The 51,648-nt window shown below is 67.7% G+C and carries 81 protein-coding genes and 1 tRNA gene (2 of these 82 only partly in view); 67 read left to right on the forward strand and 15 right to left on the reverse strand.

Annotated features, from left to right (window positions below):
• The 59 genes from ACFOW8_RS08140 to ACFOW8_RS08430 form a co-directional block, all read left to right on the forward strand.
• Window positions 1-745 carry the 3' portion of a hypothetical protein gene (locus tag ACFOW8_RS08140; protein ID WP_378547718.1) on the forward strand. Its footprint begins 416 nt before the window's first position, so 745 of the gene's 1,161 nt are visible here — the last part of the coding sequence; its start codon lies off the left edge, out of view; the stop codon is at window positions 743-745.
• A complete protein-coding gene (locus ACFOW8_RS08145; protein ID WP_378547721.1) occupies window positions 742-942 on the forward strand; it encodes a hypothetical protein in 201 nt (66 codons plus the stop codon). The genes ACFOW8_RS08140 and ACFOW8_RS08145 overlap by 4 nt, the downstream gene beginning before the upstream one ends.
• Complete coding sequence (locus tag ACFOW8_RS08150; protein ID WP_378547724.1) at window positions 939-1,160, forward strand: hypothetical protein; 222 nt, start codon at window positions 939-941, stop codon at window positions 1,158-1,160. The genes ACFOW8_RS08145 and ACFOW8_RS08150 overlap by 4 nt, the downstream gene beginning before the upstream one ends.
• Window positions 1,157-1,438 (forward strand): hypothetical protein, encoded by a 282-nt coding sequence (locus ACFOW8_RS08155; RefSeq protein ID WP_378547727.1) that lies wholly within the window; start codon window positions 1,157-1,159, stop codon window positions 1,436-1,438. The genes ACFOW8_RS08150 and ACFOW8_RS08155 overlap by 4 nt, the downstream gene beginning before the upstream one ends.
• Window positions 1,435-1,860, forward strand: coding sequence for a hypothetical protein (locus ACFOW8_RS08160; RefSeq protein WP_378547730.1), 426 nt, complete (start codon window positions 1,435-1,437; stop codon window positions 1,858-1,860). The genes ACFOW8_RS08155 and ACFOW8_RS08160 overlap by 4 nt, the downstream gene beginning before the upstream one ends.
• A 60-nt stretch (window positions 1,861-1,920) precedes the next feature.
• The gene (locus tag ACFOW8_RS08165) at window positions 1,921-2,475 is read left to right on the forward strand and encodes a hypothetical protein (protein WP_378547733.1); all 555 of its coding nucleotides are present in this window, start codon (window positions 1,921-1,923) and stop codon (window positions 2,473-2,475) included.
• A complete protein-coding gene (locus tag ACFOW8_RS08170) occupies window positions 2,465-2,719 on the forward strand; it encodes a hypothetical protein (protein ID WP_378547736.1) in 255 nt (84 codons plus the stop codon). Before ACFOW8_RS08165 ends, ACFOW8_RS08170 begins: the two co-directional genes overlap by 11 nt.
• Window positions 2,709-3,029, forward strand: a complete 321-nt coding sequence (locus tag ACFOW8_RS08175) for a hypothetical protein (RefSeq protein WP_378547739.1) — start codon at window positions 2,709-2,711, stop codon at window positions 3,027-3,029. Before ACFOW8_RS08170 ends, ACFOW8_RS08175 begins: the two co-directional genes overlap by 11 nt.
• A complete protein-coding gene (locus ACFOW8_RS08180) occupies window positions 3,022-3,336 on the forward strand; it encodes a hypothetical protein (protein ID WP_378547742.1) in 315 nt (104 codons plus the stop codon). Before ACFOW8_RS08175 ends, ACFOW8_RS08180 begins: the two co-directional genes overlap by 8 nt.
• Window positions 3,336-3,698: a hypothetical protein gene (locus tag ACFOW8_RS08185; protein ID WP_378547745.1), complete on the forward strand. Its 363-nt coding sequence runs from the start codon at window positions 3,336-3,338 to the stop codon at window positions 3,696-3,698. Before ACFOW8_RS08180 ends, ACFOW8_RS08185 begins: the two co-directional genes overlap by 1 nt.
• 213 nt (window positions 3,699-3,911) lie before the next feature.
• Window positions 3,912-4,151 carry a hypothetical protein gene (locus tag ACFOW8_RS08190; protein ID WP_378547748.1) on the forward strand — a complete coding sequence of 80 codons (240 nt, stop codon included), beginning with the start codon at window positions 3,912-3,914 and terminating at the stop codon, window positions 4,149-4,151.
• Window positions 4,144-4,353: a hypothetical protein gene (locus tag ACFOW8_RS08195; protein WP_378547751.1), complete on the forward strand. Its 210-nt coding sequence runs from the start codon at window positions 4,144-4,146 to the stop codon at window positions 4,351-4,353. Before ACFOW8_RS08190 ends, ACFOW8_RS08195 begins: the two co-directional genes overlap by 8 nt.
• 14 nt (window positions 4,354-4,367) lie before the next feature.
• Window positions 4,368-4,691 carry a hypothetical protein gene (locus tag ACFOW8_RS08200; RefSeq protein WP_378547753.1) on the forward strand — a complete coding sequence of 108 codons (324 nt, stop codon included), beginning with the start codon at window positions 4,368-4,370 and terminating at the stop codon, window positions 4,689-4,691.
• The gene (locus ACFOW8_RS08205) at window positions 4,688-5,290 is read left to right on the forward strand and encodes a hypothetical protein (protein WP_378547756.1); all 603 of its coding nucleotides are present in this window, start codon (window positions 4,688-4,690) and stop codon (window positions 5,288-5,290) included. The genes ACFOW8_RS08200 and ACFOW8_RS08205 overlap by 4 nt, the downstream gene beginning before the upstream one ends.
• A gap of 97 nt (window positions 5,291-5,387) precedes the next feature.
• Window positions 5,388-5,813, forward strand: a complete 426-nt coding sequence (locus ACFOW8_RS08210; RefSeq protein ID WP_378547759.1) for a hypothetical protein — start codon at window positions 5,388-5,390, stop codon at window positions 5,811-5,813.
• Complete coding sequence (locus ACFOW8_RS08215) at window positions 5,810-6,238, forward strand: hypothetical protein (RefSeq protein WP_378547762.1); 429 nt, start codon at window positions 5,810-5,812, stop codon at window positions 6,236-6,238. The genes ACFOW8_RS08210 and ACFOW8_RS08215 overlap by 4 nt, the downstream gene beginning before the upstream one ends.
• A complete protein-coding gene (locus ACFOW8_RS08220; RefSeq protein ID WP_378547765.1) occupies window positions 6,235-6,390 on the forward strand; it encodes a hypothetical protein in 156 nt (51 codons plus the stop codon). Before ACFOW8_RS08215 ends, ACFOW8_RS08220 begins: the two co-directional genes overlap by 4 nt.
• Window positions 6,390-6,626, forward strand: a complete 237-nt coding sequence (locus ACFOW8_RS08225) for a hypothetical protein (RefSeq protein WP_378547768.1) — start codon at window positions 6,390-6,392, stop codon at window positions 6,624-6,626. The genes ACFOW8_RS08220 and ACFOW8_RS08225 overlap by 1 nt, the downstream gene beginning before the upstream one ends.
• A gap of 10 nt (window positions 6,627-6,636) precedes the next feature.
• Window positions 6,637-6,990: a hypothetical protein gene (locus tag ACFOW8_RS08230; protein WP_378547771.1), complete on the forward strand. Its 354-nt coding sequence runs from the start codon at window positions 6,637-6,639 to the stop codon at window positions 6,988-6,990.
• Window positions 6,990-7,652, forward strand: a complete 663-nt coding sequence (locus tag ACFOW8_RS08235; protein ID WP_378547774.1) for a hypothetical protein — start codon at window positions 6,990-6,992, stop codon at window positions 7,650-7,652. The genes ACFOW8_RS08230 and ACFOW8_RS08235 overlap by 1 nt, the downstream gene beginning before the upstream one ends.
• Window positions 7,649-8,257 (forward strand): hypothetical protein, encoded by a 609-nt coding sequence (locus ACFOW8_RS08240; protein ID WP_378547777.1) that lies wholly within the window; start codon window positions 7,649-7,651, stop codon window positions 8,255-8,257. Before ACFOW8_RS08235 ends, ACFOW8_RS08240 begins: the two co-directional genes overlap by 4 nt.
• Before the next feature lie 689 nt (window positions 8,258-8,946).
• Window positions 8,947-9,609 (forward strand): hypothetical protein, encoded by a 663-nt coding sequence (locus ACFOW8_RS08245; protein WP_378547780.1) that lies wholly within the window; start codon window positions 8,947-8,949, stop codon window positions 9,607-9,609.
• A gap of 154 nt (window positions 9,610-9,763) precedes the next feature.
• Window positions 9,764-9,837: transfer RNA gene (locus ACFOW8_RS08250), tRNA-Met, on the forward strand.
• Between the two features lie 431 nt (window positions 9,838-10,268).
• Complete coding sequence (locus tag ACFOW8_RS08255) at window positions 10,269-11,042, forward strand: phage antirepressor (RefSeq protein ID WP_378547783.1); 774 nt, start codon at window positions 10,269-10,271, stop codon at window positions 11,040-11,042.
• A gap of 115 nt (window positions 11,043-11,157) precedes the next feature.
• Window positions 11,158-11,331, forward strand: coding sequence for a hypothetical protein (locus tag ACFOW8_RS08260; RefSeq protein ID WP_378547786.1), 174 nt, complete (start codon window positions 11,158-11,160; stop codon window positions 11,329-11,331).
• 94 nt (window positions 11,332-11,425) lie between these two features.
• Window positions 11,426-11,569 (forward strand): hypothetical protein, encoded by a 144-nt coding sequence (locus ACFOW8_RS08265; protein WP_378547789.1) that lies wholly within the window; start codon window positions 11,426-11,428, stop codon window positions 11,567-11,569.
• 46 nt (window positions 11,570-11,615) lie between these two features.
• The gene (locus ACFOW8_RS08270) at window positions 11,616-11,933 is read left to right on the forward strand and encodes a hypothetical protein (protein WP_378547792.1); all 318 of its coding nucleotides are present in this window, start codon (window positions 11,616-11,618) and stop codon (window positions 11,931-11,933) included.
• Window positions 11,933-12,142 carry a hypothetical protein gene (locus ACFOW8_RS08275; protein ID WP_378547795.1) on the forward strand — a complete coding sequence of 70 codons (210 nt, stop codon included), beginning with the start codon at window positions 11,933-11,935 and terminating at the stop codon, window positions 12,140-12,142. The genes ACFOW8_RS08270 and ACFOW8_RS08275 overlap by 1 nt, the downstream gene beginning before the upstream one ends.
• Before the next feature lie 69 nt (window positions 12,143-12,211).
• Window positions 12,212-12,715 carry a phosphotransferase gene (locus tag ACFOW8_RS08280; protein ID WP_378547798.1) on the forward strand — a complete coding sequence of 168 codons (504 nt, stop codon included), beginning with the start codon at window positions 12,212-12,214 and terminating at the stop codon, window positions 12,713-12,715.
• On the forward strand, window positions 12,684-13,358 hold the full coding sequence (locus ACFOW8_RS08285; protein WP_378547801.1) for a class I SAM-dependent methyltransferase: 675 nt from the start codon (window positions 12,684-12,686) through the stop codon (window positions 13,356-13,358). Before ACFOW8_RS08280 ends, ACFOW8_RS08285 begins: the two co-directional genes overlap by 32 nt.
• A 1-nt stretch (window position 13,359) precedes the next feature.
• Entirely contained in the window at window positions 13,360-14,031 is a 672-nt protein-coding gene (locus tag ACFOW8_RS08290; RefSeq protein WP_378547804.1) for a glycosyltransferase family 2 protein, read from the forward strand.
• Window positions 14,028-14,651: a hypothetical protein gene (locus ACFOW8_RS08295; protein ID WP_378547807.1), complete on the forward strand. Its 624-nt coding sequence runs from the start codon at window positions 14,028-14,030 to the stop codon at window positions 14,649-14,651. Before ACFOW8_RS08290 ends, ACFOW8_RS08295 begins: the two co-directional genes overlap by 4 nt.
• The gene (locus ACFOW8_RS08300; RefSeq protein WP_378547810.1) at window positions 14,648-14,911 is read left to right on the forward strand and encodes a hypothetical protein; all 264 of its coding nucleotides are present in this window, start codon (window positions 14,648-14,650) and stop codon (window positions 14,909-14,911) included. The genes ACFOW8_RS08295 and ACFOW8_RS08300 overlap by 4 nt, the downstream gene beginning before the upstream one ends.
• Window positions 14,823-15,212 (forward strand): HNH endonuclease, encoded by a 390-nt coding sequence (locus ACFOW8_RS08305; protein ID WP_378547813.1) that lies wholly within the window; start codon window positions 14,823-14,825, stop codon window positions 15,210-15,212. Before ACFOW8_RS08300 ends, ACFOW8_RS08305 begins: the two co-directional genes overlap by 89 nt.
• A 167-nt stretch (window positions 15,213-15,379) precedes the next feature.
• Window positions 15,380-15,673 (forward strand): hypothetical protein, encoded by a 294-nt coding sequence (locus tag ACFOW8_RS08310; protein ID WP_378547816.1) that lies wholly within the window; start codon window positions 15,380-15,382, stop codon window positions 15,671-15,673.
• A 133-nt stretch (window positions 15,674-15,806) separates the two neighbouring features.
• Window positions 15,807-17,078 carry a terminase gene (locus ACFOW8_RS08315; RefSeq protein ID WP_378547819.1) on the forward strand — a complete coding sequence of 424 codons (1,272 nt, stop codon included), beginning with the start codon at window positions 15,807-15,809 and terminating at the stop codon, window positions 17,076-17,078.
• Window positions 17,079-17,088: 10 nt separating this feature from the next.
• The gene (locus ACFOW8_RS08320; protein WP_378547822.1) at window positions 17,089-18,486 is read left to right on the forward strand and encodes a phage portal protein; all 1,398 of its coding nucleotides are present in this window, start codon (window positions 17,089-17,091) and stop codon (window positions 18,484-18,486) included.
• Entirely contained in the window at window positions 18,470-19,654 is a 1,185-nt protein-coding gene (locus ACFOW8_RS08325; RefSeq protein WP_378547825.1) for a VG15 protein, read from the forward strand. Before ACFOW8_RS08320 ends, ACFOW8_RS08325 begins: the two co-directional genes overlap by 17 nt.
• A 106-nt stretch (window positions 19,655-19,760) precedes the next feature.
• Complete coding sequence (locus ACFOW8_RS08330) at window positions 19,761-20,303, forward strand: hypothetical protein (RefSeq protein ID WP_378547828.1); 543 nt, start codon at window positions 19,761-19,763, stop codon at window positions 20,301-20,303.
• 56 nt (window positions 20,304-20,359) lie between these two features.
• The gene (locus tag ACFOW8_RS08335) at window positions 20,360-21,271 is read left to right on the forward strand and encodes a phage major capsid protein (protein ID WP_378547831.1); all 912 of its coding nucleotides are present in this window, start codon (window positions 20,360-20,362) and stop codon (window positions 21,269-21,271) included.
• A gap of 99 nt (window positions 21,272-21,370) precedes the next feature.
• Window positions 21,371-21,757: a hypothetical protein gene (locus ACFOW8_RS08340; protein WP_378547834.1), complete on the forward strand. Its 387-nt coding sequence runs from the start codon at window positions 21,371-21,373 to the stop codon at window positions 21,755-21,757.
• A gap of 116 nt (window positions 21,758-21,873) precedes the next feature.
• On the forward strand, window positions 21,874-22,113 hold the full coding sequence (locus ACFOW8_RS08345; RefSeq protein ID WP_378547837.1) for a hypothetical protein: 240 nt from the start codon (window positions 21,874-21,876) through the stop codon (window positions 22,111-22,113).
• A 1-nt stretch (window position 22,114) separates the two neighbouring features.
• Window positions 22,115-22,369 carry a hypothetical protein gene (locus ACFOW8_RS08350; protein WP_378547839.1) on the forward strand — a complete coding sequence of 85 codons (255 nt, stop codon included), beginning with the start codon at window positions 22,115-22,117 and terminating at the stop codon, window positions 22,367-22,369.
• On the forward strand, window positions 22,366-22,767 hold the full coding sequence (locus ACFOW8_RS08355) for a hypothetical protein (protein WP_378547842.1): 402 nt from the start codon (window positions 22,366-22,368) through the stop codon (window positions 22,765-22,767). Before ACFOW8_RS08350 ends, ACFOW8_RS08355 begins: the two co-directional genes overlap by 4 nt.
• A gap of 63 nt (window positions 22,768-22,830) precedes the next feature.
• Window positions 22,831-23,424, forward strand: a complete 594-nt coding sequence (locus ACFOW8_RS08360; protein WP_378547845.1) for a phage tail tube protein — start codon at window positions 22,831-22,833, stop codon at window positions 23,422-23,424.
• Between the two features lie 110 nt (window positions 23,425-23,534).
• A complete protein-coding gene (locus ACFOW8_RS08365) occupies window positions 23,535-23,834 on the forward strand; it encodes a hypothetical protein (RefSeq protein ID WP_378547847.1) in 300 nt (99 codons plus the stop codon).
• Window positions 23,835-23,869: 35 nt separating this feature from the next.
• Window positions 23,870-24,217, forward strand: coding sequence for a DUF5361 domain-containing protein (locus ACFOW8_RS08370; protein WP_378547849.1), 348 nt, complete (start codon window positions 23,870-23,872; stop codon window positions 24,215-24,217).
• Window positions 24,214-28,542, forward strand: coding sequence for a hypothetical protein (locus tag ACFOW8_RS08375; protein WP_378547851.1), 4,329 nt, complete (start codon window positions 24,214-24,216; stop codon window positions 28,540-28,542). The genes ACFOW8_RS08370 and ACFOW8_RS08375 overlap by 4 nt, the downstream gene beginning before the upstream one ends.
• Window positions 28,539-29,411, forward strand: a complete 873-nt coding sequence (locus ACFOW8_RS08380) for a phage tail protein (RefSeq protein ID WP_378547853.1) — start codon at window positions 28,539-28,541, stop codon at window positions 29,409-29,411. Before ACFOW8_RS08375 ends, ACFOW8_RS08380 begins: the two co-directional genes overlap by 4 nt.
• Window positions 29,411-31,048, forward strand: a complete 1,638-nt coding sequence (locus ACFOW8_RS08385; protein ID WP_378547855.1) for a Gp37-like protein — start codon at window positions 29,411-29,413, stop codon at window positions 31,046-31,048. Before ACFOW8_RS08380 ends, ACFOW8_RS08385 begins: the two co-directional genes overlap by 1 nt.
• A gap of 9 nt (window positions 31,049-31,057) precedes the next feature.
• Window positions 31,058-32,113 (forward strand): hypothetical protein, encoded by a 1,056-nt coding sequence (locus tag ACFOW8_RS08390; protein ID WP_378547858.1) that lies wholly within the window; start codon window positions 31,058-31,060, stop codon window positions 32,111-32,113.
• Window positions 32,110-33,186, forward strand: coding sequence for a hypothetical protein (locus ACFOW8_RS08395; RefSeq protein WP_378547861.1), 1,077 nt, complete (start codon window positions 32,110-32,112; stop codon window positions 33,184-33,186). Before ACFOW8_RS08390 ends, ACFOW8_RS08395 begins: the two co-directional genes overlap by 4 nt.
• Window positions 33,183-34,229, forward strand: a complete 1,047-nt coding sequence (locus tag ACFOW8_RS08400) for a hypothetical protein (RefSeq protein WP_378547864.1) — start codon at window positions 33,183-33,185, stop codon at window positions 34,227-34,229. Before ACFOW8_RS08395 ends, ACFOW8_RS08400 begins: the two co-directional genes overlap by 4 nt.
• Window positions 34,226-34,840 (forward strand): hypothetical protein, encoded by a 615-nt coding sequence (locus ACFOW8_RS08405; RefSeq protein WP_378547867.1) that lies wholly within the window; start codon window positions 34,226-34,228, stop codon window positions 34,838-34,840. Before ACFOW8_RS08400 ends, ACFOW8_RS08405 begins: the two co-directional genes overlap by 4 nt.
• Entirely contained in the window at window positions 34,827-35,564 is a 738-nt protein-coding gene (locus ACFOW8_RS08410; protein ID WP_378547870.1) for an N-acetylmuramoyl-L-alanine amidase, read from the forward strand. Before ACFOW8_RS08405 ends, ACFOW8_RS08410 begins: the two co-directional genes overlap by 14 nt.
• On the forward strand, window positions 35,561-35,791 hold the full coding sequence (locus tag ACFOW8_RS08415) for a hypothetical protein (protein ID WP_378547873.1): 231 nt from the start codon (window positions 35,561-35,563) through the stop codon (window positions 35,789-35,791). The genes ACFOW8_RS08410 and ACFOW8_RS08415 overlap by 4 nt, the downstream gene beginning before the upstream one ends.
• A 6-nt stretch (window positions 35,792-35,797) precedes the next feature.
• On the forward strand, window positions 35,798-36,175 hold the full coding sequence (locus ACFOW8_RS08420) for a hypothetical protein (RefSeq protein ID WP_378547876.1): 378 nt from the start codon (window positions 35,798-35,800) through the stop codon (window positions 36,173-36,175).
• A 27-nt stretch (window positions 36,176-36,202) separates the two neighbouring features.
• Window positions 36,203-37,810 carry a hypothetical protein gene (locus ACFOW8_RS08425; protein WP_378547879.1) on the forward strand — a complete coding sequence of 536 codons (1,608 nt, stop codon included), beginning with the start codon at window positions 36,203-36,205 and terminating at the stop codon, window positions 37,808-37,810.
• A complete protein-coding gene (locus ACFOW8_RS08430) occupies window positions 37,810-38,250 on the forward strand; it encodes a hypothetical protein (RefSeq protein WP_378547882.1) in 441 nt (146 codons plus the stop codon). Before ACFOW8_RS08425 ends, ACFOW8_RS08430 begins: the two co-directional genes overlap by 1 nt.
• A 66-nt stretch (window positions 38,251-38,316) precedes the next feature.
• Here the strand turns inward: ACFOW8_RS08430 and ACFOW8_RS08435 are convergent, their stop codons facing one another.
• The 7 genes from ACFOW8_RS08435 to ACFOW8_RS08465 all read right to left on the reverse strand — a co-directional run bounded on the left by ACFOW8_RS08435 (window position 38,317) and on the right by ACFOW8_RS08465 (window position 41,151).
• A complete protein-coding gene (locus ACFOW8_RS08435; protein ID WP_378547885.1) occupies window positions 38,317-39,291 on the reverse strand; it encodes a hypothetical protein in 975 nt (324 codons plus the stop codon).
• A 107-nt stretch (window positions 39,292-39,398) separates the two neighbouring features.
• The gene (locus ACFOW8_RS08440; protein ID WP_378547888.1) at window positions 39,399-39,608 is read right to left on the reverse strand and encodes a hypothetical protein; all 210 of its coding nucleotides are present in this window, start codon (window positions 39,606-39,608) and stop codon (window positions 39,399-39,401) included.
• Window positions 39,609-39,613: 5 nt separating this feature from the next.
• Window positions 39,614-39,757 (reverse strand): hypothetical protein, encoded by a 144-nt coding sequence (locus ACFOW8_RS08445; RefSeq protein ID WP_378547891.1) that lies wholly within the window; start codon window positions 39,755-39,757, stop codon window positions 39,614-39,616.
• A gap of 457 nt (window positions 39,758-40,214) precedes the next feature.
• Entirely contained in the window at window positions 40,215-40,346 is a 132-nt protein-coding gene (locus ACFOW8_RS08450) for a hypothetical protein (protein WP_378547894.1), read from the reverse strand.
• A gap of 138 nt (window positions 40,347-40,484) precedes the next feature.
• Window positions 40,485-40,736, reverse strand: a complete 252-nt coding sequence (locus ACFOW8_RS08455; protein ID WP_378547897.1) for a hypothetical protein — start codon at window positions 40,734-40,736, stop codon at window positions 40,485-40,487.
• Entirely contained in the window at window positions 40,733-40,912 is a 180-nt protein-coding gene (locus ACFOW8_RS08460) for a hypothetical protein (RefSeq protein ID WP_378547900.1), read from the reverse strand. Before ACFOW8_RS08460 ends, ACFOW8_RS08455 begins: the two co-directional genes overlap by 4 nt.
• Window positions 40,909-41,151, reverse strand: coding sequence for a hypothetical protein (locus tag ACFOW8_RS08465; protein ID WP_378547903.1), 243 nt, complete (start codon window positions 41,149-41,151; stop codon window positions 40,909-40,911). The genes ACFOW8_RS08460 and ACFOW8_RS08465 overlap by 4 nt, the downstream gene beginning before the upstream one ends.
• A 147-nt stretch (window positions 41,152-41,298) precedes the next feature.
• Between ACFOW8_RS08465 and ACFOW8_RS08470 the strand changes: the two genes are divergently transcribed.
• Window positions 41,299-42,723, forward strand: a complete 1,425-nt coding sequence (locus ACFOW8_RS08470; protein ID WP_378547906.1) for a hypothetical protein — start codon at window positions 41,299-41,301, stop codon at window positions 42,721-42,723.
• A 7-nt stretch (window positions 42,724-42,730) separates the two neighbouring features.
• Window positions 42,731-43,201, forward strand: coding sequence for a hypothetical protein (locus tag ACFOW8_RS08475; RefSeq protein WP_378547909.1), 471 nt, complete (start codon window positions 42,731-42,733; stop codon window positions 43,199-43,201).
• On the opposite strand, the gene ACFOW8_RS08480 is transcribed toward ACFOW8_RS08475, so the two are convergent.
• The 7 genes from ACFOW8_RS08480 to ACFOW8_RS08510 all read right to left on the reverse strand — a co-directional run bounded on the left by ACFOW8_RS08480 (window position 43,198) and on the right by ACFOW8_RS08510 (window position 46,425).
• Window positions 43,198-43,473 (reverse strand): hypothetical protein, encoded by a 276-nt coding sequence (locus ACFOW8_RS08480; protein WP_378547912.1) that lies wholly within the window; start codon window positions 43,471-43,473, stop codon window positions 43,198-43,200. The two genes, ACFOW8_RS08475 and ACFOW8_RS08480, sit on opposite strands and share 4 nt — an antisense overlap.
• Before the next feature lie 114 nt (window positions 43,474-43,587).
• Complete coding sequence (locus ACFOW8_RS08485; RefSeq protein WP_378547915.1) at window positions 43,588-44,046, reverse strand: hypothetical protein; 459 nt, start codon at window positions 44,044-44,046, stop codon at window positions 43,588-43,590.
• Window positions 44,043-44,564, reverse strand: a complete 522-nt coding sequence (locus ACFOW8_RS08490; protein ID WP_378547918.1) for a helix-turn-helix domain-containing protein — start codon at window positions 44,562-44,564, stop codon at window positions 44,043-44,045. The genes ACFOW8_RS08485 and ACFOW8_RS08490 overlap by 4 nt, the downstream gene beginning before the upstream one ends.
• Window positions 44,565-44,601: 37 nt before the next feature.
• On the reverse strand, window positions 44,602-45,027 hold the full coding sequence (locus tag ACFOW8_RS08495) for a hypothetical protein (protein ID WP_378547922.1): 426 nt from the start codon (window positions 45,025-45,027) through the stop codon (window positions 44,602-44,604).
• A gap of 281 nt (window positions 45,028-45,308) precedes the next feature.
• Window positions 45,309-45,737 (reverse strand): hypothetical protein, encoded by a 429-nt coding sequence (locus ACFOW8_RS08500; protein ID WP_378547925.1) that lies wholly within the window; start codon window positions 45,735-45,737, stop codon window positions 45,309-45,311.
• A gap of 2 nt (window positions 45,738-45,739) precedes the next feature.
• Window positions 45,740-45,934, reverse strand: a complete 195-nt coding sequence (locus ACFOW8_RS08505) for a hypothetical protein (protein WP_378547927.1) — start codon at window positions 45,932-45,934, stop codon at window positions 45,740-45,742.
• The gene (locus ACFOW8_RS08510; RefSeq protein WP_378547930.1) at window positions 45,931-46,425 is read right to left on the reverse strand and encodes a hypothetical protein; all 495 of its coding nucleotides are present in this window, start codon (window positions 46,423-46,425) and stop codon (window positions 45,931-45,933) included. Before ACFOW8_RS08510 ends, ACFOW8_RS08505 begins: the two co-directional genes overlap by 4 nt.
• A gap of 48 nt (window positions 46,426-46,473) precedes the next feature.
• Between ACFOW8_RS08510 and ACFOW8_RS08515 the strand changes: the two genes are divergently transcribed.
• The 3 genes from ACFOW8_RS08515 to ACFOW8_RS08525 are packed head-to-tail and all read left to right on the forward strand — an operon-like array spanning window position 46,474 to window position 48,265.
• The gene (locus ACFOW8_RS08515; RefSeq protein ID WP_378547933.1) at window positions 46,474-47,301 is read left to right on the forward strand and encodes an exodeoxyribonuclease III; all 828 of its coding nucleotides are present in this window, start codon (window positions 46,474-46,476) and stop codon (window positions 47,299-47,301) included.
• Window positions 47,298-47,795 (forward strand): ribonuclease domain-containing protein, encoded by a 498-nt coding sequence (locus tag ACFOW8_RS08520; protein WP_378547936.1) that lies wholly within the window; start codon window positions 47,298-47,300, stop codon window positions 47,793-47,795. Before ACFOW8_RS08515 ends, ACFOW8_RS08520 begins: the two co-directional genes overlap by 4 nt.
• Entirely contained in the window at window positions 47,795-48,265 is a 471-nt protein-coding gene (locus ACFOW8_RS08525; RefSeq protein WP_378547939.1) for a barstar family protein, read from the forward strand. The genes ACFOW8_RS08520 and ACFOW8_RS08525 overlap by 1 nt, the downstream gene beginning before the upstream one ends.
• 51 nt (window positions 48,266-48,316) lie before the next feature.
• Here ACFOW8_RS08525 and ACFOW8_RS08530 read toward each other — a convergent pair whose 3' ends face one another.
• On the reverse strand, window positions 48,317-48,955 hold the full coding sequence (locus ACFOW8_RS08530; protein WP_378547942.1) for a TetR/AcrR family transcriptional regulator: 639 nt from the start codon (window positions 48,953-48,955) through the stop codon (window positions 48,317-48,319).
• A gap of 103 nt (window positions 48,956-49,058) precedes the next feature.
• Between ACFOW8_RS08530 and ACFOW8_RS08535 the strand changes: the two genes are divergently transcribed.
• The 3 genes in view from ACFOW8_RS08535 to yhjD are tightly spaced (at most 38 nt apart) and all read left to right on the forward strand, a layout consistent with a single transcriptional unit that may run on beyond the window.
• Window positions 49,059-50,003 carry an oxygenase MpaB family protein gene (locus ACFOW8_RS08535; RefSeq protein ID WP_378547945.1) on the forward strand — a complete coding sequence of 315 codons (945 nt, stop codon included), beginning with the start codon at window positions 49,059-49,061 and terminating at the stop codon, window positions 50,001-50,003.
• Window positions 50,004-50,025: 22 nt separating this feature from the next.
• On the forward strand, window positions 50,026-51,057 hold the full coding sequence (trpS, locus tag ACFOW8_RS08540) for a tryptophan--tRNA ligase (RefSeq protein ID WP_378547948.1): 1,032 nt from the start codon (window positions 50,026-50,028) through the stop codon (window positions 51,055-51,057).
• A gap of 38 nt (window positions 51,058-51,095) precedes the next feature.
• Window positions 51,096-51,648: the 5' portion of an inner membrane protein YhjD gene (yhjD, locus tag ACFOW8_RS08545; RefSeq protein ID WP_378547951.1), read on the forward strand. It continues 470 nt past the right edge of the window; the window shows 553 of its 1,023 coding nt (coding positions 1-553); it begins with the start codon at window positions 51,096-51,098; its stop codon lies off the right edge, out of view.

The raw sequence follows: 51,648 nt of genomic DNA on the forward strand, positions 1-51,648 counted from the left end.
GCTGATGTCTCGGCCGTCCCTCGAAGAGGTCGAAATCACCAATCGGATTGCCAACGGGATTACTAATCCGATTGGTGATCAGGATGGGTCGACAACACCATCTCCAGACCTGGTCGATACCAACGAGATTGGTAATCAGATTGGGAACGACATCGCGGATGCGAATCGGTCCGGATCCCCTGACGCCTTACGCCTAACGCCAGATACCACTAGTGGGGGCGTTACTGGGGTACCTCACCACGCGCACGCGAACGAGACCCCCAACCCCATCCCTCCCAAGAAATTCCATCCCGAGCACAGCGACGGCTGGGTCATCGGCTGTCGCGAGTGCGAACTCCTCGAGGGCGAGTACATGGCAGCCCTCGCGGCGGCGATCGAGCTGCAGCGGCCAGCGGCCACCTGCCCCCTGCACCCCGACGGGACGACCGAGGCGTGCGGACCGTGCGGCGACGCTCGCCGTGCAACCAGGGAGTACGACCGGATGCGCGCCCGGTGGAAGGCCGAGCTCGAATCGCTCAGCCGCCTGGCCGCGGCCGAGGACCGGGCGCGCCTGATCGCCAACTGCGGCATGTGCGATGCCGACGGCTACCGCGGCACCACGGTCTGCGACCACGTCGACCGCAAGCCGAAGCGGTCCCTGCGCGAGATCTACGCCGAGCACAAGGCCGAGGGTGCCGAACCGGCTCCCGATGCGGCACAGGGCGAGCCAGGCACCAATCCGCCGTCACTGAGGTCGGTCTCATGACCCGCGACCGCTACGGCGAACCGGCCGACGGCCACGAGTGCCGCAACGGCTGGCTCACCCGGCCCGACGCCGACGAGCCCCGGCCGTGCCTGATCTGCCGCCCGCACCTGGCCAAGACCACCAACACCCACGACTTCGCCGAGCGGGAGCCCAGTGCCCGTGCGGCCGCAGCAATCCGAGCCGAGGAGGGCCGGTGACCCGCCGCACTCTCACCCTGACCTGCGACCACTGCGGCGCCCTCGTCCGCCGCAACCTCACCAGCTTCGACAACGAGCGGCTGGTCCTGCACCGCTGGCAGGCCGAGCTCAAGACGGAGGGCTGGGAGTTCGCCGGCGACTGCGAGCACGACGTCTGCCCCGCCTGCGCCCGAGCCCAGGCAATCCCGTTCACCACCACCGAGGAGTCCCGAGCATGACCACCCCCGATCCCATCGTCACCGTCACCGCCTACGCGGTGTCCTGCCTGCCTGAGGGCCACCCGGCCCGCCGCCACTACCGTCTCGATGTCCGCCGCCAGGGCGACCGCTGGGTGATCGAGCAGGGCGGCGAGTACCTGAACCTCGACGGAAGTTGGAGCGCTGACCCGTGGCTGTTTGAGAGCGCCGAGAGCGCACTGGTCGTCGCCCAGCACCACGCGCCGCGGCTGACCGTCGACGGCCGGACCGCGGCCGATGTCCTGGGCGGTGCCCGATGAGCACTCCCACCCCCGACGAGATCACCGCCGCCCTGGCCACCTTGCGCCGGATTCCAGACATCGACGACCAGGCGACCCTCGGCGCGATCGAGCGGTCGAATTACCCCTTGCGCTGGATGGCCCGCGACCTCCATGCCCAGCTCGCGGTGGACTTCCCAGAACATCCCGGCACCCTTGCCATCGCGCTGTCTGCTTCCGCTGCCCGTCACGGCCTGCGCATCACCACCGACCCCGGCCAGCCTGGCGATCCGGTCGGCTACATCACCCTCGTCCCTCGCGACGGCCACTTCGGGCGCGGATGGCGACAGAGCAGCGACTACATGTGGCGAGCCGACAACCTTGACGAAGCCGTCTCCCACGCCCGCGACACCGGCGAGTCCGTGGCCGCCGTGTACCTGCTCCCCGAAGGCAGCCAGGCATGAGCGCGCCCGTGAAGCACCTGTGGGAGCCGATCATCTTCGACCCCGACGGCGAGTCATCCGATGAGTGAGCCGCACAGCCCCGCCCTGGCCGCTCTTCTGGCTGCTGGTCGCCGCGAGCTGGCCAAGCACCGCACCACCACCCTCCGCAAACGACCCCGCAAGGACGCCACCGTGATCACCGAGCCCACCCCTGACCCGATCCCCGCCGATACCGCCCCACACGCCTACGTGGCGCTGAAGCGGTACCACAACGTCCACGCCGACCGCCCCGAGTGGGAGCCCGAGGCTTTCACCGTCCCGGAGTGGAATCACGCCGAGCTGGAGAACCGACGCCGCCAGGGATACGAGCTGTTGCCGATCGGCCCGGACAGAGACACCGGCACCCGAGCCATCACCACCGAGGCTGCGGACCTTGCCGTAGAGGTCAAGGAACTCCGCGCAACCCTCGCCGCTATCAAGGCCGTCGACCCCGACCTGTTCGACCCGACCGGCGGCACCGACCGCGGAGCGGCGTACGAGACCTACGGGTCCGCCGGGGAAGAGCTGCGGGAGAAGTTCCTGGCCGCGATCGGCGTGAACGTGAACGACTACGACGAGGTGTCCGATGCCTGCTGACATCACCCTGTACCGGAACGGGTTCTGCCCCGACTGTAAAGCCGACCTGACATGGTGCCGAACAACCGGCCGCGAGGAATACCTCGCCGTCGACATCACGCCCAGTGATGCGGGAACCGTCGAGGTCGCATTCGGTCGCGCAACAGTGCTGACCGAGCCGGACGCTGTTGTTGCCCGAGAGAAGGGGCGGACGCTGTTCACCGCGCACGCCGCCACGTGCAAGGCGGTGCCCGATGCCGAGTGACACCACAGGCCGCGGCCTGGTGGCCGAAGCCCGCGCCCTGGCTGGCCTGTTGCCAGCGGACGACGGTCGGATCTCGGACGAAGTGATCCGGCGAACCCGCACCGCCCTGCCCGCCCTGGCCGACGAGATCGAAACCCTACGCACCCAGCTCGACCGCATCCGTGAAGCCCTCGCCCAGCATCCCCGCTGCGATGTCCACCCCGACGACGACGAGCCGATCACCTGCGGGTGGATGCGCGCTGTCGCGTCTGTGCAGTGGGCGCTCGATCAGGCCACCCAGACCACCACCGAGGAGGACGGCGATGAGTGACCGCGACACCCTGATCGAGCTGATCGACGACACCCGCGCCGACGGGCACTCGCCCAGCGAGGCGGCCGATTACCTGCTGGACGCTGGCTGGCGTCCCCCCGCCCGCGAGGTTGACGACACATGGGAGCTGGATGCGCTACCGCAAGGCGCAGTCGTTGCCAGCGGCGACAGTGACGTGTTCCAGCGCTGCGTCGGGGGTTGGTTCGAGCCCGGCCGCCTGGAGCCGTTGGATAGCGCCGAACTAGTCGGCCACCTAGTCGGCCACGGCCCCGTCACCGTCGTGTACGTCCCCACCGAGGAGGCGTGATGGCGCGCGTAAGAGACGTCTTGGAAGCACACCAATTCCAGAACTACTCCTACGGCGACGGCTACCACGAGCCGATGGAGAGTGCTGAGATGTGCTCTTGCGGCCACGTCTATCAGGAGTGGCAGCAGCACGCCTGCTCGGAGACGTGCTGGTGCCGCGACGCTGAGCCGGTCGATGTCGCCGCCAGGCACATGAACCACGTTCTTGGGGTTCTCATTCGGGCGCGGCTGCTCCGAAGCTCCACCGAGGCGACCTGCCCGCACGACAGCCGTAGCGGCGATGCCGGCGGCCGGTGGCGGTGCGATGAGTGCGGTACCGACTGCGGACCGAACACCTACCTCACCAAGGACGGTGCGGAGTGAGCGCGCACATCGGCCGGTCTTGGACCGGTCACACCATCGAGGACGGATGCCCATGCCCGCAAGAACCCTGTGGGCTGGTCGACACCCGGAAAGCGCACCCCGACTGCGAGCACCACCCGATGACCCGCGCGAAGTCCATCCGGCAGGGCCACCCCGCCGACCAGTGCCCTGGTGCGCGTCCAGAAGCTCCACCGACCGAGGAGGCCGGCGGCCGTGGCTGATATCCAGCTCGAACCCACCTGCAAGTTCATGGCCGCCAGCGCGTTCCTGTCGACCCAACCGCATCCGCTCGGGTTCGTCATCACCGACAACGTCCGGTTGGGCCGCGCCCTCTGGGCGTACCAGTGGGCCGCCCAACACCTGGCCGAGTGGACCAGCGGCGGGATGGTCCTCGAACCATCCCGCAACGACCTGTACGCCGCGATGCGGGAATGGGAGCAGGCCCGTGGCTGACCAGACGTTCACCACCGACGACATCGCCCTGGCGATCGAGATCCCCGGCATCTACGACGGCACCTCCTGCTGGCTGCTCCGCGACGGCCGACTCATCAACCGGTGGACCCGCGGCCCGGCCCGCCGGTATGAGGCGACACAGCGGTGGATCGACACCAACGGCGCCGCGCTCCGCGCCGCAAACACCGACCTGCTCGACTGAACGGAGACCACCCGATGACCGACACCCTGCACACCCTCACCATCTACGGCGCGTCAGACGACCTGCTGGAACTGGAGGGGTACATCACTGAGGAGTACAACGTCTACTCCGCAACCACTCTCGCCTTCACTGCGCCCAACGGGGCACGGGTGGCGATCGTGGCCGAGTTCGGCGGGTACGTGGCCATCCCGAACGGCGGTTGGGCGCTGTCGGTCTGTCACCTCGACCCGCGCTGGACGTACCCCGTGCGCCTGGCCGAGCGCCCGGATGACAGCGCTGATCCCGCAGTCATCCTCGAAGTACCCGAGGGCACCACCGTGCGGGAGATCGGCCGATGACCGACACCTGCTCCTGCCCGCCCGACGACTGCCACGGCGGGCACACCATCAACGTCGGCCCGGTCACCGTGGACGCGCCCAAGCACCTCGCCCTCGATGACTTGCGCACTCTCCGCGACGCCACCGCGTACAGCTACGAGGCAGGCGACTACCCGCCCAACATGCCCGCCCACCTGCTTGAGTACACCGCCGGAGACGGTGGCCTGCTGAGCCTCCTCAACCAGGCCATCAAACAGGCCGAACTCCTCGACGCGGCGACGCCCGAAAACCTCGCCAGCACCGAACGACCGAGCGACGCCCGGTTGCAGGAGGTGCTGGACGGGCGAGCCGCGTCCTGGCGGATGACGCAGTCGATGGCCGCTGAGCTGCTGGCGTTGCGTGCCGCCCTGGCCGATCGTGACGACCTGTACAAGCGCGTCGAGGAGCTGGAGGCCGCCCAGCGGGAGCCGATCGGGTACGCCGTCATCACCGACCACCTCGGTGCCCGATGGGTACAGACCGGGCCGGTGGCGTCCCTCGACCACGCGCGAGCGCGAGCGCGGGTCTACGTCGAGCAGGCTGCCCGCGTGGTCGAGCTGCGGGAGGTGGCGGCCGAATGAGCACTGTATGCCGTTGCTGCTGCACTCATGACCGGTGGTGGCGTGGCCGGTGTCTGGACTGCGGGATCACCACCGGCGAGCCGCGGGGAGGTGCCGAGTGATCCGCTCCGACCGCTTCCTGATCTCCCAACGCCCCTACGCCGCCAGCCTCGACAGCTACCGCCTCACCACCAGCGACGACCCCAACGGCGTGTGGCATCGCGGCCACATCGAGGCGGTGTGGTTCCGTCGGCGTCGCGGCGTCACCGTCGCCTGCATCGGCTACCTGTCCGGTTTCGGCCGCCGCACCATCCCGGCCGACGCTGTCGACTTCCTGGCCGGCGAGACCGACGGCCGATACGGCGGCACCTGCGTGGGCCGGTGGGACGGCACCGGCTACTGGGGTGCCGAAGACCCCGACGTAGCCGCCAAGGATCTGGCGATCCTGCGGCCGATGCTCACCAACTACCCGGAAATCCCGGACGGTTGGGATGGGTGGTGGCGGTACCCGTCGACCGCCGAGCGGCGGGAGGTGGCCCGGTGACCGTCCTCTACCACGGCGGTGTCCCCGGCCTCCGGGTCGGTGACGTGATCACCCCAGACCACGACCGCCGCCGCCATGACGGGTGCGCCCAGTGCGCGGCCGGTGACTCGCCCGGCCACCACGCCGTCTACGCCAGCACTTCCCGCCTGTACGCCACGCACTACGCCAGCCTGTACGGCCGCGGCGACCTGTACCGGGTTGAGCTCGATAACCCGACACGGTCGACCGAGGACAGCATTGAGACCTGGCATGGGCCGACCGCGCGGGTGGTTGCTGTGCTGGATCGGGCTGTCCTGTTGACGATGTCGCAGCGTCGCCGCCTGTATCGGGAATGGCGGGACGCGGACAAGGCCGTCGGATGGTCGACCGGTTTCGCGGCGCGGGATTTCGCGTTGGCGCGCCGGATCGGGCTGGTGCTGCGGTGAGCGCCTGGATCACCTGCAACGCCTGCCAAGGCGACGAAGGCGAAATCGTCGACGGCGAATGGGTCGACTGCCGCTGCTGCCAGGGCGAGGGCGGCCACCCCGCCGACGAGACATGGAGCTGCCGGTGCGCACCGGCGAAGGAGGTGGACTGATGCCCTGGTGGGACGTATACGAAGCCGACGAACTGCGCCGCCGCGAGCGCATTCGAGCTAACGGGGGAGTCATCGGGCCGGACGGCGCGGCGATCTACCCGACCAAGGCCGACCCGCCGGCACCCTCGCCGCCACCGCGGCCGAGCCCGCCGGCGCCGATCATGCCGCCCGAGCCGGTCACCCCGCCCGTGCCCGGCCTGCTCGGCTGGATCGTCGCCCTGATCGTCAAGCGCTGAGGAGGAGACTATGAGCAACTACTGGAACCTGCACTGCCGCAGCCATTCCGAGACGTATTCGCTTGAGTGGAATCGGGGCGGCGACGAGATCCAGCGGCTGATTCCCCTCCTGCCGAAACTCGCCGAGCTCGGCCCGGAGATCGACCAGCACACCCGGCTGGATATCACCATCCCCGGCGTCGCCTACTTTGCCGCCGAGCACAACGGTTGCGACCTCATCGCCGTTGACGAGTACGGCCGATTCCACGACCAGTGCGCGAAATACGTGGCGTGCAAGTGCTGCGGGAAGACCTCGGTGTGCCGCCTCGCCCACGGTCACGAAGGCGAATGCGGCCACGAACAGTCGACCGGGAAGGTGCTCTGATGGCCGACACCGAGATGTTCCTGTCCCGCGCCGACTGCCACGAGCTCGTCGCCGCACTGCGCGAGATCCCCGACCTCCTGGAGCCGCTCGCCCTGGCCATCATCCGCGGTGACCGGCAAGGCCTCGACGCCGTCACCTGCCGCCCCGCACCACAGTCCAAGCCGCCGGTCGACTACGGCGCCCAGGCGATGGCCGACGACCTCCACAACCTGCTCTCGGGCTGGGTGCGGGTGGTGTGCGACCACCGCGCCATGGAGGTGCCCTACGTCGGCGACATCCCGGCCGCGGCGAAGTGGCTCGACACCAACGTGATCGCCTTGGCCATGACACCCGGCGCCGACGCGGCGTTCCACGACATCGTCAAGGCGATCACCGGGCTCCAGCGGCGGCTGAAGCGGCCCGGCGACGGGTCGCTCACCGAGGACGAGCTGACCGCGGCCAACCGGATGGTCATCACCGCCTACCAGATCGACAAGGTCACGCATCTGCTCGGCGAACGCGGGGAAGGGCTCAACCGGCGGCGGGTGGAGGTACTGGACAAGGCTGGGGTGCTGAAGTGGTGCACGCGAGATCGGGACACGGGGACGCGGTTCTATCGGCTTGGGGACATTCTCGAAGCTCATGCGGTGCATCCGCGGCGTGGGAGAGGATCGAACGCATGACAACTGAGGGGTTCATCGAGACAAGTGTTTGCAACCGCGGGCGCTCTCGGGCGCTGGGGGCACTGGCTTTCGTAGCGGTAGTAGCAGTCGGTGGGTGCGGAGGAGGCGAGAATGCTGACGAACCCGTGTCCCCTGGCGCGCCTGCCTCCGATGCCGCCGACGGCGGCACGCCGTTCTACATTGTCGACGTAGAGGTGGGGGAGCCGTTCAACATCAGCAATGCCGATGGTCGTACGGGCATCGTCACCCTGCACGGCATCGAAATCGAGCCAGAGTGCAGCACCGACTATGGCACTGTGGATGCCGCTGAAGGCACGTTCGTCGCTCTGGACATGGAGCTGGAAACCACTGCCAATCCGCCGACGAAATACATCTCGTCAGCGTGGTTCGATGAGGAAACTCCAGACGGGTACACCCGGGCGACGCCCAGCACGCTGGGAACCTGCATCGCTGATCGTGACGGTTTTCGATCTGACCCGAACCCGAACAGCAAGTATCGAGGCTGGGTTCTGGTCGACGTTTCGAATCCAGCCTCCACGCTGCTGATGTCCGACATCTGGGACGGTCGGTCGCAGCCGATGGTCTATCGAATTCCCCTGCGCTAGGTGCCGCTGGTCGATGCGATCTGGCAGGCCGAAGCGGGCGTGGGACAGGGTTGGAATCAGTCCTGCGCCACGCTCCCGGCCGACCTGCTTCAGTAGTTCGTCGGCTGGCTACGGCGTTCGGTAGTTCACTACGTGTTGATCGGGGTGGATGGTCGCCACGACGAACCCGAAGGCGCCAGCATGTCCTGCGGCGACGGCGAGCTTTACGGCGGCGGCAAGCACGATCGATGTGGCGGTTCCGCGGGGAAGCGGGACGCGCACGGACTGGTCGGTGATGGTGATGCTCCTTGTTCGACAGCGCGAGGTTGCGCTGAACTCATGTTCTCGCTCGCGTCAAACCGCACGCGACTACGGGATCATCCAGAACATGTCAGACCCCCCTGCTGTACTGAATGCCTACCGATTTTGGTCACATCTTCGCCGTTCACGGCCGTTTCGTGACCGAAAGTGCCTACCATTCAGGCAGGCTGGGTAGACGTTGGAAGGGGTGCCAAATGCCGCCGTACTAGAGCCGCAGGATGCTGTCATCGAGCTCACGGATGATGACGTGAAGGCGTCGATCCGGGCAGCTTTGTCGCGCCTGGGCTGCACGTTCGATGAGCTGGCTGAGCAGGCGCGAACGGGCGATTTCGACTCGCTACAGGCTCGTCTCGCGTGGGTAGCGCTCGGAGGCTTCCACGGGAAGCCAGTTGGCGAAGTCTGACCTTCACAGCCTGGCCCGAGACTTCGCGGCCAGGCTATCCAACCTGCTCAACAAAACGGTCTGCAACGGCATCCGTTTGAACGCCTCCGTCGAACCTGGCACTGCGGTCGTTGTCGTATCGAACGAATCGAAGCGGCAGGACCTGGCGCGGACGGCAGGGGTTCCCATTTGCCACCGCGGAAAAGCGAAGCTCCACCTGACCATCTCAGTCCGCCTGGCCCTGGATGACTTCAGCGAGTATCTAATGGTCGTGTCATCCGTGATGGCGCTCTCACGCGCGGCCGATGGGAGTGGCGAACTACTCCACTACGACTACGAGCGCCATAAGGAAGACGGGTATACCGAGGCGCATCTGCACGTCTGCGCATGTTCTGACGAGTGGTCCGCGCTCCTCCCTGACACGCCTCTGAAGAAGCTCCATCTCCCCGTTGGCGGCTGGCGGTTTCGCCCGACATTGGAAGATGTGATCGAGTTCCTGATTGTCGAGGGGCTGGCCGAGGGGCGCGCTGGCTGGCAGGAAGTCCTGGACCAGTCGCGCCTGGAATTCCAGATGATCCAGTTGCGGGCAGCCATTCGCAGGCACCCCGATGTAGCGCGGGAGGCACTTGCCAAGCTAGAGAAGGAAGAGCAGGCGAAGCTGGCGCAATAGTCGGCGCGTCACCTCTCGACACGTTACGTCTGCTGTAGTCTCTAAAGTGCGCGAGGAGTAGGCCACCGGCCTGCTCCTCGTTCGCATTCCGGCGTAACCCCCCTGCGCCACACTCCTCGACCCCGTCAGTCTGCGGCTGGCGGGGTCGAGCTGTAGCGACGTAGAGCAGCTCGGTAGCTCGGCGGCCTCATAAGCCGCAGGTCGCGGGTTCAAGTCCCGCCGTCGCCACGACAGCGCGTCAAACCGGCAGGTCATGTCCGGCAAGCAGCCCAAGGCGCCACTTCCCGCGCTCACACGCTCGGTGCTCCAACCCCGTCCTACTCGGAGACTCACGCGGGGGGCCACGCTGCGCGCTGCACCTCGTCGCACCGGCCCTAGCGGTCACCCCCTGTGCGCTCAGCGCTACGGGCTCGGTGCGGCCCCCCGGGCGCCGCGTCCTTGCAGGTCGCATCGGCGAAACCCCAGGTCGCCCACCGGCCGCGGTGCTGATCGAGGGCCGCCTACGGCAAAAGCCCAGGAAAGTGCGGCGTCGTTGCAGGTCGCACGCCATCGCCAAGCGTCAACCAAACCCGGCCAACCTTGGCCATCACGCAGATCGGCCCCGGCCGGCAGTACCACGCTGCCGGAGCTCCGGGGCCTGACCGATTGGAGGATCGGCTATGCAGGAAATTACCCCATCGAACACGCAGGTCGCCCCGTTCGTCTACCAGGGCGTGCCGGTGCGATCCGTGATTATCGACGGTGAGCCTTGGTTCGTCGTGGCGGACGCGGCGAAGGTCCTCGGCTACCGCGACGCAAGCAATGCCGCGCGGCTGCTTCGCCCCCACCAACAGGGGTACTCAGAAGTGAGTACCCCCAGCGGGACTCAGCGGATGCTCGTCGCAAATGAGGGCGGCGTGAACCGCCTCATCATGCGCAGCAACGCGAGCAACGCGGAAACGGTGCAGGACTGGTTCACAGACGAAGTCCTCCCCGCCATCCGCAAGACCGGCACCTACGGCACCGCGTCCGCGATGAGCGATGAAGAGCTGATCCACCAAGCTCTCACCGTGTCGGCCCGCCGCGTCGCCGAGCTGACCGAGAAGGTGGCCGAGCTGTCGCCGAAGGCGGCCATGGCCGACGACTTCCTCACCGCCTCCGGCGGCGCCCGCCTGGTGCGCGAGGTCGCGAAGCTGATGGACATGAAGGAGAAAGACCTTCGCCGGTTCCTGCTCGAGGAGAAGCTGGTATTCACCAAGCACGCCCCCTGCGGAGCCGTGCAGTACGACCACTACGCCCAGTTCGCCCACCACTTCCAGGCCACCGAGCACGTCGTCAACCACACGTGGGGATCGTGCACCCACTACACGCTGATGATCCTGCCGCGCGGCATCGAGCTGATCGAGAAGCGCCGCCTCGCCGCCATCCAGAACCCCGAAACCGTTCACATCTGAACCCGAAGGAGATCCCCATGCTCTCGACCCTGTCCGCCGTCGCCGGTGACATCGACTGGAAGCTGCTCGGCCAGGCCCTCGTCGACGTGGCCGGCGCAATCATCGGCGCCCTGCTGTGACCCTGGTCGACGCCGAGGCTGCCCTGGAAACCCTCCGCTCTATCGGCATGATGCTGGGAAGCATGCTCGGCGTCACCGCCGTCATCGACCTCGGCGACGACATCGTCGAGGCCTGCGCGCCGATCGTGTCCGAGATCGCCCACGCACACGACGGCTGGGTCATCCAGTGATCGCCGACCTGATCGCCTGCCTCCTGCGCCAGCCCATCCGGACGCTGGAGCAGCCGCTCGTGTACACCGCCCCCCTCGGCTACTGGAGCTGGTGATGGACGCCCCGGACTACACGATCATCCAGCCCAGCACTCCCGGCGCCGACTGGTACATCGACGGCCGCCGGTACGAAGAGGCCAGCCGGACACCCACGCCGGACGGCTTCACCATCGAACTCAAGCCGTCCAACCGGCTCTGAACGCACCGTGTCCGTGTCGTGGACCTGGTAGCCCGAAAGGATCTCCATGGCAACGCCGTTCACCGCCATCACGACCACCGTCTCAGGTACGACACCGGTACAGATCGCTACCTGGCAGCGAGGCGACAGCGCCTTCGCCGTCCTCGTGCGCGCCAGCAACGGCTCGTCCGCGACGGTGTGGCTGACCAGCGACCCCAACGGAACCAAGGCCGAGGCATTCCCGTTCTACGGTGGCGACCTCATCGGCTTCGATGTCCCAGCCAAGGCCAGCGCGTACGCGCCAACCCCGCCCGCTGAAACCCTCTATGCCTTCACCAATGCGGGCCAGGCCACCGAAGTGTCCGTGCTCATCGAGCCTCGCTGATGGCGTCCACACCCGACACCATCACGCTCGACCTGCTGCTGCGCGTGCACGGCAGCACCGAGCTCCACGAGGTCGCCACCATCGACCTGCCCGTCACCTACACGGCCGCCTCGCCGGGCGTCGTCCGCCAGGTCACCGACTACAGCCCCTTCGCCGAAGCAGGCAAGGCGATCGCCGATGCCCTGAGCAAGATCGCCGACGATGCCTGAGTGGGCGGGCCGCCTCATCGATGCCGTCGTCCAGCTGCTCATCCGCATCGGCGGCTGGAGCCGGTGGCCGTGAGCCGCCGCGCATTGATCACAGTCGACCGGTCCGCGGTCACCAAGACGTACTCCGATCTGGCGCAAGCGCGCGCTGAGGTCGACTGGTACCGGCGCGTCCCCTGGGCCACGCCAGAACTGCTCGATGCCGATCTGGATAGGGGAGTGCTGGTCATCGCTCGCCACCGATCGGCCGCCGACCACCGCGAGGATCGACCGGCAGGGGAGCTGGCCGAGCTGCTTCGCAGGCTCGAAGCGGCAGGCGTTCACCACCGCGACGTCCACGTGGGGAATGTGGTGCTCACCGGTGACGGCCCGCGGCTGATCGACTGGGAGACAGCCACCTCCGCCGATGCTCCCTCCTACGACCTACACGGCCCCGAAGCCTCCGGCGTCCCGGTCCCCAAGATCCACACCGACCTCGGCACCGGCTACCGCATGTGGTGGGGCGCCGCTCACCGAATGTCCATTCGATCCCGTTGGGGGTGCGATGTCCCACCTGTATCAGCCGCGTTGGGTTGACGGCCGCGAGGTCGGCACCGGCCGCCGCGACGCCGCCGGACGCTACACCGCCATCGCCGAATACCTCGACGATGCTCGCGACTTCACCGTCCTCGACTTCGGCGCCTACGGCGGCTACTTCTCCGCACGCCTCGCAGACGAGCGCAACGCCACCTGTACCGCGGTCGACGACAGCGAGCACCTGACCGGCGGGCCGAAGGTGGTCCCCATCAACCGGCGACTGTCCGCGGCCGAGCTGCTCGATCTCGGCCCCTGCGATGTGGCACTGTGCCTGTCGGTGCTCCACCACCTGCCCGATTGGCCGGACTACCTCGATGCGCTCACCACGATCGCGCCCCTGCTGTTCGTCGAGACCGCGCACCCGAGCGAGCGACTGCCGAAGGCCCGCGCACACGGCGACTCCGCCAAGATCGCCGCCGCCGTCGAAGGCCTCGGCGGGAAGGTGCTCACCACCACCCCCGGCCACGACGCCCGATTCGACCGGCCGCTCTGGGTGATCGACAACCGGCCGCCGGCCGAAGTGTTCGACCGGGGCGGCGAAATGCCCGAGTCCGAGCCGGTGGTGAACGTCGGCGAGCCGGAGCCGATCGTCGAGCCGACGAAGCGGCCCCGCCGCCGCCGGACCCCGAAGACCGAAGACTGAGATGAGCACAGCGGTCGTCACGACTTGCTGGGGCGCCTACGGCCGGTACCTCACCGACTGGGCCGAGTCGATCGCCGGACAGACCCAGCGGCCGACGCAAGCAGTGATCGCCGACCTCGGAGTCGACGACCCCGATACCGTGGCCCACGCCACGGAAATCCTTCGCGCGACTGACGTTCCATGCGATGTGGTCACCGGCGAGTATGCGGGCATGGGCGCGGCTCGCAACACGGCCGTGGCGGCCACACGCACCGAGTGGGTCATGCACCTCGACGCCGACGACACCCTCCTGCCGCACGCGCTCGCCGACGTCGCCGAGCTGACCGGCCAGGCCGATGTGGTGTCGCTCGGCGCGATACGCGACGGCCGCCCGGTGTGCTTCCCTGACGTGTCCCGCGAACGCATCCTTGCCCGCGGGCACGGCGCGTTCTCCTGCAGCCCGTTCCGGCGCAGCTTGTGGGAGCGACGCCCGTTCCACACCGCCAACGACTGGGTCGACTCCGTCCTGTGGGTGGGGTTCGCGCACCTCGGCGCTCGATTCGCCGGCACTACGCGCCCCGGGTTCGTCTACCGGCAGCACGACGATTCGTTCTCCCACCAGCTCACCGCTGAGGATCGGCGGCAGGCGGTACGCCAGTGGAAGCACGCCTGCCGAAGCTGGGAGCTGGCGTGATCGCCTGGGCTGTCGTCGGCCACGAGCAGCGCCTGGCCGCTGTAACCGATCTCGCGCGTACGCTCGACGCTGTCATCACCCTCGACGACGGGAGCCGCGGCGCCGCCGCAAACCATTTGAAGGGCTGGGCCGCTACCAGTTCGCCGAGCTCCGAGTGGGCCGGTGTCGCCGAAGACGACGCGCTGCCCGTCGACGACTTCAACGACCAAGCCGAAGCGGCGCTCCGTGTCGCACCAGCAGACGTGGTGTCGTTCTACCTGGGGCGAACCAGGCCCAGAAGATGGCAAGAGCGCATCCCGCCCGCTATCCGTGCCGCCAACAACGCGAAAGCCTGCTGGCTCACCACTACCCACCTACTCCACGGAGTTGCGGTAGTCATCCGTGCCGAACTGCGCGACGACTGGCTCGATTTCGCTCACGGAAGCCACCTTCCGATCGACGAACGCCTGTCCGCCTGGTGTCTCATGCGAGGCCACGTCGTCGCCTACACCTTCCCATCGCTCGTCGACCACGCCGACGGGCCAACCCTCATCGACCACACGGGCCAACCCGCCGGCCCGCGCATCGCCTGGTGCACAGGCACCCGAGACCACTGGATCGAGAAAGCGGTGAAGCTGTGACCGAACCCGACACCACCGACGTCTACGAGATCTGCTGGATCAGGGGCGAAGGCATCCAGGGCGCGTTCACGATCGAGGCCAGTCAGGTCGACTACCCCGACGATCCCGAACTCCCGGCCTACCGATTCCACGCGCACGTGGACGGGGCATTGAAGACGGTGCTGCACATCGATGCTCGACGTGTCGCATACGTCCGCCTCGCCACCAACACCACCCCGCCGACCCCAAGCCGAGCATCCGAGGTCCGGACCTCGATCTAGACGGCCTGTGTCGACCTCGCAGCGCTCCACCACCACCCGAGACCGACATAGAGCAGCGATCCGCCGCCTACGCCCACCGTGCGCCCTCTGCGACGCAGACATCGACTACAACCTCCGCTCACCACATCCGATGAGCTTCGTCGTCGACCACATCATCCCCCTCGCCCTCGGGGGCACAGACGAGCTCGACAACAAACAGCCGGCGCACCGGGTGTGCAACGAACGCAAAGCCGCTAAACACCCCGACCAGACCAAGACCAGGCCGGTGCCACGCCAGTTCGTCACCACACGCACCTGGTAGCCGACCGACGACGATGCCCAACTGCCCAGGGCTGACCTGCCTCTGGGTCGAACACCCGGGGGAGGGACTCCCCCGTTGGGCAGCCGCCTCCTTCGGCATAGGCGATTCCTCCCCCCGACCATCCCCCCGCCCCCCCGGGGCGCCGAGCACCGCCTGGAGGTGATCGCATGGCACGCAAGGCCCTGCGGGTGGTCGCCGACGAGGAGCGCAAGCCCGAGCCCGCCACGCTTCTCGAGGCTGTGGAGACCGGCGACATCCTGGAGATCATGCTGGCCCAGCGCCGCATCATCGCCGAGTCGCTGACCAACGCTTCGGAGAACACGCGCCCGCAGTACAGCAACGAGCTGAACAAGCTGAACAAGCTAATCGCCGAGGAGCAGGCGCGCCGCGCGACGCAGTCGGCCGACGACTCGGTGGTGGCAGAACTTGAAGTCGAAGCCTGGGACGGAACCGGCTACTGACCGCCGGCCGCTGTCGGCTGTCGCGCGTCACGTAGTCGCGCCGGTCGGGATCGTCGGCAGTGAGTGGCCTTCGGTGCGGCGCACGTGTCGGCGCCTGGGCTGGGACTTCGACGGATGGCAGGACGGCGCGGCGATGCTGATTCTGTCGTTGCGCGTCGACGGCGAGTACGCCTCGGACACGATCGTCATCAGCATCCCGCGCCAGGTGGGCAAGACGTACCTGATCGGCTGCATCATCTTCGCGCTGTGCCTGATGAAGCCCGGCCTACGGGTGATCTGGACGGCGCAGGTGAAAGACACTGCGCTGGAGACGTTCGAGCAGTTCTACGACATGTCCCAGCGGCCGCAGGTGAAGCCGCACATCGCGAAGACGCCGCAGGGCAAGGGCGACGAGGCGATCGTCTTCACCAACGGCAGCAAGATCGAGTTCGGCGCCCGAGACTCCGGCTTCGGCCGCGGCCGCACCGACGTCGACGTGCTCGTCTTCGACGAGGGGCAGCACCTGTCGCTGCAGGCGCTGGAGAACATGGGCGCCGCGCAGAACGTCGCGGACAATCCGTTGTGCTTCGTGATGGGCACCCCGCCCAGGCCGCAGGACAAGGGCGAGTACTTCCAGGTCACCCGGCAGGAAGCGCTCGACGGCGAGTCCGACGGCACGCTGTACATCGAGATGTCGGCGGACCGCGACGGCGACCCGATGGACCGCGAGCAGTGGCGCAAGGCGAACCCCAGCTTCCCGCGGCGCACCAGCGAGCGCGCGATGCTGCGGCTGCGCAAGAAGCTCAAGAACGACGACAGCTGGCGACGTGAGGCGCTCGGCATCTGGGACGAGATCCTCAAACACCAGCCCGCGGTGAGGATGTCGACGTGGAACGACCTGGTCGACATCGGGCCGGCCGACGGCACGCGCCCGAACGCGCTCGGGATCGACATGTCCCCGGCGGGGGAGATCTCAGTCAATGCCTGCTGGGTGGACGGAGATGCCGCGCACTGCGAGGAAGTGTGGGCCGGATGGGATCTGGACGCCGCAGCGACGTGGGTGATTTCACGGTCGCTGCGGCGCACTCCGATCACGGTCGGCTCGGAATCGCCTGCTGTCGCGCTGGTTCCGCTGCTGCGTTCCCGGAAGCTGAACGTCAAGCAAGCGTCGATGCTGGATGCGGCGAAGGCCTACGGCCTGCTCATTCCCAAGGTTCGGCCGGGCCTGTTCACCCACGGCGGGCAGGGATCGGTCACCGATGCATTGAAGGTGGCGCCGCGGCGGCCGATTGGCAAGTCCGGCGGGCTGGGCTGGGACACGACTGATGAAGCCCTGAATATCGCGCCGATCGTCGCCATGACGTGGGGGCTGTACGGCGCGGAAACGACGAAGCATGCCCACCGCGGCGGTGCCGCGTTCCTGTGACGGAGGTGAGATGGCCGAGCCGATGGACGAAGACGACCTCCGATCGCTGATCGCGGACATGTGGCAGCTGCACATGCAGGAGCGGGCATGGCTGGACCGGATCTACGACTACACCAAGGGCCTGCGCGGTATACCGGCCGTACCGGAGGACGCCGGCGATGAGGTCAAGGACATCGCCAAGCTGTCAGTGCTGAATGTGCTGGCAGGAGTGCGTGATACGTGGACACGGAACCTGTCGGTGGTGGGGTTTCGACGCTCGACGGCGCGCGAGAACGATCCGGCGTGGACGTCGTGGCAGCGCAACCGGATGGACGCACGCCAGAAAGAAGTCCACAAGCCTGCCGTCACCTATGGCGCCAGCTATGTGCGCGTGCTTCGGCCGGAGGGTGGTAGGCCGATCTGGGCCCCGCGGTCTCCCCGCCAGCTGCTGGCCGTCTACGCCGACCCGAGCTTGGATGCGTGGCCGGAATACGCGCTGGAGACCTGGATCGACAAGACCGGCGCCAAGAAGCGTCGCGTGGGGCACCTGATCGACGACGAATGGGTGTACCCGTTCGACCTCGGCGACATCCCGCAGGAGGAGAAGGACCCGAACCGATCCCAGCCGATCTCTCCACACGACTTCAGCGAGCCGTACCGTCATGGCGCGAAGTACGACGGCGAGCCGGTGTGCCCAGTGGTGCGGTTCGTCAACGATCGGGACGCCGACGATCAGATCGTCGGGGAGGTCGCGCCTCTGATTCTCGATCAGCAGGCGATCAACAACGTCAACTTCGATCGGCTCATCGTGTCGCGCTTCGGCGCCCAGCCACAGAAGGTGATCTCAGGCTGGTCCGGAACCGGCGGGACCGCGCTGGCGTCCTCGGCGAAGCGGGTGTGGGCATTCGAGGACCCCGACGTGAAGGCGTACACGCTGGACGCGGCCTCGGTAACGGGTTACACGGAGCTGCTGGACTCGATGAAGGCCTCGATGTATGAGCGCGCCGGCCTTTCCCCGGCGAAGAACGGGAAAATGGTCAACCTCGCCGCCGAGTCGATCGCGATGGCCAGCAAGGACGAGAACGAGAAGATCATCGACAAGCGCGAGTCGTTCGGCGAATCGTGGGAGCAACTGTTCCGGCTCGATGCCGAAATGGACGGCGACTCCGAGACCGCGGTGGATGAAGCCGCCGAGGTGGTCTGGCGCGACACCGAACCGCGCAGCTTCTCGCAGGTGGTGGACGGGATCGTGAAGCTGGCTCAGGTCGACGTCCCGATCGAGGCACTGCTCCCGATGGTGCCGGGGATGACGCAGCAGCAGATCCGCGCCATCCAGGAAGCAATGCAGCGTCAGCGGGCCGCAGAGCTGACGGCGATGCTGCGGGAACGCGCGGCGGGACGCCAGGTGCCGGATGCCGTCGCAGGCTGAGATTGAGCAGCATCAAGCCGACGTCGAGGAGCTGTCAGCGCTGGCGGTAGCCGAGGTGGCAGCACTGGCCATGCTCCTGACCGGGGAAGACGATGAGCAGTCCCTGGTGGACGCCGTGCCGCCGATCCTCGAGCAGTTCATGGAGGCCTCGGCGGTACTCGCCGCAGACTGGTATCGCGGCCTGGCGCGGGATCGTCCCGTCGCCCCGCAGCCGCAACCGAGTGCGCCAGCTCCGATCGTGGGACCGACGAGCCGGCAGGCACTACTGGATGCCCGCGACTTCCAGCCGGAGCTGCCGGAACTGCCGCCTCGCGAGCAGGTAGAAACGTCGGTACGGTGGGCGATCCAACCGCCCGCTCCAGCCCCCGAACCCCGCGAGACCTCGGCGCTGGACGTCGAGGAAATGGACGAGGACGACCTCCGCACCGAGGTCGCACGTCTCCGGGACAGGCCCGCCAGTGAGCCCGTTGAAACCGCGACGGAGGTCGTTGCGGAACAGCGCGACGAGGAAGAGTCCGATACTCGACCAACCGAACCGCCGCGCGCACGAATCACAGCGCCCAGCGAGGGAGCACCTCGAGCTCGTGTCGTAGGAGCGACGGAACCGCCGCGGCCTACCGCCACCCCTGAAAGCGCCCCACCACCCCGCGACGAGGCCGGTCCGCAGCCTTCGCCCGCACGTGAGCCCGCGCCCTCGCGCGCGCGCGTGATCCCCGCGGAGGCGACCGAGCAGCAAGCGCGCGTGATCTCCAGGCTCGCAGGGACGACACAGCGATACGTGACCTCGGCAGCCCGGAACACGATCACCCACAACGCGACCGTCGAGGGCACGCGATGGCTGCGGCATGCCCAGGCCGACGCTTGCGCGTTCTGCCGGATGCTCGCCACGCGCGGCCCCGCCTACCGCACCCGCGAGACCGCATCCGAGGTCGGCGCTTCAGGCCGCATCCGCGGATCCCGCGCGGCAGGCGAGAGCTATCACGACGACTGCAGTTGCGTGCCGGTCCCCGTGCGAGCGGGTGACACCTACGAGCAGCCCGACTACGTGGCCGAGTGGACCGACCAGTACTACCTGGCCGTCGACATCGTCGGCAATGCCTTCAACACCCGGGCGATCCTCGCCGAGATGCGGCGGCTCGAGGTCGACAACGGCGGATCCCGCCACTGATCCACCCGGTCGATCCGGCCGGGTTTCACCTGCTGGGCGCGACGCCCAGCAGGTCCACCCTCGGACGGCGCGACGCCGTCCTACACCCAGAAGGGCCGATGGCGCGATGCCTGAGACCGAAGCCAACACAACCGATTCCGTGGAGACCGAGGCTGCCGAAACCGACGCGACGTCGGAACTCGGAGACGCCGGCAAGGCCGCGATCCGCAAGGAACGCGAATCCCGCCAGCAGCTCGAACGGCAGCTCAGGGAGTCCAAGGAGCTGAGCGACACCCTGGCCGCGAAGGTGCAGGAATTCGAGGACCGTGACAAGTCCGAAGCTCAGAAGCTGACCGACCAGATCGCCGCGCTGCAGCAGCAGCTCGCCGACAAGGACGCCGAAGTCGCCAAAGCGACGCTCGTGGCCACCAAGGCCGAGGTCGCCCGTGTCAAGGGCGTGCCCGCGAATCGCCTGTCCGGCAGCACGAAAGAAGAACTCGAGGCCGACGCCGACGCCTACCTCACCGAGGTGGCGCAACAGCGCGACTCGAAGCCCCGCAAGCCCCCGGTCACCGGACTGAAGTCCGGAGCGTCCAGCAGCGGTGATACCTCCGCGAATCCGCGAGAGGCCGCTGCCGCGGCGTTGCGACGCATGCGCAACGGGGGCTGACCCACACACCCGCCAGGACTACGCCTCGGCGGGCGATCCAGAAAGGAGCTCCGCTGATGGCGGATATCTCGCGCGCCGAGGTGGCAACCCTCATCCAGGAGGCGTACGCCCCCACCTTGCTCAGTGCGGCCAAGAAGGGTTCGACCGCACTCATGGCGTTCCCCACTACCAACATGGGAACCAAGCTCACCCACCTGCCGGTCCTGGCGACCCTGCCCGAGGCAGAATGGGTCGGCGAGTCCGCCACCGACCCGGAGGGCGTGAAGCCCACCTCGCAGATCACCTGGGCTGACCGCACCCTCGTCGCCGAGGAAGTGGCCGTGATCGTGCCCGTGCACGAGAACGTCGTCGACGACGCGACCGAGGATCTGCTGACCGAGACCGCCGAGCTGGGCGGTCAGGCGATCGGCAAGAAACTCGACCAGGCCGTGTTCTTCGGCGTCGACAAGCCGTCGTCCTGGGTGTCTCCCGCGTTGCTGCAGGCGGCCATCGCGGCCAGCCAGGCCAGGGCCGTCGTGGACGGCCCGGCCAATGTCGACGACATCCCGGGCTCGGTGAACCAGGTTGCGGAGCTGATCGCCGACGCGGGTTGGGCGCCCAACACCTTGGTGTCGGCGCTGTCGATGCGCTACAAGGTGGCCAACCTGCGTGACGCCAACGGCCAGCCGATCTTCCGCGACGAGAGCTTCGCGGGCTTCCGCACGTACTTCAACGAGAACGGCGCATGGGATCGGGATTCGGCGGTGGCGTTCGTGATCGACTCCTCGCGAGTTCGGATCGGCATCCGCCAGGACATCACCGTCAAGTTCCTGGACCAGGCCACCGTCGGCGGCATCAACCTGGCCGAGCGCGACATGGTCGCGCTGCGGTTCAAGGCGCGATTCGCCTACGTTCTCGGCACTGCCGCGACGTCGCAGGGCGCGGACAAGACCCCTGTCGGCGTGGTCACTCCGGACGTCACCAGCTAGTACCGGCACGTCGTGACCGGGGTGGTCATCGGGGCCCGACCTGGGACCTTGCCGGCCACCCCGGTCGTCGGGTGACCCAACTGGACCGAGGAGGTGGACGTGGCGCTCGCAACGCAGGAGGACGTCGAGGACGTACTCGGCCGGGATCTGACTTCGGACGAGGAAAGCCGGGTGGACGGCCAGCTCGAGGCGGCCAGCGATCTCGTAGTCGGGCATCTATATCCGTGCCCGATCCCGGATCCGGTACCAGGCGCGATCACGCGGGTGACGGCGGAGATGGTGGCCGACCTGATCACGCGGAAAGCGGCGCCAGTTCCTGAGGGTGCGACGTCGCTCGGGGCTGGTGTGTACAACGTCGGCTTGGACGTGGGCGCCACGACCAACGGGCCGTGGCTCACCGCGAAGCTGAAGACCAGGCTGCTCCCGTACCGGTGTGGGAACGGGATGGCGTCGGTAGCACTCACCTCCGATCGGTACATCACGTGACCTTTCCGACACCGCACACCGTGGGATGGCACATCCGAAACTCGGACGGCCCGGATCGGTTTCGGGAGGCGCCCGCCTACACACCCCCACGGGAGCAGCCGGGCACCCCCACAGCCGTGATCGGGTGGACCGCCAAGTCGGGATCCGGTGCACGAGATGGTCGCCAGCACGTCGGCCACGACCGCACCGAGACCACCGTGGAGCTGTACGCGCCACCGGACTGGACCCCCGCTGTCGGCGACCTCATCGACCTGCCCGACGGGCAGTGCGAGGTCATCGGAATCGAGGACTACCGGTGGGGATTCCACGGCTGGAAACCCGGCACCGTCGTGCTTCTGCAGAGAATCGAGGGCTGACATGACTCCTATCCAGTGGCGCTTCGCCGCCTTCCGGGAGATCCGCACCCTTGAGGAGACGAAACAGATGCTCCACGACTTCGCGAAAGTCGGTGCCCGGGAGGGCGGTGACGGGTTCGTCGCACGCGCCAACACCGGCCGGAACCGTGCCAGGGCCGCGGTGATCGCCGCGACTCTGCGGGCGCGGCGTCGCAACGCCCGCGACCACACCCTGGTCGGCCCGGTGATCGACGCGATGAAAGCTCACGGCCAGTGACCGCGATCTTCGCTCAGATCGAGGTCGCGGTCGCCGATCACCTGACTGCCGCGCTGCCCATGCGCGGCATCATCGTCCCGGTCCGCAACGCTGTGCCCCGCACCGGCAGGCCGCCGAGCTACGTGCTGGTGACCCGCCCCGGAGGCGGCCAGCGAAACCTGGCGACCGACGGCCCCCGGCTCGTGGTCGAAGTGGTGGCCGAATCGGGTGCCGACGCAGGCAGTCTCGCGGCCATCGTCCGCGCGCTGCTGCGCGCGGCCGCGCCCGGGTATGTGGGCGAGGTGTGGATCGATCGCACCCGCGACGTCGGACTGGCTTTCTCGCCGGATCCCGATACGAACGCTCCGCGCTACCTGCTCACTGTCGAGGTGTGGCAGCGGGGAGCGGCCTTGGCCTGACTTCGGGTCGACAACTTCATACCACTCTCCGGGCCTGCGCAATCCCGAAGGGAGAACACGGAAATGGCACTGCCATCCACTGATTTCATCGGATCGGGTACGCCGAACATCGCTGTCACGGGCGGAGTTCTGACCGGTCCGCTCGGCACTCCGGTGCCCACCACGGCGGCCGCGGTCATCGATCCTCTCATCAAGCCGCTCGGCTACGTCTCCGAGGACGGTCTCGAGCCGCAGGGCGAGCGAACGGTGAACGCGATTCGAGATTGGAACGCCGACATCATCGCCCAGCTGCAGACCGAGCACTCGGTGCGGTTCTCGCTGACCCTGTATGGGGCATGGGACGAGGACGTTCTGGCGGCCGTGTTCGGTGCCGAGAACCTCACAGTGACCCCGGCGACGCCGTCGACAGGGAAGCTCATCACCGTCCAGGAAACCGGCTCCGTCCTGCCGAATGCGGTGTGGATCTTCGACATGAAGACCGCCGAGAAGAAGCTGCGGATCGTCCTGCCGAACGCCAAGTTGTCCGAGACCACCGAGCGATCCTTCGTCGCGGGCGAGCTCGCGGGGTTCCAGATCGTCGTCGAGGCGTTCAAGGACGACGCCGGCATCAAGGCTTACCGCTACTACGACGACGGCGTCTTCGAGTCCGCGTCGTAACCCTGATCCCGGTCGGTGGCGGGTCCACCTACCGCGCAGGCCCGCCCGCCACCGCCGGGGCCTACGGGTCCTCGAACGTGCCTGCGCCCAACGAGAAAGAGGTCTGCGCGATGACCGCCAAGCGTGCACCCGTGCGTGCAGTCAAGAATCAGAAGCCAGAACGAGTGACCGAGAGCTGGGTCACCACCATCCGCGACGTCGAAATCACCCTGCCGTCCCTGTCGTACTTGAAACCGGGGCTGATGCGGAAGATCCGTGGCCGCAGCGAGCTGGACCAGTTCTTCATGCTCCTCGAAATGCATCTCAACGAAGAGCAGCTCGCCGCGATCGACGACCTCGACCCTGACGAGTTCGCCGAGTTCACCGACTCCTGGCGCGAACACAGCGGGGTGTCGCTGGGGGAATCCTGAGCCTGGTCGCCCTCATCGAGGAGCACCCCACGCCGGTGGCCGCGGACCTGATCGACCGCGGCCTACGGCTGCGCGACCTCGGCACCGAGGCCCTCAGCTGGGCCGACCTGCACGCCATCGTCGACACCCTCCAGTTCAGGCCGGAGTCCGCGCTCTACCGCACCATCGTCACCGACTGGCGGTGGGGGCTCTCGGAAATGCTGCTCGCCGACGCCGTGGACTCCCTGCGCTGGCTGATGTGGGCGAAGACCAAAGACGGGCAGCGCAATCGAAACCGGCCGAAGCCGGTGCCGCGGCCAGGCATAGCCCAGCCGGAGCGGATCGGTGACAAGCCGGTGGCGATCTCCGACATGAACGAATTCCTGGGATGGGAGGTGGCGTGACCACACCTGATGCGCCGGAAGCGATCGAACTCGCCACCGCGTACGTGTCCATCGTCGGTGAGACGGACAAGCTGGCGGCCTCGGTTCGCAACGCGATGCGCGCGGCACAGCTGCACGCTGACGCCAACCCGATCAACGTCAAGGCCGACGTCGACGTATCCCACATCGGCGCGATCGAGATCCCGATCACCTCAGACACCAGCGCGTTCGACCGCGAGGTCAAGCAGGCCATCCGGGATGCACAGGACCACGCCTGGCTGAACCCGATCAATCTCCGCGCGACGGTCGATGTATCGCACCTCGGTGCGATCGAGCTGCCGGTCACCGCGGACACTACCGGGTTGGCGCAAAAGATCAACGCCGACATCGCGACGATGTCCATCGGGCCGATCAAGGTCGATGTCGAGCCGGACTTTTCCACCTTCCCGGCGGCGATGCAGGCCCAGGTCGAGAATCTCGACCGCCTGTTCGACTTGAAGCTGAAGATCGATGTCGAGCCGGACTTCAGCAACTTCCCCGCGCAGGTCAATGCCACCCTCGCGTCGATGCAGGCGCTGTTCGGGTGGTCGCTGCCGATCCCGGTCGACCTCGACTCGGCAGCGGCACTGGCACAGTTCGCGGCATTGCGGCAGGCGCTGGAGCAGATGGCTTCGCCGATCCAGCAGAACGTCGAGATCGATGCCGACCGCAGCGGCCTGGACCGGGTTCGGTCAGCGCTGTCGCTGGATGGAATCGCCAAAGGCTCGGGCGTTGCCTCGGCAGTAGCGGCGGCGATCGCCGGCATCACCGGCGCCGCGGGTGCAGCACTGGGTGCGGTGGGGGCTCTCGGCGTAGGTCTCGCTGGCCTCGGTCCCGTCGCGGCCGCCGCGGCGTCAACCATCACCGTCGGATTGCAGGGCATCGGGGATGCCTTCACGGCGCTCTCGGCCGCGAGCGATTCGGCTGCAGGCGACGCCGAGGCGCGCACCAAAGCGATCTCCGCGGCACAAGACCAGCTGAAGTCCGCGCTGGATGGCGTCGAGGACGCGCAGCGCGACCTCGAGTATGCGCAGAAGGACTCTCGCGACGCCGCCGAGGATGTCGCGCAGGCGTACAAGGACGCCGCTGACGAGCTCGACGACTACCAGCTCAAGCTCGCGGACGCGAGCCTCTCGGAGAAGGAAGCTGAGCTGGCGCTCCGCGAGGCGCGCGAAGAGTTGGCGAAAGCCGCACCGGACAAGCGGGAGAAGGCGCTGCTGCGGCTGCAGCGCGCCGAGCTCCGGTACGCGCAGGCGCAGGACCGCAATCGCGACTTGCAGGAGGAAGCCGCCGAGGCGTTCGACAAGGGTGTCGAGGGGTCCGACCGTGTTGTGGAGGCCAAAGACCGCCAGGCGCAGGCAGATCAGCGCGTCGCCGCGGCCGAGCGATCCCTGACCCGCGCGAACGAGCAGGTCGCGAAGGCGCAGGACGCTGTCGCCGAAGCGATGACGAAGACCTCGGCTGCGCAGGACAAGGCTGCCCAGGCGTTCGCCGACCTGGCCCCGAACGCGCAGGCGTTCGTCACCGCGACCCGCGCGCTCGCACCCGCATGGGAAGACCTCCGGACCGCGGTCCAGGACTCTCTCTTCGATGCGTCCGCGGAGGGGATCACCGACCTCGCCGAAAACGCGCTCCCCACCTTGAAGCTCGGAATGGTGGATGTTGCGCAGTCCCTGAACGCCCTCACCCGATCATTCGCCACCTTCTGGCAGGCGCCCCAGAACCTCGACGCCGTCCGGAACATCTTCGCGGGGACCGCGGACTTCATCAGCGGCATGACCGCGGGCCTGCATCAGATGACCACCGGATTCCTGGACTTCGGCCAGGCATTCACTCCCGTGGCCACCAAGGTCGGCGAACAGTTCGGCGGAATGCTCGGAAGCATCGGGCAGGCGTTCACCGACGCATTCCAGTCCGGCGCCCTCACGCAACTGTTCTCCACCTTCGGCGACATCCTGGAGGGCCTCGGCGGCGGCTTGAACCCGCTGATCGACGGCCTCATCGAGATGGGCAATGTCGTCGGCCCCACGTTGGGCCCGCTGTTCACTGCGATCGGCGCATCCATCCAGCAGATGGCTCCGTCACTCGGTGCGATCGGCGCGACGTTCGCCAAGACGCTCACCGCGCTGCTGCCCGATCTGGCCACATTCATCGACGCCCTGGCCACCGGCCTGGAGCCGGTGCTGCCGGTAATCGGCGAGCTGCTGTCGTCTCTGATGACGGCGCTGACCCCGCTGATCGGCCCGCTCGCAGAGATCGCGCAGATCGTCGGAAACGCGCTCGCCCAGGCATTCACTGCGCTGGAGCCAGCAATGGGCCCCCTGGCAGGGGCATTCGCATCGCTGGTCGGTGCCGTCGCGCCGATCCTGCCGGTAATCGCCGAGGTCATCTCGGGTTTGGTGCAGGCGCTCGCGCCCGCGCTGGAAACGATTTTCGATGCGCTCGGGCCGGTGATCAAGCAGTTCGCTGATGCGATGCTGCCGGTGTTCGAGGAGCTGCAGCCGATCCTGGCCGACGTCGCCGGTCAGATCGGCAACGCGCTCGCCGCCGCGCTGGTGCAGATAGCGCCGCACATCCCCGACCTGGCGCAAGCGTTCGGCGACTTGGTGCTGGCGATCGCGCCGATGATCCCGGACCTGGCGCGAATCGCGCTGGAGCTCCTGCCGCCATTCCTCGATGTCGTCATCGCGATCCTGCCGCAGATCCAGAAGTTCATCGAAGCCCTGACCTGGCTGGTGAAGAACGTCATCATCCCGTACGTCATCCCCTACGTGCAGCAGATGACCGACGAGATCAGAACCGGCCTGGAGACAGTCGCCACGGTGATCACCACGGTCCGAGAGAAGGTCGGCGCCGGTATCGAGAAAATGAAGGAATTCTTCGGCGACCTTTCGAATGTGGTCTCGGAGAAGTGGCGGGGGATCGTCACGACAATCGCCAAAGCGGTCAAGCAGATCGGCGAGCTGCTCGAAAAGATCCCCGACATTCCGGGCATCAGCAGCGGCGTGGCCGATACCGGAAAGTCCATGGTCGCCTGGGCTGAACGCAACGGCGCGGCGACCGGCGGCCTGCTTCATGGACCGGGCACCGGAACCAGCGATTCATTCCTGATCGCGGCCAGCAATGGCGAGTACGTCATCAACGCCCGCGCAACCGCCGCGAATCTGCCCCTGCTGGAGGCGATCAACTCCGGCTGGACCCCAACGGCCGCGCAAATGCACGCGATGTTCCCCGGATTCGCCACCGGCGGCCTGGTGGAGGCCCAGCAGTGGGCGCGCGGGCAGGCCGGCAAGCCGTACCAGTATGGCGGCGTGGGCGATCCGTCATGGGACTGCTCCGGATTCATCGGCGGAATCTGGGCCGTCCTGACCGGCAAGGACCCACGGAAGCGCTACTTCTCAACCGAATCCGACTTCACAGCGTTCGGCTTCGAGAAGGGACTCGGCGGCGACGGCGACTTCTCGATCGGAGTCAAGCGCGGCGGCGGCGGCCCCAACTCGCACATGGCGGGCACCCTGGGCGACCTCAACGTCGAGAGCAACGGCACCGACGGCGTAGAGGTCGGCCCGTCTGCCGCATCGGCGGCATCCTTCCCGCTGAAGTGGCACCTGCCGCTGTCGGGCGACTCCGGTGATGAGGGGCGGGGCCTGGGTCCCAACCTCACAGGCGGCGGCTCCGGCGGCAACTCAGGCGGGACATCTGGCCAGATCCGCGGCGGCCGACCGAGCAAGCTCGGCCAGGGAAGCACCGGCGGCTCAACGAACGGTACCGGCGAGGAAAGCAACGGCGAGGACGCCGGGACGACCAGCGCGACCGACGTCTTCGTCACGAACTGGCCGACAAGCCTCAGCCTTTCCGGGGAGGCAACAGGGGTCGATGTCACCGGAAGCGATCTGTCGACACCGGCAGTCTCCGACACAACTGCATCCTCCACCCCCTACGACCTCTCGTCGTCGACCGCGCAATCCACGCATCCGCTACAGGGCACCCCGCTGACGGGCGACCTGTTCACTGGAGATGCCCCGTGGTACCTCGCGGACTCGCCGGAGCAGGCCTTCGCGAATCTCTCGACTCAGGCCGCGACGCAGTGGGAGTCGACTGCTTCCGACCTGCAGGGGTTCTTCTCCGACAACTGGAGAGAGATGGTCGAGACGGGCGCGGGCGTGCTCGGCATGGGCGCGATGGGCGGTGGGGGCATGACGGTCAACAACTACGGCATGTCCCCAGAGGGCGCGGCTGCGGCCGTCGAACGTCAGATCCGACGCACGAATCTCGCGACCATGCGGAATGGAGGTTTCGGCCGGTGAATCCGCTGCTTCGCCGCGAGGCCACGAAGATCGTCGGCTGGGACATTCATGGCCGGTGCTGGCACCTGCATGGCACCGGCGCCGGTCGTGAAGGTGCCCGGATCCTCGACCAGACCGGGCACATGTTCGCGCCCACCGCGCTGCTCGTGAGCGAGGGCGCCCGCCAGGACGGCGCCACGTTCCTGCGGTCGGTCCGGTCGAAAAAGGAGTGGGACTTCAACATCCTGCTCCAGGCGGACACCGTGCGCGGCTTCCATGCGGTCCACGACGCCTGGTTCCGCGGCTGGTCGACAGATCTGCCGTTCAAGGCGGCATGGTTCACCCGGCATCAAGGGTGGCGGTTCCAGCTCTACCAGCTCGATGGCCCACCTCAGCCGATCGGCACCGTCGACCCGGCGCTGAACGCCGCTGTGGCCTACCAGATGTCGGCCGTGGCGATGGATCCGCTGGCCCATCACCTGGAGGAATCGACGACCTGGGTCAACGTCGACGCCTTCGGTGAGGGGGTGCTGATGGCGCGTAACGCTGCCGATCAGCCTGCCTGGCCGCGCTACACGATGAACGGGCCCGGCCGGTGGCGGATCGGCGACCCGCTGGAGGAGGACCCGCTGCGGATGGTGGAGACCCCGGTGATCGAGGAAGGGGAAACCCTGCGCATCGACAGTCACCCGCGGCATCGCACGGCCCGCGTCTACTCCGGTGCGGTGCCGTCGGGGCGCAACGTGTGGGGCCAGCTGGCGGGCCGCCGGTGGTTCCGATCGGTCGATCCGTGGTCCTCGCTGCCGATCTCGGTGGCTGTCACCGAGGGCGGCACTACCGAATCGGAGATCACCGTGACCGTCACGCCGCGCAGCTCGAGGCCGTTCTGATGGCGTGGGATCGCGCCGTCGAGGTGCGGCGGATGGACCTGGCTCAGCGACAGGAGGACGCCGACCGCGCCGACCAGACGTGCCTGGTCCGCTACTGGGACAAGTACCTGCAGGAGGTGGGGGAGGAGGGCCGCTACCTCGACATCACCTTCACCTACACGAAGAACGCTCCCGGCGGGCTCAAGATGCGCTTGAGCCGCGACACCCTGTACTTCGACCACCTGTTCCGCCTCGACGAGGACGGCGTGGGCCCGGAGAACCGGACCGCGCCGATCACCGTGGATACCAAGGCGTTCCGGTGGGACGGCTACATCACCCGCGTCGCTCTGGTCCGTGATGACGACGGCGTCGAGTACATCGACGTCGAGGCGATCCACTGCTGGCAGCACATCGCCACCACCGCGCTGTGGGCGTCCCCGTTCGCGCCGATCCTGGCGCAATGGCCCAGGCATATGGTGCTGTTCGGACCGACGGAATCCCTCATCGGGATCTACATGTCCTGCAACCTGATCCGGCAGCAGTCCTCGGCATATCCCGGGCAGTGGTCGGATGCGCCGGAATGGGTGCGCGCGGGCGATTCGCTGTGGCCGATCGCGATGGTGCCGGTGTGGATCCTCACCGACACCAGCAAATGGGCCGCCGGATCCGCGCGCTTCGACATGGCCAGCGAGTTCTTCTCGACCTGGCTCGACGACTCCGGTGTCGTGCTGGAGGCGAAGTTCTTCCTGCCCGGCGAGGACGAGCAGCCCGCCCCGGAATGGTTCTACCTGGACAAGCCGACCGTGGTGTTGTGGACAACTGACAAGTCCGGCGTCACTGGCCCCACCGGCACGCTGATCGACGGGCTCGTCTCATGGTTCGAGGACTTCATCGACGACACGACCCCGGTCCGGTACCCGAACTTCAACGCACAGCACGAGTACGAAGCGATCTACGGTGAGCATGGGCCGCTCGGCACCTTCCGGAACTTCCCGCACGTCTGGTATCTGCCGGGGGAGTACTCCGGCATCGGCGCGTCCGAGGTCGCAGTGCACAAGCCGCTGGCTACATCGGTGATCGTCGGCGGAAAATCCCCGGGCTGGGTGAACGCCGGCATCGAGATCGCCATGAAGAACTTGCTGTCCTGGGTCGGCCTGCTGATCGGCATCCCCGGCCTGGACTCTCTGTATCAAGGCCAGCTCGACGACGTGTTCCTGGCCTGGATGTCGTATTCGAATGCCGAGCGCACCAGGGAGGCTGGGCCGTTCGCGTTCAAGGAGCACGTCGTCGCCAACTCGACCAAGGCCTTCACTTTGGACGGGGTGATGGCGGGCCGGGCCGGTCTGTGGGCGACCCGCGGCTACACCAGTCACAAGGTCTCGGTCGGCGACGGCGCCCCGTACCTGCTCGGGAAGGACTTCACCCTCGGCGACCAGATCGGATTCCAGCTCGGTGATCAGATCTTCACCGACTTCGTCACCCAGATGAGCTTCACCGACGACCGTCAGGGCGGCGCCCGGTGGGAGCTGACGATCGGTGACGGCGGCGACGAGGACGACACCATTACCAAAGCCTGGAATCGGCTCGGCCAGCTGGCGACCGCGGTGCAGTCCATCGCCACCGACGTCGGCGCCGACCTCGACCTGCTCATCTTCTAGGAGGCCGTCTTGGACACCCAGATCTCCGCCCGCCTGGTGGCCACCGAGGAAGTCGACCTGGACGGGCTGCCGATCCTCACCGCCACCGTCACCCCGTCGGCCGAGGCCGCTGAGCAGCTGCTCCCCGCCGGCCCCGCTGGCCCGACCGGACCGCGCGGCGACGCCCGGACCACCTTCGCCAAGCAGGGCGTCATCGCGGACGAGGCCGCACGCCCGGCCGGTCTCGGTACCGAAGACCGCGGCAAGTGGTGGCATCGCCTCGACGACGACGGCATGGACTTCTGGGACGGCACCACCTGGATCCACTCGCCCGGCGCGGTCGGCACGCAAGGCCCGGTCGCCGAACCGAACACAGTCACCGTGACGACCACGCACGATCCGGCGCTGATCGGCGCCGCGCTGCGCTTCTCCGGCGCGACTTCAGCGCAGCAGCTGCAGGCGACGGCACCGGCCGGTCTGCCCGGCCCGCCCGGGCCCGCGGGCACGTCCGGAGCGATCGCGGAGGCCACCGACTACGACGACACCGTCGGCCCCACCAACAGGTCATCCTTCGCGCTGACCTCGTCCGGCCGCCGGTGGGAAGCCACCCAGCCGCCCAACGGGTTCGGGCCGTGGGCCTGGTGGGACTCGGAGTTCGCCGCCAACCACCAGGAAGCCATCCCCGCCTACACGGCGGGCACTTTCACGATCCCGGCGCTGCCGTTCCAGTGGCGGCCGATGTGCTGGGGGCAGATGCACATCTTCATGGAGCAAGGCTCGGAGGCGCGGGCGGAGATCCGCGTCCGGCTCGGCACGGCGACCGGGGTGATGGTGGCATCCGGTGCAGGGCACCGCATTTCCGGCCCGAACTATCTGCCGGTCGCCTTCTCGCCCGCCTTCGGGGACGAGGGCACTAAACCGCTGTCCCCGTCCAGCACCTACGCGACCGTCCCGGCCGGTCAATCGGCCACGTTGATCGTCGCGGTGGAGCGGGTCGGGTCGGGCACCGGCTACGACATCGGACACACCATCACCGCGGCCGCGCTCACGGTGTGGGCGCAGCCAGTCCCGGAGGCTGCACAGTGACCACCATCGGCGAGTACTTCGAGCAGACCCAGATCCGCGGCATCAACGAGGGCATCGGCGAGCCGGGGATCGCCCAGAGTTTCAACGGCACCCCGAAGGACGGGTCGCTGGAGCTGCCCACTGGATCGCCGGGACCGACCGGCCCGCAGGGACCGGCCGCGCACCGCTTCCGGTGGGAGGGCGACATCTCCGACCCGGTCGCCCTGGCCTCCCTGGCCGAGTCTCTGGGCCCAGCGCAGGCAGGGAAGGCGTGGCGGGTCGAGTCGACCAACACGTTGATGTACTGGAACGGGTCGGCATTCGACGTTTTCGCCGAAGCGTTCGGCGGGCACGGCCCCACCGGTGAGGTCAACACGCTGACGATGGGCACGGTCACCACCGGCGCGGTCGGCGCCGACCTGGAGATCACGATCACCGGCACCCCGCCCAGTCAGACGCTCGACATCACGGTGCCGCGCGGCGTGCAGGGCGCGCAAGGGCCGATCGGTTCGCCGGGCCCACTGCGGGAGGCCACCGACTACGACGACACGACCCCGCCGGTCGACGGCGCGGTGCCGCTGTGGAACTCGACGACCTCGAAGTGGACGCCCACCCCGTACCCGGGATGGCGCGGCCCCTGGACCGCGTTCGAAGGCGCCTCGTGGGACGGCGGCGCAGGATTCATCGCCTCGGCGTCCGGGACATCGACCAGCCCGAACACCCTCTGCACCATCAACGTCCCCGCCCAGGACGTCGACTGGCGACCGTTGGTGTTCGGCGGCGCGCTCGTGCGCACCACCGCCACCGACAACAGCAACAGGGTCGACATCGAGGCCCGCATCACCAACGCGGCCGGGCAGATCGTCGGCTACGGACCCGGCACACCCTTCGGGCTGGAGTCCTTCACCAGGGTGCAGCCGCAGTACAACACCGCCTCCATGACCCCCGCGTCATCGGTCGGCGTGGTCTCGGCCGGTGTGCCCGCGGTGATCGCGATCGTGCTGCGCCGCAACCTCGGCAGCGGGTCCTACAACTACATCCGCACCGGCGCGCACGCAACGGTGTGGGCGGTGCCGGTGACGGGAGCGCCATGACCATCGTCTACGACAGCGACATCACGCTCACCCTGCGCGGCGTCACCGATCCGGTCGGTCTCCCGTACACGGTGAACCCGCTCGAGCTGGTGGACCGCGGGGGGCTGCTGGAGATCCGCGACGGCGCTCCCGGTGCGGCTGGCCCGCAGGGCGATCCGGCGTGGCCGTGGCAGTGGATGGGCGACATCGCAGACCTGGCCACCCTGCAAACCCTCGGCCTGGGCGAAGCGGAAGCGCACCGCGCCTGGCGGGTGGTCGACGAGAACAGCGTGATCCTGTGGACCGGCCTGCATTTCGTGCGCTTCACGATCGCCTTCCAGGCTCCCGGCCACCAGGGGCCACCGAACATCCTCTCCGGTGTCGCCACCATCGGCGACCCCGGCACCTCGGCGACTGCCGTCCTCACCGGCACACCACCGAACCAGGTGCTCGAAGTGCAGTTCCCGCGCGGCGCGGAAGGCCCGCAAGGTGATCCCGGTGAGCCGGGCGCGATCACCGACGCCGAGGACGTCGGGGACCTCGGCACGGCCCGGCAAGGATCGGTGCTCGCCTGGAATGAGGCCGGCTCCGAGTGGCGGCCGATTCCCTCGCCGAAACTCGGCGGACCGTGGGCAATCGCAGGATCGCAGTTCACCGGCGGCTCCAACCTCTCGGCATCGCCGAAGACGATCGCGACGATGACGATTCCGGCGCAGCCGATCCCGTGGCGGCCGGTGGTGCTCAGCGGGTCGATCGGCCTGCAAGCGCATGTGCCGTCCATCAACGATTCCCGACCGGACGTGGAGATCCGGCTGGGCGCGGCCGACGGCCCGATGATCGGCTACGGCTTCGGCGCCGCAGCCTCCAACCACACCCAGGTGCAGTTCTTCCCGCGCTGGGACGCGCCGATCTCGCCGGACTCCACCGCGGGCACCGTCGCCGCCAACACCACCGCCCAGATCTACGTGGTCGTGCGCAGGGTCACCGGCACCCGCAACTACTCGATCATCACCACCGGCGCGCAGTTGGTCGTCGGTGCCCAACCCCTGGAAGGGCAGCCGTGAGCGAAGAGATCATCCACGAGGTCGTCACCGAGGCTGGCCGCGAACAAGAGGCCATCGAATACCACGCCACCGGCAAGGACGGCGTCCGCGTCACCGAGCGCATGCGGGCGTTCCTGCAGCACGTCGTCGAGGGCACACTGCCGACCCTGGATGTCCCCGAGGTCGCCCCCGAAGTGCGGGAGCTCGCCGAAGAGCTCGCCGTCGTCCACCTCCCGGAATGGAAGAACCCCGCCGGTCGCAAGCTCGCCGATCCGGCCGTCATCCAGGTCGCTCAGGCACCACGGATCGCCGACTACCTGATCACCCGCGGCTGGCGCCGCGACCCCGCGCTGGAGACAATCCGCTGGGCACCCACCCCAGGCGGACTGCCCGGCCCCTACGACACCGGCCTGCACTACGGCCGCGACGAAGACGGCAGCTGGCCGATCCCCGACGTCGAGGCCTACTGGGACGTCGACGACGTCACCACCGAGCAGCTGCCCGACGGCACCTGGAAAGCCGAGCACCCCCGCGGCGTCGCCTTCCAGGCCGCGACGAAGTCCGAGGCACTCGCCGGGATTGTCGACACCATCCGCACCAAGATCGAGGAGGCGAAGGATGCCCAAGGCTAAGCCCACATACCGCGAGATCGAACGATGGTCCAAGGCCAATAGTCCGCGCGGCGGCGCCCGCATCACGAACTTCTTCCTGCACACCCAGGAGGGCAACGGGACCGCCGAATCCCTGGCCGGATACCTGCAGAACACCGCGAACCAGGTCAGCTATCACTACACCGTCGACAACAACGGCGTCGTCTGCGATGTCGTCGACACCGACTACAGCTCGTGGTCGGTGCTCAACGCCAACCCGAGCAGCATCAACCTGTGCTTCGCCGGTAGCCGTGCCGCGTGGTCGCGCGCGCAGTGGCTCGAGCTGATGGGCCGCGGCATCGAGATCGCGGCATGGCTGGCCGTGCAGGACTGCCGCAAATACGAGATCCCGACCGCCGTGATCGCACCGCCCTACCGGCGCGGCTCCGGGATCTCCGATCACAACTACGTGACCCAGGTCCTCGGCATGGGCACGCACACCGACGTTGGCGCCGGATTCCCCTGGGATGTCTTCGCCGCGCATGTCCGCGACTTCACCACCGACCACCAGGAGGACAACGCCGTGATGGATGCACAGACCGCGGCCGGGCTCGCGCTCGACCAGCTCGCCGGACCCGGCACCCATGTCGGCGAAGACTTCCCCGGCTGGCCACAGCTCGGCGACCGCACACTGGTCGACGCGGTGGCAGCGATCGGCGAGAAGCTCGGCGTGCCCGGCTGCTACGACCCGAAGGCCGAGAAGTGATCGCCCGGCTGCTCGAGCTGGCGGCGCGTGAGCCGGTCGCGGTACGGCTGACGCCGGTCCTACTGGCGGTCGTCGCCTACCTCGTCGCACGCGGAACGATCGACGACCAGCTCGCCGAGCTGCTGGTCGCGGTGGTCGTCGCGGTGCTCGGCGGTGGCGCTATTGCTGGCGCACGAGCTCGCGTCACGCCAGCCTCGGCTGGCCGCCACGCACGCATCGAGGAGTGAGCGCCGGTGACCGCACTCACCCCGACAGGAGGTAGCGACGTGCAGGAATGGGCCACCGTGCTCGGCAGCATGGTCGGCGGCGGCGCGCTTGCCGAAATGACGCGGGCAGTCTTCGGCCGCCGCGGTCAGCGCGTCGACAACGTCGCCAAGTTGGAAGCGATCGCCACCGGCCTGGCGGAGAAGGCGACCAAGGCCGCGGACGATCGCGTGGCACAGATCGAGCGCGCCTTCGCCGACCACAAGCAGGAAACCGAGGAAGCCGCCGCGCGCCGCCGCGTGGCGGCCGTCGCACACGCTGAATGGGATCAGATGGTGGCAGCCGAGCTGCGCACTCTCGGCGCGTCGGTGCCACCTCCACCGCCTCTCGAAGGAGTCGCGCTGTGACCACATCGATCATGCGGGAGGGGCGACATGGCTGACCTGCCACCGCTGAAATACGGCCGCGTCGTTGGCCGGTTCCTGGCCAACATCATCGACGGCCCCGATATCGACGACCTGCCCGAGTTCCAGCCGCTCACCGGCACAGTCACTTTCACTGCCGAGGCGCCGAAGATCCTGGTGGCCAGCGCATCCCCAGCGCCGGCGACCTATGTCCAGCTGCCCAAGCACTACGTTGCCAGCCTCGACGAATTCGGGTACCTGACGTGGCGCGGCGACCGCGGTCTGCGGCTGGTCGCGCCGTCGGCGGACACCAACCCGTCGGAGTGGACGTGGCGGGTCACCTTCGACCTGTCCTACGACGGCGACCCGGTGCCGATCGCGCCCTTCTCGTTCGAGGTGCCCGAGTATGTGCCCGGCCCGAACCCTGCGGACCCCGACACCGGATCGGTCGGCCTGGTCGACCTGACCCTGGCGTCCCCGGTCCCATCGAGCACCGGCGAGGCCGTGGTGCGCGGCCTGTCCGTCGTCAACGTGACCATCAGCGGCAACGACCTCACCTTCTGGCTGGACAACGGCACCGACCTGCCGCCGGTGACGGTGCCCGCGATCCAGGACGCCACCGACGCCGCGGCCGCAGCAGCGGCATCGGAATCTGCGGCGGCAGCATCGGAAGCCGCCGCGCAGGCCGCCGTGGACTCCTTCGACCTCAGCATCGGCACGGTCACCGAGGGCCCGGCGGATGCGACTGTCTCCGGCGGGCCGCCCGCGTGGACGCTGGATCTGACCCTGCCACCCGGCCCCACCGGCCCGGCCGCTCCGGATGCGGACGCCACCACCAAGGGCATCATCCAGCTCGCTGGGGACCTCGGCGGCACCGCGTCCGCCCCGACCGTGCCGGCGCTCGCCAATATGGTCGACCTGACCAGCGACCAAACCATCACCGGCTACAAGACCATGAGCACCGGCGCCCAGATCGCCGGCGCGAACATCGTCCCGTCCACGCCAGGCGACACCGCCCGCGTCATCCTCGACAACGAGTCCGGGCAAGCCTACGAATTCGGCTGCAACAGCGGCGACGGATTCAGCGTGTGGGACTCGACAGCGGGAACAGGCCCGATCTACATCGAACCCGGGTCGCCCACGGGCAGCATCTACATCACTCCCACGGGCAACGCCATGTCGCAACAGCTGGACATGGGCACCAGCAAGATCACCAGCAGCGCCACGCCATCAGCTGGTGATGACCTGGTGAACAAGACCTACGCCGACGGCAAGGTCGCGTCGGGAGATTCGCCCTACGACCTGAACATCTTCGCGTTCGGGAAAGACACCACCCGCGCCACGGGCACCGGCGACTACCCGGTCGGGGTCAAGTTGCAGCGCGCCGCGGTGTTCACCAGCGTGACCTACCGGGCGGTCACGGCCGACGCATCCGGCAACCTGGTCGTCGAGCTGCGCAAGAACGGCGTCGCCGTGTCCGGCAGCTCGGCCACGATCACCGCGGCGAACCAGGTAGCCGGCGGGACCGCCACCGGCAGCTGGGCGTTCGCGCTCGGTGACATCCTCACCGTGCACATCACCGGTGTCGGCACGACCCCCGGGAAGGGCCTAGTCGCGGACATCACCGGGACGGCCTGATGGGTGCCATCGTCACCGGCGGCCGCGGCCTGCCGTTCTTCCCTTCCGGGATGACGAAGAACGGCAACAGCTCCGCCCTGCCGAACACGTTCACCAAGGTCACCGCCTGGACCGCCGACACCGGCACCTATCCCGGATCGTCCGTGGTGTCCGACAATCTGGTCGTCCAGGGTCCGAAATCAGGTGCGACGATCTCGGCGAGCATCGTGATCGCCAACAGCTCCAGCGCCCAGAACGCACAGATCCAGCTCAAGATCGGGTCGACCATCATCGCCACCTCAACGGCGACCTCGGTGCCGACCTTCGGATCGGCGACCCTGACCTGTTCCGGCCCGGCTGATGTCGCGCTCGGCGACCAAATCACCCTGGAAGCGAAGTCGACCAGCGGATTCAACCTCACCGTGAGCGGCGGGGTGAACACCTGGGTCCGCTGCACATAGAACGACCCCGTAATACACAACGCGCCCCCGCTGGATTCGTCCAGCGGGGGCGCGTTTCGTCGTTTCTCAGGGCCCCGGCGTCCACACCGACGTGTCGGCGCTCATCCCCGCGCACACCAGCGTCTGGCCGGATGGCGATTCGGCGACTCCCTCGCCCTGCCGACACGGCGTGCCGGGCGTTCGTGTGCCGATCAGCGGTGCTGAGTTCACCCATTTCGGCGTGGGTCCGCCCGCGTACGCACACTTCAGCTGGCCGCCGGAGGCATCGGTGGCCCAGTTGTCGACGTCCGGATCGCATGCCACCCCAGCAGCCGGAGCCACTGCCGTCTTCGTCGGAGGAGGCGCCTGGGTAGTCGCGCTAGCTGCAGGCGTGGATGGCGTCGTTGCCGCGGTTGCCGTCGGCATCGCCGCGGTTGACATCGTTGCAGGCAGCGGGATCGTCACTGACTTCGGTGCTGTCGCGACAAGTTCAAGGTTCGCCCATGTCGAGCCTGGGGCGGCCACGATCGGGGTGTACTGCACCGCGATTGGGTCCTGCTGGACATGCAGGAGAATCCACTGCGACGTACGCAAGCCGACGTCGGCGGACTTGCCAGATGGCCACCGCTCAGAGCACGAGCTCTTGAGTACCCCGTTCTCTGTCGGGTGGGTGATGCCGTCGCGGTGCAGGGTGGTCAGTGTGTACATGTCCGGGCTGCCGATGCCGACGGTGCCCGAGTTGTCAATCTCAACTTGGATCGCCAATCCTGCCGTGCCCGCGACCGGGTCGATGACGCATTCGGCCGGAACCAGGACGCTATCCCGGATCGTGATGGTTCCGATCAGCTCGCCGCTGTCGGCTCGGCGGAACTCGATCGGCGACCCGATGCCGCCACTCGCGGACTCTGCGGTCGAGGTCTCGCCGGACGACGGCGAGTGCGACATGCCAACAAGTACGCCGATGCCGACTACAGCGAGCACGGCCAGCGCGATCGCCGCGATCAGGAGGCCGCGCTGGGAGCGACTCGCACTTTCAGCCGACGGCGTCTTCGGATCGATCAACGAACCCCCCTAGTGAAGTTGGTGTTGCACCATGATCGAACGGAGGCGATCGCGCGTTAACGTGCGAACGCCCCCGCCGGATGCGTGGCCGGCGGGGGCGCTGGATATCAGCCGCGGTATTCCCATCCTTCCGGGCGCCAGCCGTTCGGCATGGTCTCGCGGGCGTACTCGATCATGATCCTGATCAGCTCTGACCGGTTCGGTTCGCCAGCCTTGGTCAGCAGGTCCTCGGCGATCGCCTGTTCGTCCAGGGCGACGATCAGGTCGTCGGACATGCGCAGGGTGAGGACCGGCCGGCGGGGGCCAGGTCTGGGCATCGGGCCTACCTCCGGGCGAACTTGATCAGCAGGACCGCGACGACCAGCCACGCTGCAGCGTAGAGCGCGGCGCGTACGGGGCTCCAGTTGTCGGCGAGCAGGACCGCGCCGAGTACGGCGAGACCGGCCAGCAGGGCGAAGATTCTCATCGTGACGTCTTTCTGTGGGTGGGGTGGTTGACGCAACGACAGGAGGGGGGTCTACTTGGTGGGGCGGACCGGGTAGGTATGAGCTATCCGGTCCGCCGTCTCAGGGGGTGTTACTTCTTTCGGTGCTTTCCTTTGTAGCGGCGCTTGGCTCGCCACTTGGAAATCTTTGGAGCGGCTGCGGGGTAGAACCCGATAACCGTTGTCCAAACCAGGCCGATGATGAAGTAAACATCTCCTTTGTCCATGTGGACCCACCCTCTTGTGTTGTGTTGTAAGAACTGGCTGCCCTTACATGAATAACTATAGCGTAGTGTATTACACTACGCAACCCAATTGGATAGGAAATTATCGGCGAATTTCAAACACGCCCCGCCGATGCGAGATCGGCGGGGCGCATCCGTCTATCCGTGCTCGGTCTGCCGGTTTCCCGGCAATCGGCAGACAGGGGACGGTATCGCTACTGGTGGTCGGCAGATGCCTTCCAGTCGGTCACGTGAGTGGTCGACTTCCCCTTGCCGTAAAGCTCCTCGGCCAGGGCGTTGTCGGCGTTGTTGCTGTTGCCAGCGTTGCCGTCAGGTCCCGGAATCATGATTCACCTCCTCTCACACTGTCGGTCGAGCCGGATGGAGCAGGTCTCAGCGGCGGATCGAGTCGATGACCAGCCAGGCCACGCCGACGGCCATCACGAGCACGATCACGAGAATCACTGTGTCCACGCAGATCTCCTTCACTCGTCGGGTGGTGCGAGGATCTCCAGGCCGGTATCGGCGACCCACCACAGCAGCCCGTTCGCGCGGGTCCGGTAGTGGACGAGCCGTTTTGCGTGCAGCTGGCTGAGGTAGATGCCGGTTTGGCGGGCGGAGCTGCCTTGCGCGCGAGCGAGGTCGTGCACGGTGGTGGCCTGTGGTCTGGTCGGCGCCATCGCGGCGAGGGACTCCAGGGTCCAGCGCTGGCAGCGGGTCAGCTGCTGGGTGCTCATCTGTCGGCCCGTTCCTGTAGCGCGTCCAGGACGGCAAGGCCCGCGCGCACGTCGGCGTCGAGCTCTTGCAGTTGGCCGCCGGTGTCGTCCCACGGTCCGAGTGCCATCGTGTGCAGGCGGCCCGTCTCGTCGACTCTCGACCATGTGCCGTCGAGGTGCTGCAGCCAGCCGCTCATCGGACGGCCCGCCGGGGTGGGCGGCGCAGCAGGGGTGAGATTTGCCAGCGCTCTGCCCGGTCGCGGAATGCCATGCCCTCGCGGCACAGGGCTCCGAGGTCGCGCTTGGCCTTCCACTGCGGCAGGCGCGCCCCGCGGGCGATCTGCTCGACGGTGAGCATGCCGCCGGGAATCAGGACATTGAGCACAGCGCGCTGCCGTGCGGTCAGGTGGTCGAATAAGTGTGGTGCGCGGTCCATGGCAACTCCCCGCTGGATCGGAACCCGTCGCTTCGCCCTCAACGATTGCGAAAACCCCAGATCAACAACAGGACACGACGGACTACCGTGGTCTACCGTCGGACACCATGGGCTACATCCGGTCGGCCGATGGGGTAGGTGACGGGTATGTATGAGGTGTGGACAGGAGCGGACGCGACCGCCCTGCGGCTGGCGCTCGGCATCCCTCAAGGCCGGTTCGCCAGCCGTGCGATGGTCAGCATCGGCGCGGTGAAGAAGTGGGTATCCGATGGCACTGTCGTGCTCGCGGACACCTCGGCCGCGGCGATGGCGGAGATCTATGCCGCCGCCACGCCGGAGCAGCGGACGCGGTTCGAGCAGATCCGGGCTTCGCGCGCGGTCGCTGCCCACGCTGCTGTGCCCGACATCGTCGATATCGACGACTGTCCACCCATCTGGTCGGCCGACACCACGGCGGTCGCCCATGACCTCGCCCGGAAGGATCTGCTGTTGGACCGCCGCACAGCGTCGCAGGCCATCGTTGGGATGGTCGTCGGCGTCGGCCTCCTCGAGCCGCTGGAGCGATGGCTGCGGGGGAGGGCCGGCGGTCTCGGTGGTGCGGCCATGAGCACGTCCGGGATGCGTGAGATCGAGCAGCTGGAGCACGCGGCGCGAATGTTCCGGGAGTGGGATGATCAGTTCGGCGGCGGCCTGCGTCGCAAAGCCGTCGTCGGCCAGCTCGACGAGGTCAATGATCTGATTCGCGACAGCACCCATACCGCGGTGCGCGCCAGGCTGCAGCGGGTGCTGTCGCTACTGTCGGAGACGGCGGCCACGATGTCGTGGGACAGCGGCGACCAGCAGACAGCGCAGGGCTACTACCTGCTGGCGGTGAGATCCGCGCAGGAAGCCGACGATCCAGCGCTGTGCGCGCACGCGATGGCGGGCATGGCGCGGCAGATGCTGACTCTGGAGTCCGGCACGACCGGCCCGGAGCGGATCGCGTACCGGCAAGCTCGGGCGGCCGACGCGCTGGAGCTGGTGCGTGTGGCGCAGGATCACTTCTCCGACCGGATCACCGCGACCATGCGAGCGCTGCTGCACACCAGGGAGGCCTGGAGTTACGCGCAGCTGGGTCGCCCGTCGGCCTTCCACCGTGCCAGCGACAAGGCGCTCGCCGAGTTCGAGCGGGTCGACGTCGCCGAAGATCCCTACTGGATGCACTACTTCGATGCGGCGGAGCTGTCGGGCACCCTCGGCGGAAGGCTGCTGGAGTTGGCCCGGACCCGTCCCGCCTATGCCGGCGAGGCAGCGGAGGCGATCGACAAGGCGATCAGTACCCGCCGTCCGGAGCGGTGGCGGTCGACGGCGTTGGATCAGCTGGGGACCGCGGAGGCTCGGCTGATCCAGGGGGAGTACGAGGAGGCTCACCGCCTGGGTGTGCTGGCCTTGGAGTCGGTGGCGCAGACCTCATCGGATCGGGTGCGGCGCAAGCTGGTCGAGGTGCACCGGCGAGCTCAGGAGTGTGGTGACGCCCGGCCGGTAGCCGAATTGCGTGAGCTGATGCAGCCGCTGACGGCCTCCCCGGCATGATGGGCTCATGAGGATCAGCGTCACCGGACACATGAACATCACCGACAGCACGGCCGAGCTGGTGCGCGCCGCGGTCGCCGACCTGATCGAAGGCACACCCGATCTTGTCGGGGTGTCCTGCATCGCGCGCGGCGCCGACAGCGTGTTCGCCGCGGCCGTACTTGATGCCGGCGGGCAGCTCGAGGTGGTGCTGCCGTCGCGTGGATACCGAGAGACCAAGGTGAAGCCGGACCACGCGCCGCTGTTCGATGACCTGATCGCCCGCGCCGCGAAGGTCCGGGTGATGGACTTCGACACCCCCGGCCGGGACGCTTACGAGGCCGCGAACGCCGTCCTGGTAGACGAGGCTGACCGCCTGATAGCGGTATGGGACGGCGAGGTCTCGGCGCGCGGTGGGACGGGGACCGTCGTAGAGCTGGCCCGCCAGCGCGGCATCCCGGTGGACATCGTGTGGCCGAGCGGGGCGGAGCGCAGCTAGCGCATTATCCAGTTGCCACGGGTGTGGTCGCACGCCTCGGTGACCGGCGGCCAGTAGATGACGGCGTCGCATTGGAGGCAGGCGTGCGTGCGGTGGTGGCGTGCGATGGCGGGGCAGGCGAGTGACCCGACCAGTACTTGGTGGGGGCCGAGCCGGTGTCCGTTCGGGCAGCGGATCGGCACCGGCTCGGCCCAGCTTCCGCCGCGCACCTGGTACAGCCGTCCGGGCTCGACGGGCTTGCCGTCGCCGAGGTGCCAGACGATCGAACACATGTGGCCAGCGTAGGCGGGTCACAGCCCTTCTTGTGTGCCTGGCCTTTGCCTTCCTCGCTCACATCCAGCTCGGCAATGCCTATGCCCGCGTCGTCGGCCGTTAGCCCCAGCCGTTCAGCGTGGACTGAGTTGTGAGTCTTCGCCTGCCTCTAGACTTGCATCGGCGGTCTCGTCGATATCGGGGCCGAGTACCTGCATCGGTATCCGAACTTTCTCGGGCGTCTCGGTGATCTCCACTTCCCAGTAGTAATTCCCGGGGTCGATTGTGATTCCGCCCGTAAAGGACAGGGTGAGGACGGCTCGATCGCTTCCGCCGGTCGGGGCTGGCGTCGAGAATCCGAACGGCCTCTCGCCGTCGATGAGGAACGGCTTGCCGGTATCCGCGGAATGCAACATCCCTCTGATGCTTGAGGACTTGCCGAATTCCTCCGAGGGCTCGAGGTCGATGATGATGATGAGCGCAAGCGGAGGGAGCGGCGTTGTCGTCGTCTGAGCGCCGATCCCCAGCGCATGGACTTTTCCTGACGCCGGGTCGATCTGGGCAGCATCGGCGTTCAAGGCGGTCAGCTTCATGCGCGGCAGCCCTCCTCCGAAGCATCGTTGGCGTTCGGCGCCGATGTGTGCATCTGTAGCGTGCCCCAGCCGTCGAGGAAGCTGCTCAGCGCGTGATGGTAGGTGCAATGGGGCCGCTGTTCCACCACCCGCGAAGCGTCGCTGTACACGACGTAGGCGTTGGCTATGAATGCAACGTCGGGCGCGGTCGCGGGGCGATCAGAATCTGGGGTGACCTCCGGTGCGCACTCGGCCACCTTCTCGACCTTGTGCGTGATTCGTGCTCCGATCGCGAGAGCGTAGCGTCTGATCGTGGACAGTCTCGGGTCTGCGGTGAGCTTCTCGAACTGGGTGACCGCAGACCGGTCGCGGCCTATTCTGCGCGCCACATCAGCGGCCTTCAGGCCCGACGCCTTCCTGAGCGCGACCAGGTCTTCCAGTAGCTGATCGTCGGCTTCTACAAGGTCGTGGGCGAGAGTGGTCGTGGGATCGCTCGTGTCGATCCCCAGTTGACTGGCGAGTTCCTCGTACACACTCATGTGTTGAGGTTAACCGCAACAGTCGCGCCTATGGGTGTTATACACCACATCGTGAGATTATCCATTGCTTGAAGCGATTGAACGCCTGGTCGATATGGCCGTCCTGGAGCGACCACCACGCCTTGCTCTTGGCTGCGTCGGGCTTGCGGCCTGCGAGGGACCATACAAGGTAGTCGGAGTGTCGGCCCGTCGGCGCTCCGGCATACAGCCTGTAGTGCCAGCCATGGAGGTTTTTCAACCGGGGTTGATCACTCGTCGGCCGGGGAAACTTAAGCTCGGCAACCACGTCGCCCCTTCGGTCCAGCGCCTCGTGCTCGATGTCCCGAACCGTGCCTTCGTGCGCTCGCTGCATGAGCTTCATCAGCTCCTGCTGGGCCATCTCTCGCTCTACCAGCGCACCTGCCGCCTCAGCTTGGATGTGATCCAGCACCTCTCTGAACTCACGCTTGTACTCCTCAAGCATCGCGTTCTGACGTCGGACTCCAAGGAGCCACGGGTTGGACCGGCCTGGCATGCACCCCTCCGCACTGCTAATTCAAGACGCGTTGACAGGCCACATCCAGGTGCCCTGCCGCCTTGATACCAGAATGGGCCGACATTCCGGGAAGGCATCGCGGAATCCGACTCGCCCCCGCGTTTCGGCAGGTCGTCCGAAATGCCGGGAGCCCCAACCCCTCCCGCCGCAGGGGAACTGGTCGACCAGGGGCTGGCCTGCTGCGCGAGCGGTGGCCGTGCGCGGTGCAGTCAGCGATCGTGCGCGTGGAGCACCTGGTCACTGCCGCCGCCGTGGATCACGCGAAGTCGGGGCCGCGGCATCTCGATGCCCCAGCTGTCGGACACCGCGCGGTCGAGCCGCAGCTGTAGCTGCGCACCGGCGTCGAGGCAGGACCGCGGCACACCCCGGCACACCAAGTACTGGCCGCCGTCCGGGTCGTCCCGGATCTCGACCTGGCGGAGCAGCACCTCCGGCGGGCCGTCATGGGTGCGCTCACACAACGCGCACACCGGGGTGGTCCAGCCATGCTCGGTGAGCAGGGCGGCCAGGGCGCGGTCGCGGTCGACGCGCGGCGTTGTGCGGTAGCCGCACGCGCACCAGGCGACGGCTCGGCGCCCCGACGGGGAGGTGCCTGTCGGCAGGCAGATTTGGCGCGGACGGGAATCGGTTAGAGACATTTTCAGATTCCCCCGTCGGCGAAATGGGCGACGTAGCTCTCGGCGTACCGCTCGGCCGCGGCCTGAGCCTCCTCGGCGGTGGCGTACGGGCTGCCGAGGGTCTCCCACCGGCCGCACCGCTGCTGCACCCGGAACCCGCTGCCGCTGCCATGGACCCGGAACATCGCCCGTGCCTGCTCGATCGTCGGCGCACTCATCGCGCGTCCAGCTCGGCCAGCACCCGATCCCAGGACCGGGCGTGCAGCCACTCCACGGCCGCGATCCCGAGATAGCCGTGCATCTGCAGCAGCGCGGCGGCGCGGCCCTTCCATGCCTCTGACAGCCGCTCCGGGTAGCGGGTCTCGGCGAATGCCTCACGGGGGCTCGCGTAGCTGGACAGGGTGGCCAGCCTGGACGGGTCGGTGTCGATCCACATCAGCAGCGCGGTCGCCTCGGCCAGGTCGGTGTGGCCGCGGTAGAAGGTCAGCGAGGTGACGGCGGGCAGCCCGGCGGCCACACGGGACACCGCGCCGCGGACTTCATCCTCGGTGGGACCGTTGCACCAGTCCATCCGCCAGTCGCGGCCGTGGTCGACATAGATGGCGGCGAACTGCACGTCGTAGCGGTCGGTGAGGGCGCGGGCCAGGATGTGCATCTGGCGGGGGCGGGACTTGCTGGCGGTCAGGACGTACTGGACGGTGGCGGTCATGCTCGGAGCCTCTCGGAAGGATCGCCGTCTGCCCGCTATCGTGGCCCGGTGAGCTCACGAATTCAGCCCTATCCGGGCTGGTCAGACGATTACGCCTCCTATTGGACGGTATCTACCGTCAACGTCAACGGGGTTCGGGCCGCGGCGACCAAGGGCATGCTGCCGTGGTTGGCCGCGACCGAAGCCGACATCGTCTGCCTGCAGGAGACCAGGGCGACCGACGCGCAGGTCGCCACCGCGCTGGCGCCCGCCCTGGACGCCGGGTGGGTGCTCAGCCATGCCGAGCCGGAGTCCAAGGGGCGGGCCGGGGTCGGGATTCTGTCCCGGCGCACGCCCGACGCGGTACGGATCGGGTTCGGTAGCAGCGAGTTCGCCGACTCGGGCCGCTATATCGAGGCCGATTTCGGCGGGCACACCGTGGCGAGCGTGTACGTGCACTCCGGCGAGGAGAACACTCCCAAGCAGGACGAGAAGTACCGGTTCCTGGCCGAATTCGGCACCTATCTGAAGGCGAGGACTGGCGATTTCGTTGTCTCCGGCGACTGGAATATCGCACCCGCCGAAGCCGACCTGAAGAACTGGAAGGGCAATCAGAAGTCGGCGGGCTTCCTGCCCGAGGAACGCGCCTGGATCGCCGACGTGCTTGGCGCCGGATACGTGGACGTGGTCCGCGCCCTGCATCCCGGCGTAGCCGGCCCCTACAGCTGGTGGTCCTACCGCGGCCGGGCTTTCGACAACGATTCGGGATGGCGCATCGATTATCAGCTGGCCCGTGGTGACCTGCCCGGTCGCGCGAAGCAGGCCGTCGTCGAACGCGCTCCTGCCTACGACCAGCGGTGGTCCGACCACGCACCGGTTACGGTGCAGTACCGATGAACCTCTCACGGAAAACGCGCGGCCTGCTCGGTGGGCTCGTCCTGATCGTGCTCGCAGTCGGCTTCACACTGCTCACGGGTGGGGGCGACACCACGACGAACACCGTCGCGACGCCGACGAAAACGGTCGCCGGAGCCACCACGACCAGCGCCGCACCGAAACCCGGTCCACCGAAGGGCAGTTCCAGTGCCTCGCCGGTGACCAAGACGGCGGGCGTGCCCGATCGCGCGTACACCACGCTCGCCGAGATCGACGCGGGTCGCTGGCCGGATTCGGCGAACGCGCCGGGGACCAAGGGTGGCGAGCGCTTCATGAACCGGGAAGGAGTACTGCCCGCGAAGGATTCGGCGGGCAAGACGGTGGCCTACCGGGAATGGGACGTCAATCCCAAGCAGCGCAACCGGGGCCGCGATGCCGAACGTATCGTCACCGGCAGCGACGGTTCGGCCTGGTACACCGGTGACCACTACGAGACCTTCACGAGGATGCGCTGATGCGAATGACGCTGTCGCAGTTCCTTGCTCGCCCCACCGCCGCGGCGCCCGTCGCGCCGCCGCCGATATTCGGTGCCCTCCAGGTCGACGCGTCGGCCTTCAGCGGCGTGCGCTATGACGCGCCCGCCGACTACCGGGTGCGCGAACTGCGCGGCGCCAAGATGCGTACCGTCGCCGGACTCTTCGACGAGTTCGCCGCCGCCTTCCAGTTCCCGTACTACTTCGGCGCCAACAAGGACTCGTTCGACGAATGCCTGCGCGACCTGGACGATTTCCTCGGCGACGCGCCCGGCTACGTGGCGGTGGTGCGTACCGCCTCGGACCTGCTCGCCGCCGAACCGGCCGAACGCGCCTGGTTCGACGCGGCCATCCGCGACTGCGCCGCCTACTGGACCCGCCGTGACGTCGTCTTCCGGGTGGTCCTGCAGGGCGACCCGGATACCTTCGGCGCGGTCGCTTTGAGCGACTGAGCCGCTGCCAGGAGGAACCGGCGGCGCCGCCGCCTCGCGTGGTGAACGGCGCTAGCGGTGGCGTTCGGCCAGGTCGTCACCGAGAAGGACGAAGACCTCGGTGACCTGGTCGATCAGTTCCTCGCGGGTGAGGTCGAGGTCGCCTGCCAGCCAGGTGGTGAGGGTCTGGGTGAGGCCGCCGATGAGATAGATCGCGCGGAAGTCGACGAGCTTCTGCGGCACCTCGACCCCGTAGAAGCCGGTGCCCTCGGCGGCGACGAGCCGCGAGAACGCCCGCACGGTGCGGGCGGTGCGCGCACGCAGTTCGGGGGTCGCCATGCCCGCGATCAGCGCGGCTTTCGCTTTGCGCGGATCGTTGATGAGCACCGAGATGCCCGCGTCGATCGCGGCGTGTGATTGGGAGTGGCTGTCGGGGTCCGCGGTGGCGAGCGCGGCCACGATAGCGGCCGTCAGCTCCTCGGCGATCCGGTCGAGCAGGGCCTCCAGCACCCCGTCGCGATGCTCGAAGTTCTCGTAGTAGTAGCGCTCGTTCAGTCCGGCGCGGGCGCAGAGCCCACCGACGGTGAGCTTGGCCTGCCCCTCTTCGGCGACGATGTCGAGCGCCGCGTCGAGCAGGGCAGTCCGGCGCTGAGCCTGGCGTTGTTCGGCTGAGACGCCTCCATAAGTGCGTTGTGCTGCCACGGCTTCCATTGTGCGTCCTGCCGTCGAGTGCGCCATTTCTGGTGGAGACTCTTGCCAGAATGTGGCATCTGGGGGATTCTATTGCCAGATGCACTCGACGAGGAGGCGCGACATGGCCGCACGGCAGGGCGAACCCGGATATTTCGCTGATGATTCGATGATCCGTCGGGTGATGAGCAAGCGGGCGGTCGGTCTCACCTACGGAGTGCGGGCGCTGGTGATCGGCGCGGTCCATCCGCTGCTGTTCGTCGGCACCAGCGAGCACACCGCCCACCGCGCGACGCCCTACACCCGGCTCGCCATCACCGGCGCGCTCTTCGAGGCGGTCTTCCTCGGCGCCAAGACAGAAGCCGACCGGGCCCTGGCCTTCACCCGGCGCAAGCACGCGAAGGTGGTCGGCACCCTGCCCGAGGACGCAGGCGCGCACCATCCGGCAGGCACCCCGTACGCGGCGCACGATCCGCACCTGATGTTCATGACCATGGCGTTCACCTTCGACTCGGCCGAGGCCATGTACGACCGGCTGGTCCGCGAGCTCACCGGCACCGAGCGCGAGGATCTGTACCAGGACTATGTGCGCTGGGGCGAGCTGTTCGGCATGCCGCGCGACGCGGCGCCTGCCGACTACCCGGCCTTCCGCCGCTACTTCGACGACTACCTCGACTCCACGGAACTGTTCCTCACCGACGAGGCGCACCTGGTCGGCTCGTACCTGGCGGGCGCCCGCAAGCCCTACCGGCTGCGCCCGCCCGCCGAGCAGGTGGGCGCCGCGCTGTATCTACTGGTCCAGGGCAGCCTGCCGGAACGGATCCGGCGGATGTACGGCATCGAGTGGGGAATGGCCGAGCAACTCGCCTATCTGACGCTGTGCCGTGGCCTGCGCTCGGCACATATCGCCCCGCCGCTGGCCCCACGTGTGTTCGCGCCCGCCCTCGCCGGCCCGAGTGCCCCGTCCTACCAGCTGCTGGCCAAGCGGGAGCAGCGAATGGTCCGCGCAGGCAAGCCGAGCATGCCGGGGGTGGACCCACGCAACTGGGTGCAGAGAAATTCCGCTTGATGGTCATGGAAAGATCGGGGGCATGTCCAGTCCTGCCCCGGCCGCGACGGCCGAACGCAAGCAGCGGGTGCTGTCGGGCATCCAGCCCACCAGCGACTCCTTCCACCTCGGGAACTATCTGGGTGCGCTGCAGTACTGGGTGACCATGCAGGACGACTACGACGCGCTGTATTTCATCCCGGACATGCACGCGATCACCGTCAGTCAGGAGCCCAAGGCGCTGCGGGCCCGCACCAAGGCCGCCGCTGCGCAGCTGCTCGCGCTCGGGATCGACCCGGCCAGGTCGACCCTGTTCGTGCAGAGCCAGGTGCCCGAGCACGCCGAACTGGCGTGGGTCCTCAGCTGCATCACCGGCTTCGGCGAGGCGAGCCGGATGACCCAGTTCAAGGACAAGTCGGTCAAGCAGGGCGCCGACAACGCGACCGTGGGCCTGTTCACCTACCCGGTGCTGATGGCGGCCGACATCCTGCTCTACCGCCCGCATCAGGTGCCGGTGGGTGAGGATCAGCGCCAGCATCTGGAGCTGACCCGGAACCTGGCCCAGCGCTTCAACACCCGCTTCAAGAAGACCTTCGTGGTGCCGGAGCCACATATCGTGAAGGGCACCGCCAAGATCTTCGACCTGCAGGATCCGACCGCCAAGATGAGCAAGTCGGCCACCACCGACGCCGGCCTGATCAATCTGCTCGACGACCCGAAGATCACCGCCAAGAAGGTCCGCTCCGCGGTCACCGACACCGAGCGCGAGATCCGCTACGACCCGGAGCGCAAGGCGGGCGTAAGCAATCTGCTGGTGATCCTCAGCTCACTGTCCGGAACGCCGATCGTGACACTCGAAGAGAATTTCGCCGGCAAGGGCTACGGTGATCTCAAGGCTGACGTGGCCGACGCGCTCGTCGAATTCGTCACCCCGGTGCAGAAGAAGGTGCGGGACTACCTGTCGGATCAGGCGGAACTGGACCGGATTCTGGCCGCGGGCGCGGAGCGGGCGCGGGAGATCGCAGGGAACACACTCGCTCAGGTGTACGACCGGGTCGGCTTTCTCGCTCGCTGACCCGTTGCGCGCCTGAGGTTTCGGCTGAAGGGCATGCGATGCAGGTCGTCGACAAGATCACGGCAACTGTAGAGAAGCAGATCGGGCGCAGGCCCTGGCTGGATCATCTGGTCAGGGCGGGCGGGCGTTTCCAGCAGCAGCGCGGTGACTATTTCGCCGCCGGGATCACCTATTTCACGGTGCTGTCGCTGTTTCCGCTGTTGATGGTGGCCTTCTCGGTGGCGGGTTTCATCCTGGCCGGGCGGCCCGAGCTGCTCACCCAGCTGCAGGACAGCGTGGTGGAGAACATCCCCGGCTCGTTCGGTGACCAGATCAACGACCTCATCGATCAGGCCATCTCCTCGCGCGGCACCGTTGGTGTGCTCGGTCTGCTCGTCGGGCTCTACACCGGATTGGGCTGGATCGCGAACCTGCGCGCCGCGCTCACCGAGCAGTGGGAGGTCAAGAGTCCCGAAAAGCCGTGGTACCTGGGAAAACTGTCGGACCTCGGCGCGCTCGTCGGCCTCGGGATCGCCTTCGTCGTCTCGCTCGGACTATCGGCGGTCGCCTCCAGCGGCCTCGGCGCGACGTTGCTCGAGGCGGTCGGGGCCG

The sequence above is a fragment of the Nocardia rhizosphaerae genome, from assembly GCF_042650365.1.
Classification (GTDB): domain Bacteria; phylum Actinomycetota; class Actinomycetes; order Mycobacteriales; family Mycobacteriaceae; genus Nocardia; species Nocardia rhizosphaerae.

Coding starts and splice junctions, on each gene's coding strand:
- ACFOW8_RS08145 (WP_378547721.1), top strand. CDS start 742: ATGACCCGCGACCGCTACGGCGAACCGGCCGACGGCCACGAGTGCCGC.
- ACFOW8_RS08155 (WP_378547727.1), top strand. CDS start 1,157: ATGACCACCCCCGATCCCATCGTCACCGTCACCGCCTACGCGGTGTCC.
- ACFOW8_RS08160 (WP_378547730.1), top strand. CDS start 1,435: ATGAGCACTCCCACCCCCGACGAGATCACCGCCGCCCTGGCCACCTTG.
- ACFOW8_RS08165 (WP_378547733.1), top strand. CDS start 1,921: ATGAGTGAGCCGCACAGCCCCGCCCTGGCCGCTCTTCTGGCTGCTGGT.
- ACFOW8_RS08170 (WP_378547736.1), top strand. CDS start 2,465: ATGCCTGCTGACATCACCCTGTACCGGAACGGGTTCTGCCCCGACTGT.
- ACFOW8_RS08175 (WP_378547739.1), top strand. CDS start 2,709: ATGCCGAGTGACACCACAGGCCGCGGCCTGGTGGCCGAAGCCCGCGCC.
- ACFOW8_RS08180 (WP_378547742.1), top strand. CDS start 3,022: ATGAGTGACCGCGACACCCTGATCGAGCTGATCGACGACACCCGCGCC.
- ACFOW8_RS08185 (WP_378547745.1), top strand. CDS start 3,336: ATGGCGCGCGTAAGAGACGTCTTGGAAGCACACCAATTCCAGAACTAC.
- ACFOW8_RS08200 (WP_378547753.1), top strand. CDS start 4,368: ATGACCGACACCCTGCACACCCTCACCATCTACGGCGCGTCAGACGAC.
- ACFOW8_RS08205 (WP_378547756.1), top strand. CDS start 4,688: ATGACCGACACCTGCTCCTGCCCGCCCGACGACTGCCACGGCGGGCAC.
- ACFOW8_RS08225 (WP_378547768.1), top strand. CDS start 6,390: ATGCCCTGGTGGGACGTATACGAAGCCGACGAACTGCGCCGCCGCGAG.
- ACFOW8_RS08230 (WP_378547771.1), top strand. CDS start 6,637: ATGAGCAACTACTGGAACCTGCACTGCCGCAGCCATTCCGAGACGTAT.
- ACFOW8_RS08235 (WP_378547774.1), top strand. CDS start 6,990: ATGGCCGACACCGAGATGTTCCTGTCCCGCGCCGACTGCCACGAGCTC.
- ACFOW8_RS08240 (WP_378547777.1), top strand. CDS start 7,649: ATGACAACTGAGGGGTTCATCGAGACAAGTGTTTGCAACCGCGGGCGC.
- ACFOW8_RS08255 (WP_378547783.1), top strand. CDS start 10,269: ATGCAGGAAATTACCCCATCGAACACGCAGGTCGCCCCGTTCGTCTAC.
- ACFOW8_RS08265 (WP_378547789.1), top strand. CDS start 11,426: ATGGACGCCCCGGACTACACGATCATCCAGCCCAGCACTCCCGGCGCC.
- ACFOW8_RS08270 (WP_378547792.1), top strand. CDS start 11,616: ATGGCAACGCCGTTCACCGCCATCACGACCACCGTCTCAGGTACGACA.
- ACFOW8_RS08275 (WP_378547795.1), top strand. CDS start 11,933: ATGGCGTCCACACCCGACACCATCACGCTCGACCTGCTGCTGCGCGTG.
- ACFOW8_RS08285 (WP_378547801.1), top strand. CDS start 12,684: ATGTCCCACCTGTATCAGCCGCGTTGGGTTGACGGCCGCGAGGTCGGC.
- ACFOW8_RS08290 (WP_378547804.1), top strand. CDS start 13,360: ATGAGCACAGCGGTCGTCACGACTTGCTGGGGCGCCTACGGCCGGTAC.
- ACFOW8_RS08305 (WP_378547813.1), top strand. CDS start 14,823: ATGCTCGACGTGTCGCATACGTCCGCCTCGCCACCAACACCACCCCGC.
- ACFOW8_RS08310 (WP_378547816.1), top strand. CDS start 15,380: ATGGCACGCAAGGCCCTGCGGGTGGTCGCCGACGAGGAGCGCAAGCCC.
- ACFOW8_RS08315 (WP_378547819.1), top strand. CDS start 15,807: ATGCTGATTCTGTCGTTGCGCGTCGACGGCGAGTACGCCTCGGACACG.
- ACFOW8_RS08320 (WP_378547822.1), top strand. CDS start 17,089: ATGGCCGAGCCGATGGACGAAGACGACCTCCGATCGCTGATCGCGGAC.
- ACFOW8_RS08325 (WP_378547825.1), top strand. CDS start 18,470: ATGCCGTCGCAGGCTGAGATTGAGCAGCATCAAGCCGACGTCGAGGAG.
- ACFOW8_RS08330 (WP_378547828.1), top strand. CDS start 19,761: ATGCCTGAGACCGAAGCCAACACAACCGATTCCGTGGAGACCGAGGCT.
- ACFOW8_RS08335 (WP_378547831.1), top strand. CDS start 20,360: ATGGCGGATATCTCGCGCGCCGAGGTGGCAACCCTCATCCAGGAGGCG.
- ACFOW8_RS08350 (WP_378547839.1), top strand. CDS start 22,115: ATGACTCCTATCCAGTGGCGCTTCGCCGCCTTCCGGGAGATCCGCACC.
- ACFOW8_RS08360 (WP_378547845.1), top strand. CDS start 22,831: ATGGCACTGCCATCCACTGATTTCATCGGATCGGGTACGCCGAACATC.
- ACFOW8_RS08365 (WP_378547847.1), top strand. CDS start 23,535: ATGACCGCCAAGCGTGCACCCGTGCGTGCAGTCAAGAATCAGAAGCCA.
- ACFOW8_RS08385 (WP_378547855.1), top strand. CDS start 29,411: ATGGCGTGGGATCGCGCCGTCGAGGTGCGGCGGATGGACCTGGCTCAG.
- ACFOW8_RS08400 (WP_378547864.1), top strand. CDS start 33,183: ATGACCATCGTCTACGACAGCGACATCACGCTCACCCTGCGCGGCGTC.
- ACFOW8_RS08410 (WP_378547870.1), top strand. CDS start 34,827: ATGCCCAAGGCTAAGCCCACATACCGCGAGATCGAACGATGGTCCAAG.
- ACFOW8_RS08425 (WP_378547879.1), top strand. CDS start 36,203: ATGGCTGACCTGCCACCGCTGAAATACGGCCGCGTCGTTGGCCGGTTC.
- ACFOW8_RS08430 (WP_378547882.1), top strand. CDS start 37,810: ATGGGTGCCATCGTCACCGGCGGCCGCGGCCTGCCGTTCTTCCCTTCC.
- ACFOW8_RS08440 (WP_378547888.1), bottom strand. CDS start 39,608: ATGCCCAGACCTGGCCCCCGCCGGCCGGTCCTCACCCTGCGCATGTCC.
- ACFOW8_RS08445 (WP_378547891.1), bottom strand. CDS start 39,757: ATGAGAATCTTCGCCCTGCTGGCCGGTCTCGCCGTACTCGGCGCGGTC.
- ACFOW8_RS08450 (WP_378547894.1), bottom strand. CDS start 40,346: ATGATTCCGGGACCTGACGGCAACGCTGGCAACAGCAACAACGCCGAC.
- ACFOW8_RS08455 (WP_378547897.1), bottom strand. CDS start 40,736: ATGAGCACCCAGCAGCTGACCCGCTGCCAGCGCTGGACCCTGGAGTCC.
- ACFOW8_RS08460 (WP_378547900.1), bottom strand. CDS start 40,912: ATGAGCGGCTGGCTGCAGCACCTCGACGGCACATGGTCGAGAGTCGAC.
- ACFOW8_RS08465 (WP_378547903.1), bottom strand. CDS start 41,151: ATGGACCGCGCACCACACTTATTCGACCACCTGACCGCACGGCAGCGC.
- ACFOW8_RS08470 (WP_378547906.1), top strand. CDS start 41,299: ATGTATGAGGTGTGGACAGGAGCGGACGCGACCGCCCTGCGGCTGGCG.
- ACFOW8_RS08475 (WP_378547909.1), top strand. CDS start 42,731: ATGAGGATCAGCGTCACCGGACACATGAACATCACCGACAGCACGGCC.
- ACFOW8_RS08480 (WP_378547912.1), bottom strand. CDS start 43,473: ATGTGTTCGATCGTCTGGCACCTCGGCGACGGCAAGCCCGTCGAGCCC.
- ACFOW8_RS08485 (WP_378547915.1), bottom strand. CDS start 44,046: ATGAAGCTGACCGCCTTGAACGCCGATGCTGCCCAGATCGACCCGGCG.
- ACFOW8_RS08490 (WP_378547918.1), bottom strand. CDS start 44,564: ATGAGTGTGTACGAGGAACTCGCCAGTCAACTGGGGATCGACACGAGC.
- ACFOW8_RS08495 (WP_378547922.1), bottom strand. CDS start 45,027: ATGCTTGAGGAGTACAAGCGTGAGTTCAGAGAGGTGCTGGATCACATC.
- ACFOW8_RS08500 (WP_378547925.1), bottom strand. CDS start 45,737: ATGTCTCTAACCGATTCCCGTCCGCGCCAAATCTGCCTGCCGACAGGC.
- ACFOW8_RS08505 (WP_378547927.1), bottom strand. CDS start 45,934: ATGAGTGCGCCGACGATCGAGCAGGCACGGGCGATGTTCCGGGTCCAT.
- ACFOW8_RS08510 (WP_378547930.1), bottom strand. CDS start 46,425: ATGACCGCCACCGTCCAGTACGTCCTGACCGCCAGCAAGTCCCGCCCC.
- ACFOW8_RS08520 (WP_378547936.1), top strand. CDS start 47,298: ATGAACCTCTCACGGAAAACGCGCGGCCTGCTCGGTGGGCTCGTCCTG.
- ACFOW8_RS08525 (WP_378547939.1), top strand. CDS start 47,795: ATGCGAATGACGCTGTCGCAGTTCCTTGCTCGCCCCACCGCCGCGGCG.
- ACFOW8_RS08530 (WP_378547942.1), bottom strand. CDS start 48,955: ATGGAAGCCGTGGCAGCACAACGCACTTATGGAGGCGTCTCAGCCGAA.
- ACFOW8_RS08535 (WP_378547945.1), top strand. CDS start 49,059: ATGGCCGCACGGCAGGGCGAACCCGGATATTTCGCTGATGATTCGATG.
- trpS (WP_378547948.1), top strand. CDS start 50,026: ATGTCCAGTCCTGCCCCGGCCGCGACGGCCGAACGCAAGCAGCGGGTG.